Origin of the sequence: Anaerotignum propionicum DSM 1682, assembly GCF_001561955.1 — a bacterium.
GTDB lineage: Bacteria > Bacillota > Clostridia > Lachnospirales > Anaerotignaceae > Chakrabartyella > Chakrabartyella propionicum.
Genome location: NZ_CP014223.1, coordinates 2,595,221 through 2,652,498, shown reverse-complemented (window position 1 = coordinate 2,652,498; position 57,278 = coordinate 2,595,221). Strand labels below are relative to the sequence as shown.

Annotated in this window: 61 protein-coding genes and 1 other annotated feature (2 of these 62 running past the window's edge); of the genes, 51 read left to right on the top strand and 10 right to left on the bottom strand. The window is 40.1% G+C overall.

Annotated features, from left to right (window positions below; translation table 11 throughout):
• Positions 1–736, bottom strand: the 5' portion of a protein-coding gene (locus CPRO_RS12510; RefSeq protein WP_066052441.1) for an aminotransferase-like domain-containing protein. 677 nt of this gene lie to the left of the window's left edge; only the first 736 of its 1,413 coding nucleotides appear in the window; its start codon is at positions 734–736; the stop codon falls past the left edge of the window.
• A 116-nt stretch (positions 737–852) separates the two neighbouring features.
• Between CPRO_RS12510 and CPRO_RS12505 the strand changes: the two genes are divergently transcribed.
• The 8 genes from CPRO_RS12505 to trpA all read left to right on the top strand — a co-directional run bounded on the left by CPRO_RS12505 (position 853) and on the right by trpA (position 8,649).
• Entirely contained in the window at positions 853–1,632 is a 780-nt protein-coding gene (locus CPRO_RS12505) for a PhzF family phenazine biosynthesis protein (RefSeq protein WP_066052439.1), read from the top strand.
• Between the two features lie 258 nt (positions 1,633–1,890).
• Positions 1,891–2,148: a binding site (T-box leader), on the top strand.
• A 50-nt stretch (positions 2,149–2,198) separates the two neighbouring features.
• On the top strand, positions 2,199–3,662 hold the full coding sequence (trpE, locus tag CPRO_RS12500) for an anthranilate synthase component I (RefSeq protein ID WP_066054047.1): 1,464 nt from the start codon (positions 2,199–2,201) through the stop codon (positions 3,660–3,662).
• A complete protein-coding gene (locus CPRO_RS12495; protein ID WP_066052437.1) occupies positions 3,659–4,222 on the top strand; it encodes an anthranilate synthase component II in 564 nt (187 codons plus the stop codon). The genes trpE and CPRO_RS12495 overlap by 4 nt, the downstream gene beginning before the upstream one ends.
• A gap of 17 nt (positions 4,223–4,239) precedes the next feature.
• Positions 4,240–5,250, top strand: a complete 1,011-nt coding sequence (gene trpD, locus CPRO_RS12490) for an anthranilate phosphoribosyltransferase (RefSeq protein ID WP_066052434.1) — start codon at positions 4,240–4,242, stop codon at positions 5,248–5,250.
• A 13-nt stretch (positions 5,251–5,263) separates the two neighbouring features.
• The gene (gene trpC, locus CPRO_RS12485) at positions 5,264–6,046 is read left to right on the top strand and encodes an indole-3-glycerol phosphate synthase TrpC (RefSeq protein WP_066052432.1); all 783 of its coding nucleotides are present in this window, start codon (positions 5,264–5,266) and stop codon (positions 6,044–6,046) included.
• Positions 6,043–6,654, top strand: a complete 612-nt coding sequence (locus CPRO_RS12480; RefSeq protein WP_066052429.1) for a phosphoribosylanthranilate isomerase — start codon at positions 6,043–6,045, stop codon at positions 6,652–6,654. The genes trpC and CPRO_RS12480 overlap by 4 nt, the downstream gene beginning before the upstream one ends.
• A gap of 17 nt (positions 6,655–6,671) precedes the next feature.
• Positions 6,672–7,862, top strand: coding sequence for a tryptophan synthase subunit beta (gene trpB / locus CPRO_RS12475; protein ID WP_066052426.1), 1,191 nt, complete (start codon positions 6,672–6,674; stop codon positions 7,860–7,862).
• Positions 7,855–8,649, top strand: a complete 795-nt coding sequence (gene trpA, locus CPRO_RS12470; protein ID WP_066052423.1) for a tryptophan synthase subunit alpha — start codon at positions 7,855–7,857, stop codon at positions 8,647–8,649. The genes trpB and trpA overlap by 8 nt, the downstream gene beginning before the upstream one ends.
• A gap of 262 nt (positions 8,650–8,911) precedes the next feature.
• Here the strand turns inward: trpA and CPRO_RS12465 are convergent, their stop codons facing one another.
• From CPRO_RS12465 to CPRO_RS12455, 3 genes are read right to left on the bottom strand one after another with little or no spacing between them, the layout of a single operon-like run.
• Positions 8,912–9,376, bottom strand: coding sequence for a low molecular weight protein-tyrosine-phosphatase (locus CPRO_RS12465; RefSeq protein WP_066052421.1), 465 nt, complete (start codon positions 9,374–9,376; stop codon positions 8,912–8,914).
• Entirely contained in the window at positions 9,373–10,185 is an 813-nt protein-coding gene (locus CPRO_RS12460; protein WP_066052418.1) for a nitrilase-related carbon-nitrogen hydrolase, read from the bottom strand. The genes CPRO_RS12465 and CPRO_RS12460 overlap by 4 nt, the downstream gene beginning before the upstream one ends.
• Before the next feature lie 15 nt (positions 10,186–10,200).
• On the bottom strand, positions 10,201–10,536 hold the full coding sequence (locus CPRO_RS12455) for an arsenate reductase family protein (protein ID WP_066052415.1): 336 nt from the start codon (positions 10,534–10,536) through the stop codon (positions 10,201–10,203).
• A gap of 232 nt (positions 10,537–10,768) precedes the next feature.
• On the opposite strand from CPRO_RS12455, the gene CPRO_RS12450 reads away from it, so the two are divergent.
• A complete protein-coding gene (locus tag CPRO_RS12450; protein WP_066052412.1) occupies positions 10,769–11,524 on the top strand; it encodes an exodeoxyribonuclease III in 756 nt (251 codons plus the stop codon).
• A 75-nt stretch (positions 11,525–11,599) separates the two neighbouring features.
• Here the strand turns inward: CPRO_RS12450 and CPRO_RS12445 are convergent, their stop codons facing one another.
• From CPRO_RS12445 to CPRO_RS12430, 4 genes are all read right to left on the bottom strand, one after another.
• Positions 11,600–13,282 (bottom strand): carbon starvation CstA family protein, encoded by a 1,683-nt coding sequence (locus CPRO_RS12445; RefSeq protein ID WP_066052409.1) that lies wholly within the window; start codon positions 13,280–13,282, stop codon positions 11,600–11,602.
• 42 nt (positions 13,283–13,324) lie between these two features.
• Entirely contained in the window at positions 13,325–13,825 is a 501-nt protein-coding gene (locus CPRO_RS12440; RefSeq protein WP_066052406.1) for a DUF8052 family protein, read from the bottom strand.
• 414 nt (positions 13,826–14,239) lie between these two features.
• A complete protein-coding gene (htpG, locus tag CPRO_RS12435) occupies positions 14,240–16,258 on the bottom strand; it encodes a molecular chaperone HtpG (protein ID WP_066052403.1) in 2,019 nt (672 codons plus the stop codon).
• 120 nt (positions 16,259–16,378) lie between these two features.
• Positions 16,379–16,834, bottom strand: a complete 456-nt coding sequence (locus tag CPRO_RS12430) for a DUF5721 family protein (RefSeq protein WP_066052400.1) — start codon at positions 16,832–16,834, stop codon at positions 16,379–16,381.
• Positions 16,835–17,402: 568 nt separating this feature from the next.
• On the opposite strand from CPRO_RS12430, the gene CPRO_RS12425 reads away from it, so the two are divergent.
• From CPRO_RS12425 to CPRO_RS12390, 8 genes are all read left to right on the top strand, one after another.
• The gene (locus CPRO_RS12425; RefSeq protein WP_330383840.1) at positions 17,403–19,079 is read left to right on the top strand and encodes a glutamine--tRNA ligase/YqeY domain fusion protein; all 1,677 of its coding nucleotides are present in this window, start codon (positions 17,403–17,405) and stop codon (positions 19,077–19,079) included.
• A 724-nt stretch (positions 19,080–19,803) separates the two neighbouring features.
• Positions 19,804–20,598 carry a glutamate 5-kinase gene (proB, locus tag CPRO_RS12420; protein ID WP_082754360.1) on the top strand — a complete coding sequence of 265 codons (795 nt, stop codon included), beginning with the start codon at positions 19,804–19,806 and terminating at the stop codon, positions 20,596–20,598.
• 22 nt (positions 20,599–20,620) lie between these two features.
• Entirely contained in the window at positions 20,621–21,100 is a 480-nt protein-coding gene (locus CPRO_RS12415) for a hypothetical protein (RefSeq protein ID WP_066052394.1), read from the top strand.
• Complete coding sequence (locus CPRO_RS12410) at positions 21,034–21,729, top strand: DUF2085 domain-containing protein (protein ID WP_236782434.1); 696 nt, start codon at positions 21,034–21,036, stop codon at positions 21,727–21,729. The genes CPRO_RS12415 and CPRO_RS12410 overlap by 67 nt, the downstream gene beginning before the upstream one ends.
• Positions 21,726–22,289 (top strand): 5-formyltetrahydrofolate cyclo-ligase, encoded by a 564-nt coding sequence (locus tag CPRO_RS12405; RefSeq protein ID WP_066052387.1) that lies wholly within the window; start codon positions 21,726–21,728, stop codon positions 22,287–22,289. Before CPRO_RS12410 ends, CPRO_RS12405 begins: the two co-directional genes overlap by 4 nt.
• A gap of 2 nt (positions 22,290–22,291) precedes the next feature.
• Positions 22,292–23,539, top strand: coding sequence for a glutamate-5-semialdehyde dehydrogenase (locus CPRO_RS12400; RefSeq protein ID WP_066052384.1), 1,248 nt, complete (start codon positions 22,292–22,294; stop codon positions 23,537–23,539).
• Between the two features lie 13 nt (positions 23,540–23,552).
• A complete protein-coding gene (locus tag CPRO_RS12395) occupies positions 23,553–24,500 on the top strand; it encodes a DUF2971 domain-containing protein (protein WP_066052381.1) in 948 nt (315 codons plus the stop codon).
• 25 nt (positions 24,501–24,525) lie between these two features.
• Positions 24,526–25,443 (top strand): ketopantoate reductase family protein, encoded by a 918-nt coding sequence (locus CPRO_RS12390; RefSeq protein ID WP_066052378.1) that lies wholly within the window; start codon positions 24,526–24,528, stop codon positions 25,441–25,443.
• Between the two features lie 234 nt (positions 25,444–25,677).
• Here the strand turns inward: CPRO_RS12390 and CPRO_RS12385 are convergent, their stop codons facing one another.
• On the bottom strand, positions 25,678–26,109 hold the full coding sequence (locus tag CPRO_RS12385) for a hypothetical protein (protein WP_066052375.1): 432 nt from the start codon (positions 26,107–26,109) through the stop codon (positions 25,678–25,680).
• Positions 26,106–26,312, bottom strand: a complete 207-nt coding sequence (locus CPRO_RS12380) for a helix-turn-helix transcriptional regulator (RefSeq protein ID WP_066052372.1) — start codon at positions 26,310–26,312, stop codon at positions 26,106–26,108. The genes CPRO_RS12385 and CPRO_RS12380 overlap by 4 nt, the downstream gene beginning before the upstream one ends.
• Positions 26,313–26,485: 173 nt before the next feature.
• Between CPRO_RS12380 and CPRO_RS12375 the strand changes: the two genes are divergently transcribed.
• The 34 genes from CPRO_RS12375 to hflX form a co-directional block, all read left to right on the top strand.
• Positions 26,486–27,085, top strand: coding sequence for a site-2 protease family protein (locus CPRO_RS12375; RefSeq protein WP_066052369.1), 600 nt, complete (start codon positions 26,486–26,488; stop codon positions 27,083–27,085).
• Positions 27,086–27,102: 17 nt separating this feature from the next.
• Positions 27,103–27,864 carry a segregation and condensation protein A gene (locus CPRO_RS12370; protein WP_066052366.1) on the top strand — a complete coding sequence of 254 codons (762 nt, stop codon included), beginning with the start codon at positions 27,103–27,105 and terminating at the stop codon, positions 27,862–27,864.
• Positions 27,861–28,409, top strand: a complete 549-nt coding sequence (scpB, locus tag CPRO_RS12365; RefSeq protein WP_066052361.1) for an SMC-Scp complex subunit ScpB — start codon at positions 27,861–27,863, stop codon at positions 28,407–28,409. Before CPRO_RS12370 ends, scpB begins: the two co-directional genes overlap by 4 nt.
• Complete coding sequence (locus CPRO_RS12360) at positions 28,399–28,746, top strand: hypothetical protein (protein ID WP_157881683.1); 348 nt, start codon at positions 28,399–28,401, stop codon at positions 28,744–28,746. The genes scpB and CPRO_RS12360 overlap by 11 nt, the downstream gene beginning before the upstream one ends.
• A 100-nt stretch (positions 28,747–28,846) precedes the next feature.
• Positions 28,847–30,001 (top strand): D-alanyl-D-alanine carboxypeptidase family protein, encoded by a 1,155-nt coding sequence (locus CPRO_RS12355; RefSeq protein WP_066052355.1) that lies wholly within the window; start codon positions 28,847–28,849, stop codon positions 29,999–30,001.
• A gap of 214 nt (positions 30,002–30,215) precedes the next feature.
• Entirely contained in the window at positions 30,216–30,932 is a 717-nt protein-coding gene (locus tag CPRO_RS12350; protein ID WP_066052351.1) for a pseudouridine synthase, read from the top strand.
• Between the two features lie 287 nt (positions 30,933–31,219).
• Positions 31,220–31,864: a histidine phosphatase family protein gene (locus tag CPRO_RS12345; protein WP_066052346.1), complete on the top strand. Its 645-nt coding sequence runs from the start codon at positions 31,220–31,222 to the stop codon at positions 31,862–31,864.
• 4 nt (positions 31,865–31,868) lie between these two features.
• The gene (locus CPRO_RS12340) at positions 31,869–33,104 is read left to right on the top strand and encodes a BaiN/RdsA family NAD(P)/FAD-dependent oxidoreductase (protein WP_066052343.1); all 1,236 of its coding nucleotides are present in this window, start codon (positions 31,869–31,871) and stop codon (positions 33,102–33,104) included.
• Positions 33,105–33,118: 14 nt separating this feature from the next.
• Positions 33,119–33,802 carry a (d)CMP kinase gene (gene cmk / locus CPRO_RS12335; RefSeq protein WP_066054042.1) on the top strand — a complete coding sequence of 228 codons (684 nt, stop codon included), beginning with the start codon at positions 33,119–33,121 and terminating at the stop codon, positions 33,800–33,802.
• Positions 33,799–34,389, top strand: coding sequence for a lysophospholipid acyltransferase family protein (locus CPRO_RS12330; protein ID WP_066052340.1), 591 nt, complete (start codon positions 33,799–33,801; stop codon positions 34,387–34,389). Before cmk ends, CPRO_RS12330 begins: the two co-directional genes overlap by 4 nt.
• Positions 34,386–36,353 carry a bifunctional 4-hydroxy-3-methylbut-2-enyl diphosphate reductase/30S ribosomal protein S1 gene (locus CPRO_RS12325; RefSeq protein WP_066052338.1) on the top strand — a complete coding sequence of 656 codons (1,968 nt, stop codon included), beginning with the start codon at positions 34,386–34,388 and terminating at the stop codon, positions 36,351–36,353. Before CPRO_RS12330 ends, CPRO_RS12325 begins: the two co-directional genes overlap by 4 nt.
• A 603-nt stretch (positions 36,354–36,956) precedes the next feature.
• A complete protein-coding gene (locus tag CPRO_RS15425) occupies positions 36,957–37,166 on the top strand; it encodes a hypothetical protein (protein WP_157881682.1) in 210 nt (69 codons plus the stop codon).
• Positions 37,115–37,765 (top strand): transporter substrate-binding domain-containing protein, encoded by a 651-nt coding sequence (locus tag CPRO_RS12320; RefSeq protein WP_157881681.1) that lies wholly within the window; start codon positions 37,115–37,117, stop codon positions 37,763–37,765. The genes CPRO_RS15425 and CPRO_RS12320 overlap by 52 nt, the downstream gene beginning before the upstream one ends.
• Before the next feature lie 448 nt (positions 37,766–38,213).
• Positions 38,214–38,858, top strand: a complete 645-nt coding sequence (deoC, locus tag CPRO_RS12315; RefSeq protein ID WP_066052335.1) for a deoxyribose-phosphate aldolase — start codon at positions 38,214–38,216, stop codon at positions 38,856–38,858.
• Positions 38,859–38,928: 70 nt separating this feature from the next.
• Complete coding sequence (locus tag CPRO_RS12310; RefSeq protein WP_066052331.1) at positions 38,929–39,729, top strand: transporter substrate-binding domain-containing protein; 801 nt, start codon at positions 38,929–38,931, stop codon at positions 39,727–39,729.
• 24 nt (positions 39,730–39,753) lie between these two features.
• Positions 39,754–40,425: an amino acid ABC transporter permease gene (locus CPRO_RS12305; RefSeq protein WP_066052328.1), complete on the top strand. Its 672-nt coding sequence runs from the start codon at positions 39,754–39,756 to the stop codon at positions 40,423–40,425.
• A complete protein-coding gene (locus tag CPRO_RS12300) occupies positions 40,412–41,140 on the top strand; it encodes an amino acid ABC transporter ATP-binding protein (protein ID WP_066052325.1) in 729 nt (242 codons plus the stop codon). The genes CPRO_RS12305 and CPRO_RS12300 overlap by 14 nt, the downstream gene beginning before the upstream one ends.
• 807 nt (positions 41,141–41,947) lie before the next feature.
• The gene (locus CPRO_RS12295) at positions 41,948–42,640 is read left to right on the top strand and encodes a DUF554 domain-containing protein (protein WP_066052322.1); all 693 of its coding nucleotides are present in this window, start codon (positions 41,948–41,950) and stop codon (positions 42,638–42,640) included.
• Between the two features lie 254 nt (positions 42,641–42,894).
• The gene (gene rimP, locus CPRO_RS12290; RefSeq protein ID WP_066052319.1) at positions 42,895–43,362 is read left to right on the top strand and encodes a ribosome maturation factor RimP; all 468 of its coding nucleotides are present in this window, start codon (positions 42,895–42,897) and stop codon (positions 43,360–43,362) included.
• 23 nt (positions 43,363–43,385) lie between these two features.
• Positions 43,386–44,528: a transcription termination factor NusA gene (nusA, locus tag CPRO_RS12285; protein ID WP_066052316.1), complete on the top strand. Its 1,143-nt coding sequence runs from the start codon at positions 43,386–43,388 to the stop codon at positions 44,526–44,528.
• 19 nt (positions 44,529–44,547) lie between these two features.
• The gene (gene rnpM, locus CPRO_RS12280) at positions 44,548–44,823 is read left to right on the top strand and encodes an RNase P modulator RnpM (protein WP_066052314.1); all 276 of its coding nucleotides are present in this window, start codon (positions 44,548–44,550) and stop codon (positions 44,821–44,823) included.
• Positions 44,816–45,130, top strand: coding sequence for a L7Ae/L30e/S12e/Gadd45 family ribosomal protein (locus CPRO_RS12275; RefSeq protein ID WP_066052311.1), 315 nt, complete (start codon positions 44,816–44,818; stop codon positions 45,128–45,130). Before rnpM ends, CPRO_RS12275 begins: the two co-directional genes overlap by 8 nt.
• Before the next feature lie 44 nt (positions 45,131–45,174).
• Positions 45,175–47,607 (top strand): translation initiation factor IF-2, encoded by a 2,433-nt coding sequence (gene infB, locus CPRO_RS12270; protein WP_066052307.1) that lies wholly within the window; start codon positions 45,175–45,177, stop codon positions 47,605–47,607.
• Between the two features lie 12 nt (positions 47,608–47,619).
• Entirely contained in the window at positions 47,620–48,003 is a 384-nt protein-coding gene (gene rbfA / locus CPRO_RS12265; RefSeq protein WP_066052305.1) for a 30S ribosome-binding factor RbfA, read from the top strand.
• Positions 47,987–48,949, top strand: coding sequence for a DHH family phosphoesterase (locus CPRO_RS12260; RefSeq protein WP_066052300.1), 963 nt, complete (start codon positions 47,987–47,989; stop codon positions 48,947–48,949). The genes rbfA and CPRO_RS12260 overlap by 17 nt, the downstream gene beginning before the upstream one ends.
• A 12-nt stretch (positions 48,950–48,961) precedes the next feature.
• Positions 48,962–49,864, top strand: coding sequence for a tRNA pseudouridine(55) synthase TruB (gene truB, locus CPRO_RS12255; RefSeq protein ID WP_066052298.1), 903 nt, complete (start codon positions 48,962–48,964; stop codon positions 49,862–49,864).
• 11 nt (positions 49,865–49,875) lie between these two features.
• Positions 49,876–50,832, top strand: coding sequence for a bifunctional riboflavin kinase/FAD synthetase (locus CPRO_RS12250; RefSeq protein WP_066052296.1), 957 nt, complete (start codon positions 49,876–49,878; stop codon positions 50,830–50,832).
• Positions 50,833–50,849: 17 nt separating this feature from the next.
• Positions 50,850–51,749 carry a DMT family transporter gene (locus CPRO_RS12245; protein WP_066054040.1) on the top strand — a complete coding sequence of 300 codons (900 nt, stop codon included), beginning with the start codon at positions 50,850–50,852 and terminating at the stop codon, positions 51,747–51,749.
• A gap of 146 nt (positions 51,750–51,895) precedes the next feature.
• Positions 51,896–52,159: a 30S ribosomal protein S15 gene (rpsO, locus tag CPRO_RS12240; RefSeq protein WP_066052293.1), complete on the top strand. Its 264-nt coding sequence runs from the start codon at positions 51,896–51,898 to the stop codon at positions 52,157–52,159.
• A 172-nt stretch (positions 52,160–52,331) separates the two neighbouring features.
• On the top strand, positions 52,332–54,479 hold the full coding sequence (locus tag CPRO_RS12235) for a polyribonucleotide nucleotidyltransferase (RefSeq protein WP_066052290.1): 2,148 nt from the start codon (positions 52,332–52,334) through the stop codon (positions 54,477–54,479).
• A 131-nt stretch (positions 54,480–54,610) separates the two neighbouring features.
• On the top strand, positions 54,611–55,882 hold the full coding sequence (locus CPRO_RS12230) for a M16 family metallopeptidase (RefSeq protein WP_066052287.1): 1,272 nt from the start codon (positions 54,611–54,613) through the stop codon (positions 55,880–55,882).
• Positions 55,883–55,943: 61 nt separating this feature from the next.
• Positions 55,944–56,171: a DUF378 domain-containing protein gene (locus CPRO_RS12225; protein WP_066052285.1), complete on the top strand. Its 228-nt coding sequence runs from the start codon at positions 55,944–55,946 to the stop codon at positions 56,169–56,171.
• Positions 56,172–56,222: 51 nt separating this feature from the next.
• On the top strand, positions 56,223–57,065 hold the full coding sequence (gene dapF / locus CPRO_RS12220) for a diaminopimelate epimerase (RefSeq protein WP_066052280.1): 843 nt from the start codon (positions 56,223–56,225) through the stop codon (positions 57,063–57,065).
• Between the two features lie 24 nt (positions 57,066–57,089).
• Positions 57,090–57,278, top strand: partial view of a GTPase HflX gene (gene hflX, locus CPRO_RS12215; protein WP_066052277.1) — the beginning only. 1,089 nt of this gene lie beyond the right edge of the window; 189 of the gene's 1,278 nt are visible here — the first part of the coding sequence; the start codon lies at positions 57,090–57,092; the stop codon falls past the right edge of the window.

Here is a 57,278-nt window from a genome sequence, read left to right as displayed (position 1 = left end):
GAACGAGATATACGCCCTGTATCCCTTGCAAGCGACATTGCATTTCTAAATCCTCGGGAAGAATTCCTTTTTCATCCCCTTGAATGGGCACAAGCTTAATATTTAGCATATTTGCAAGCTCAATAAAGTTGGAATAAGTAAAGCGGTCTGTTGCAATTTTATCTCCATGGTGAAATAACGTAATAAGCACAACCGCAAAGGCATTTTGGCCTCCAGTGGTAAAAAAAATATCTTCTGCATGGGGATGTAGCCCGAATTTAGAAAACCACTTTAATGCTGCACTTTTTTGATAGGGAGAGCCGAAGGGGGCGCTATAGTCCAAAAGGGAATCCACCGAACTGTTTGCCAGAACTTTTTTCATTGCATCTTCTGTATATTGATTCATGAAATCCAATGGTTTAATAATCCCGAATTCAATGGTATTTCGATTTGTTTTGGTATCTTGTATGGCGATGGAAACACCGGCATTTGGAGATACGAATGTACCTCTGCCGATAACGGCATATAGAAACCCATTTAACTGACAGAGCTTGAAGGCTTTTGTAACTGTGCTTAAATTGATATCCAAATAGTCTGCAAGTTCCCTTTGGGGAGGCAGCTTTGTATGGGGTACCAATGTACCGTCTTTAATATCTTGCTCCAAAAGCTTTGCCAAAGAAAGATATAATGGCTGTGTTAATTTTGACTTTTCCGGTTTCCAAGACATAGGATAATCTTCAAATGAATTGACAGGCATACTTTTTCTCCTTTTTTGTATGACATACAATTTCCTCCTTGAAGCCATACAATATGCAAATTATAATTGCATTATAGATGCATTTATACAAATTATCAAGGAGAGGAGCGATATTTATGAAATATTTCGTTGTGGATGCCTTTGCGGAAAATGTGTTTGGGGGAAATCCTGCAGGAGTCTGTGTTCTGGAGGAGCAATTGTCAAAAGAAATGATGCAGAGTATTGCCGCAGAGAATAATTTATCGGAAACGGCATTTGTTTTCAAGAGAGAATTGGGAAAATATGATTTAAAATGGTTTACGCCAATAGTGGAGATTGACCTTTGCGGCCATGCAACTTTAGGAGCAGCTTTTGTTGTTGCCAATTTTATAGATAAAGAGGTTGTGAAAATGGAGTTTTCCACATTAAGCGGTATTTTAACTGTGACGAAAAGTGGTGACTTGCTTGAAATGGATTTTCCCAGCTGGATGCCTATGGAGATTAAGGTGACAGAAGAAATGGAAAAAGCCATTGGCGCAAGGCCTTTAGAGGCATACTTATCAAGAGATTTAATTTTATTGCTGGAGGATGAAAAAAGTGTAATAGAGTTAAAGCCTGATTTTGAGAAAGTAGAGAAGCTGAAAGAAGGTATGCTTTTGGTGGCAACTGCAAAGGGGACAGAATTTGACTTTGTTTCCAGATGTTTTGTGCCAAAAGCAGGAATTGACGAAGACCCCGTTACAGGCTCTGCCCACAGCACCTTGATTCCTTATTGGGCGAATAAATTGGGTAAGGAAGAGATGGTTGCAAAGCAGGTTTCCCAAAGGGGTGGCGTATTGCACTGCAAGAACGCAGGGGAACGGGTACAAATTCGTGGCGGCGCCATACTGTATTTGAAGGGCGAAATATTTGTTTAAGAGATACATTGACTAAGCAAAAGGGTTGTGCTAAGGAATGGGCACAGCCTTTTTATATTATTAAACATGCTTAGTTTGCAGGGTTTTACCATTCATAATGCGATTTATTTTCATTGTGTGAAAAAGAAAAATATTTATGGAAAAATCAGAATAAAAATCATTTTCATAAGAAAATTTAGGTATATTTTTAAATATAACTAAATATTATTAAATGAAATACTTGACAGAGAAAAATGCAAGTGCTACAATTAGCAAAAATTGAAACCGTAGAACAAGAAGAGTAGGCATAACAAATCACTTTCAGAGAGTCGTTGGATGGTGTGAAGCGGCAGTGTTGTTGTTCCGAATGGACTTGTGAGGGCGGAAAGAAATCGCTTAGGCGAAAGTAATGTCCGACGGGAACCCTGTCCGTTATCAGTGGGGTGTGTATGTTTGTACATAAAATGAGTGATCTGTATTTTTTTAATACAGGTAATTTGGGTGGTATCGCAGAGGCTATAAGCTTTTGTCCCTTGGTTAAGGGGCAAAGGCTTTTTTTATTACCAAAAATCGAAAGGAGCGCCATTATGAGCATGAAACCAAACGCAGAAACAATTAGCAAGCTGGCAGAAAAATATGAAATGATACCCATTGCAAAGGAGATTTACGCTGATGTGATCACACCGATTTCTTTGTTAAGAAGAATTTCCAAGCATCATCACCGATATTTTCTTCTGGAAAGCATAGAGGGAGGGGAAAAGTGGGGCAGATATTCCTTTCTTGGTTTTAATCCCATTATGCGTATTACCTGCAGGAATGGCGCGGTGGTGGTAGAAGAAAACGGAGAGCGAAAACTAATTGGAGAGGAGCCTTTTGAGGCACTTAGGAAGCTAATGAAGCAATATAAAGCGCCAAAGCTGCCTGATATGCCTCCTTTTACAGGCGGCTTGGTTGGATATTTTGCCTATTCCGTGATTGGTTATTGTGAACCAACATTGGATATTTCCAAAGATGAAATAGACGATTATGATTTTATGCTTTTTGATAAGGTCATTGCCTATGACCACTTGAAGCAAAAAATACAAATTATTGTGAACATGAAAACAGATCAGGTTTTAGAAAACTATGGTGAGGCAATATCGGAGATAGAAAATCTCTCAGCGTTTATAACAAATCAGATGCCTACAGAAAGAGAGACTACAAAAAGCGTGCCCCATTTCACTTGCAATTTTACGAAAGAGGAATTTTGTCAGGCTGTGGAACGGGTGAAAGAATATATCTACGATGGAGATATTTTTCAGGCAGTTATCTCAAGGCGTTTTGAAACGGATTACAACGACAGTTTACTCAATGCCTATCGAGTGCTTAGAACCACAAACCCATCACCTTACATGGTGTTTATGCAATGTGATAATACCCAGATACTTTCTGCCTCCCCCGAGACACTTGTAAAGCTTCGGGATGGAAAGATTTCCACCTTCCCCATTGCAGGGTCGAGACCAAGGGGGTTGACAGAGGAAGAGGATACAGCTTTTGAAAAAGAGTTGATGGCAGATGAAAAAGAGCTTTCTGAGCACAATATGCTGGTGGATTTGGCGAGGAACGATATTGGTAGGATAGCAAAGCCCTTAACGGTTTCTGTTGCTGAATATATGAAGGTCATAAAATATTCAAAAATCATGCACATTTGTTCTGAAGTGAATGGAGAACTGAGAGAGGGGCTAGATGCTTACGATGCAGTCAAGGCAATTCTTCCCGCAGGAACCCTTTCCGGTGCACCAAAGGTGAGAGCTTGCGAGATCATTGAGGAAACGGAACGATGCCCCAGAGGGATTTATGGGGGGGCATTGGGATACATTGATTTTACAGGGAACTTGGATACTTGCATTGCCATTCGTATGGCAGTGAAAAAAAACAACAAGGTTTTTGTTCAGGCAGGGGGCGGCATTGTGGCGGACAGCGTGGGTGAATCCGAATATTTGGAGAGTGAGAACAAAGCTAAGGCAGTCATAAACGCCATTATAAACGCAAAGGAGGCAAATGACCTATGATTGTGGTAATTGATAATTTTGATAGCTTTACATACAATCTGGTACATCTCGCATATCAGTTTGATGATGATATAAGGGTGTTTAGAAATGACAGCATCACTCCCGAGGAGATTGACCAGCTTCATCCGAATAGCATTATTATTTCACCTGGACCTTGCTACCCCCATGAAGCGGGAATCAGTGAAGCGGTCATTCAAAAGCTTGGGAATCAGTATAAGATTTTGGGGGTGTGTTTAGGGCATCAGGCAATTTGTGAGGTTTATGGTGCAAAAATCGTTCATGCAAACAGGCTGATGCATGGTAAACAAAGCGAAATTGAAATAGACAATTCTGCACCCATTTTCGAGAATTTACCAAAGAGAATAAAAGCGGCAAGATATCATTCTCTTGTGGCACAACGGAGCACAATACCTGAAACCCTGGAGATTCTTGGGGAGGTTGATGGGGAGGTTATGGCGGTAAAGGTGAAGGATAAGCAGATTTATGGTTTGCAGTTTCACCCAGAGTCCATTTTATCTCAGTACGGCAGTGAAATTATGAAAAACTTTCTAGAATTATAAATCGGAGGTGAATTTTTATGATAAAGAAAGCAATGAAACTGGCCATGGAAAAACACAATATTTCAACAGAGATGGCGGAAGAGGTAATGAATGAGATCATGTCGGGAAGTGCTTCAGAAACTGAAATGGCGGCATATTTGACAGCTCTTCGCATGAAGGGAGAAACTATAGACGAGATTACTGCAAGTGCAAAGGGAATGCGCAAAGCCTGCACCAGACTACTCCACGATAAGGACGTTCTAGAAATTGTGGGTACCGGGGGGGATGAAGCGTTTACCTTTAACATCTCTACCATTTCAGCTTTTGTGATTTCAGCGGCGGGGGTACCTGTTGCAAAGCACGGCAATAGAAGCGTTTCCAGCAAATGCGGAGCGGCAGATGTTTTGGAGAGCTTAGGTGTAAACATTGCCGCGGAAATAGATGTCATGACCAAATGCCTTGAAGAAAATAATATCTGCTTCATGTATGCTCAGAAATATCACCCATCTATGAAGTTTGTAGCACCTGTGAGAAAAAGCTTGGGGGTGAGAACAATTTTTAATATTCTTGGCCCCCTTGCAAACCCCGCAGGGGCAAATATGGAGTTGATGGGGGTTTATGATAAGGCACTGGTTCGCCCTCTCGCCCAAGTTATGTTGAATCTGGGAGTCAAGGCGGGAATGGTGGTTTGCGGCGATGATGGTTTGGACGAAATCACCATGACAACCACAACAACAGCCTGTGAGATACGAAACGGAAAGTTAAAAAGCCGTGTGATTGACCCTGAGGATTACGGTTTTACCTATTGTCAGCCATCAGAGCTTGTAGGTGGTAATCCTGAGGAAAATAAGAAAATAGCCTTGGATATTCTTTCTGGGAAGGAGCAGGGGGTAAAACGGGATGTGGTGCTTTTGAATGCAGGGGTTTCCCTCTATATTGCAGAGAAATGTCATACCATTCAAGAGGGGATTCAGATTGCAAAGGAAATGCTGGAAAGCGGCAAGGCAATGGAGAAGCTGGAAGTCTTTATTCAAGCAACGAACCGATGATTGGGGGGAGAATATGATTCTGGATGAGTTGGCAAACAGTGCACGAAAACGTATAGCGGAACAGAAAAAAAGGTTTTCCTTGGAGGAAATGAAGGAGCTTGCTAAAAGCAATAACACAAATACTCCCTTTGCCTTTGAGAAAGCCTTGCGAAAAGAGGGTCTTGCTTTTATTTGTGAGGTGAAAAAAGCAAGTCCTTCCAAAAGCATTATTACACAGGACTTTCCTTATTTGGAAATTGCAAAGGAGTATGAACAAGGGGGAGCAGACTGTATTTCTGTCCTGACTGAGCCTACAAAATTTCTTGGGCGAGATGAGTATCTGGCTGAAATCAGTAAGCAGGTGAAAAGCCCGCTTTTGCGAAAGGATTTCACGGTGGATGCGTATATGATTTATCAAGCAAAAGCCTTGGGAGCTTCGGCAGTTTTATTGATTTGTGCTTTGCTGGAAACCGATACATTAAAGCAATATATAAAAGTCTGCGACAATTTGGGTTTGAGTGCCCTTGTGGAGGCTCATGATGAAACAGAGATTGCTTCAGCGGTAAAGGCGGGAGCAAGAATCATTGGTGTGAATAACCGAAATTTAAAGGATTTTACTGTTGACATTCAGAACTGCGTTAGACTGAAAAGATATATCCCAAAGGATGTAATTACCATCGGGGAAAGTGGCATAAAAACTGCGACAGATATTGCAAAAATAAGAGACGCAGGACTGGACGCCGTCTTGATTGGGGAAACCCTAATGCGGGCAAACGATAAAAAGAAAGAGCTGGAAGCTCTGAAAGGAGAATTATGAATATTAAAATATGCGGTTTGAGCCGAGAAGAAGATATTACAATGGCAAACACATATAAGCCTAATTTCATTGGGTTTGTGTTTTACCCACCAAGTGCAAGATATGTGTCCCCTGAAAAAGCTGCTCAGCTAAAGGGTAAACTGGATTTGGGTATCAGTGCAGTTGGCGTATTTGTAAATGAGGAGATTTCTCTGATTGCAGACCTTTGCTCCCAAGGAATTATTGATATGGTTCAACTTCATGGAGATGAGGATGAGGATTATATCCGTCAGTTAAAAGAGGTTGTACAAAATCCCATTATAAAGGCGGTGCGGGTAAAAAATGCAGGGGAGATTTTGGCGGCGGAAAAACTTCCTTGCGAGTATTTATTATTAGATACTTACCGAGAGTACAATTACGGTGGTAGCGGAGAGGCCTTTGACCATAGAGTGATTCCCCCTATCAAAAAACCATATTTCCTAGCAGGGGGATTAAATGCCAGTAATATGGGCAAGGCGGCAAGAACCTGCAAGCCCTTTGCCTTTGATGTGAGCAGTGGTTGTGAAACAAATGGATATAAGGATGACAGAAAGTTTATGGGTGTGGTAGCCCTCGCAAAGCTACTATAAGAGGAAGGATTGATTATATGAAAGAGAAACAAGGCAGGTTTGGAGAGTTCGGTGGACAGTTTATACCTGAAACTTTAATGAACGCAGTGATTGAGCTTGAAGAGGCTTATCACAAATACAAGGGTGATCCTGAATTTGTGGCAGAGCTGGAGGATTTATTGAGTAACTTTGCGGGGCGCCCTTCAAATCTTTATTATGCAAAGCATATGACAGAGAAGCTTGGTGGTGCAAAGATTTATTTGAAGCGAGAGGATTTGAATCATACTGGTTCCCACAAAATCAATAACGTTTTAGGGCAGGTGCTCTTGGCAAAGAAAATGGGAAAGACAAGAGTTATTGCGGAAACAGGTGCAGGTCAGCATGGTGTTGCAACGGCAACAGCCGCGGCACTGATGGGGTTGGAATGCGAAATTTATATGGGAAAGCACGATACTGACCGTCAAGCCTTAAATGTGTATCGTATGGAGCTTTTGGGCGCAAAGGTGCATTCCGTTACCAGCGGAACGATGACCCTGAAGGATGCAGTAAACGAAACTTTTCGGGAGTGGACACAAAGAATTGATGATACCCATTATGTTTTGGGTTCGGTAATGGGGCCTCATCCGTTTCCGTTGATCGTGCGTGATTTTCAGGCGGTGATCAGCAAGGAAATCAAGGAGCAGGTGCTAGAGAAGGAGGGCAGATTACCTGATGCTGTTCTTGCCTGTGTAGGTGGAGGGAGCAATGCCATGGGAGCATTTTACAATTTTATTGAGGATAAGGAGGTGCGGCTCATTGGTTGTGAAGCGGCGGGAAGAGGTGTTGACACAAAGGATACCGCCGCAACCATGGCTACAGGCAGTGTTGGTATTTTTCATGGCATGAAGTCTTATTTTTGTCAGGATGAATATGGTCAGATTGCTCCTGTTTATTCTATTTCAGCGGGGTTGGACTACCCAGGGATTGGGCCTGAGCATGCTTATTTAAGAGATGCAGGCAGAGCAGAATATGTTCCTGTTACTGATGATGAGGCGGTGGAAGCCTTTGAATATCTTTCAAGAATTGAAGGAATCATTCCTGCAATTGAAAGTGCCCATGCAATTTCCTATGCAATGAAGCTGGCACCTACCATGGGGAAAGACCAAATCATAGTAGTAAATGTTTCGGGGCGAGGGGATAAAGATGTGGCGGCGATTGCAAGATACAAGGGGGTTGAGATTTATGAATAAATTGACAGCACAAGACTACATAGACAAAGCGTTTTCCAAAGGAAAAGCATTCATTCCCTTTATTACTTGTGGTGACCCGGATTTGGAAACCACAGAGAAGCTGGTTTATGCTATGGAGGAAGCTGGGGCTGATTTGATTGAACTGGGGATACCTTTTTCCGACCCAGTTGCCGAAGGCTTGGTGATTCAAGAGGCCAGTCAGCGGGCTTTAAATTGCGGTACTACAACAGATGAAATTTTTGCAATGGTTAAGAAAATTCGAGAAAAATCTAATGTACCCCTTGCCTTTATGACCTATGCCAATCTTGTGTTTACCTATGGTCTGGACAGATTTCTTTTGAAATGTAAGGACTGCGGTATCTGCTGTGTCATTCTTCCTGACATTCCTTTTGAGGAAAAGGGAGAAATGGGGGATAAATTTCAGGAATACGGAGTTAAGCAGATTTCTCTCATTGCTCCCACATCTAAACATAGAATCAGTAAAATTGCGGCGGAGGCAGAAGGGTTTGTTTATTGTGTTTCGTCTTTGGGGGTTACGGGAACCAGAAATGAAATTACAACAGATGTTGGGGCAATGGTGGCAAGGTTGAAAGAGATTAAGGATATCCCCTGTGCCATTGGCTTTGGCATTTCAAACCCTGAAACTGCTGCGGAAATGAGTACGGTTGCCGATGGTGTTATTGTGGGAAGTGCAATTGTGAAAATGGTGGGAGCTTATGGGAGAGAATGTATAGAGCCTGTATCTGAATTTGTTAGGACTATGAAGGCCGCTATGGGGCAGTATTAATTGAAGATTTAGAGGTGACGTTATTTATCTAAATAAAAACGTGGTATAAATCTATAGATAATAAAATGAGGAGGCAACGGGATAAAAACCGCATGCCTCCCAAATTTCAACTTTGTTTAAAAAGAGTTGATATTAATAGAAATACTTATATTTCCGTGATATTTTTTTATTGTGATGTTACGGAAGCTGTTATGGGTATTTATAGTCTCCATATGATAGGCAAAAGGCTTTTTTATCCCAGAGGTTAATATGAATCGTTACATCAATTCAGTTCATTTTTCAAAGCAAATTCTAGAAAAGCTTCCAGTCCCTCCAAAATATCCGTATGGGTAATATCGAAATCTCCTGAATACCAAGGGTCAGCAATATCTCTGGGGCGCTGTGAGAAATCCAAAAGACGATATACTTTCTTTTGAGGGTCATGCCCTAAGATTCTCATTATATTTTTTGTGTTATAGGCCTCCATTACCAGCAGATAATCAAAATCAACATAGTCCTGTTTAGTCACTTGCCGAGCTGTTTTTCCACTGCAATCTATTCCCAAAGAGTTTAGTTTTTTCTTTGCTGGGGGATAGACAGTATTACCGATTTCTTCTCGACTGGTGGCGGCGGAGGCAACATAAAAATCTTGATTTAGCCCCTTTTTTATCAACATATCTCGAAATAGAAATTCTGCCATAGGGGAACGACAGATATTTCCATGGCATACAAATAATACACGAATCATATGGAACTCCTTTCTCCATTTACGTTTATCATAAGCTGTTGATACAGCTCAGGCCGTCGGTCAGATTTTAGAGGGAATTTATTTCTACATTGAAGGGCTTCCTCACAAGAAATATCAAAGGTTGTAAGATTGGTTCCATCTTTTGCTTGGGCAAGTATTTTTCCACGTGGGGAGATTACCATGCTATCGCCAAAATACGCAAGGCCACCACCGGTGCCTGCCCGATTTACACCCACCACAAAGGCTTGGTTTTCGATGGCCCTTGCTTTTAATAGAATTGACCAATCTTCTTTACGAGATACAGGCCAGTTGGCAATGACCACTAATAAAGTGCTTTGCTTAGAGGCAATCTGAAAAATTTCAGGAAACCGCAAGTCATAGCAAATGAAGGGTGACAAGGTAAAATCTTTTATTTGGCAGAAAGCCAGCGTGGTTCCTCCTATATAAAATTCCTTCTCGGTACCAAAAGAAAAGGGGTGGATTTTTGCATAGTTAGCCAGAAGTTCCCCTGTGGCAGATAGGATGACACATTGATTTTCAGCTTTTTGGGAATCCACAATAGGCAGGCCGAAACAGATTGCCATGTGATGCAAGATAGCTTGTTGTTTGAAAAATTGAATGGTCTCACTGGTTTCAAAAGCTTCCCCCAATTCCTTTATGTTTACGGTAAAACCTGTTAAGGTCATCTCGGGGAATACCATAAAATCCACGTTTTCTTTTGCACCAGTAAGAATCATTTCCTGGCAAAGCGTTCTTGCATATTGTTTATGTTCAAAGCCCATATCTATTTGAGCCAGACCGATACGCATCAGCTTCGCCTCCTCTTAACTCCATTCTTTCCATACATCGGGACAGTAGCCTAATGTAAAATCCTTTCCGTTTCTCACAATGGGAGTCATAAAAAGAACAGGATTTTCCAACAAGGTGCCCTCCCGTTTACTTTCATCAATATAATCCATAAACAAGGTTTGATATGCTTTTGCTTTGCGGTCAATCATATCCTCCAGTGGAATACTCCTCTTTGCAGCTTCAAAAACGCTTTTACTCATTCCGAATTCATGAATGTTAATATATTGGTAAGGTATTTTTCTCTCTTTAAAATAACGTTCTGCTTTTTTTGTGTCAAAACTCTTTTGGGAGCCATAGATTTGTATATTCATCATGAACACTCCTTTCCATCTATTCTGATTTTAGTTGAAATTAAGATAAGATACAAGCTAAAGGATATGCAAAACAAAAGAAAGTATTATATTTAATGAAAGGGGGTTTTGGCATTTTAATTTGTTGAAAAAAAACTTCTAATTATGTTAGAATTGAAGGGTGTCAAAAAGTATCAAAAAATGTAGTTAGAAAAATATAGATTTGATTCGTAAATTGAAAGGGAGTGTTTCAATGAGGATGATTTCATGGAATGTGAATGGCTTGCGTGCCGCAGTTGGCAAAGGCTTTATGGAATATTTTAAGGAAGTGGATGTAGATATTTTCTCATTACAGGAAACAAAGCTTCAAGAGGGGCAGATAGAATTAGATACAGAGGGGTATTTTCAATATTGGAATTACGCTCAGAAAAAGGGCTATTCCGGAGTTGCTGTATTCACAAAAAAAGAGCCTTTATCTGTTTCTTATGGGTTGGGCCATGATGCCCATGATACCGAGGGAAGAGTAATTACACTAGAGTTTGAGGAGTTTTATCACATTACAGTGTATACACCGAACTCTCAGCAAGAAAATGCAAGGCTTGATTACCGTATGGCGTGGGAGGATGCTTTTCGGGGGTATGTTTCCGATTTAGATGAGAAGAAGCCTGTGATTATCTGCGGTGATTTAAATGTTGCCCATAATGAAATAGACCTGAAAAATCCCTCTTCTAACAGACGCAGTGCAGGATTTACTGATGAGGAAAGAGGGAAGTTTACCCAGCTGCTAAGTGCCGGTTTTATTGATACATATCGCTTCTTTTATCCTGATGCAACGGGTAATTATTCTTGGTGGAGCTACCGTTTTAATGCAAGGAAAAACAACGCAGGTTGGCGCATTGATTATTATGTTGTTTCTGAAAGACTGAAAGAGAGGCTTGTGGATGCAAAGATTCATAGTGATATTATGGGTTCGGACCATTGCCCTGTGGAGCTAGCGATTAAGCTATAATAAAATGACACATAAGAAGAAGACCCGTGAATCCACGGGTCTTTTATCATCTATATTTTATAGCATAAAAGCAATTTATGCAGTTTTCTTTTTACCAAAAATAACACGGCATCCTTCAATCGCCAAGTCAATTGCCAGAGCAATCAATAAAACGATGAATAGAATTTGCAAGCCTTCCGTTGAAAGAGTTGCAGTTCCAGCAGAAAAGGCAACCACGTTTTTAATTAACGTAATAACCAATGCGCTTAATGTTGCAATAAGCATAAAAATCATTGGAAATATAAACATTTTATTATTCTTGCCGATATTGCCTAACCAAGCAGCAGCAGCCAAGAGAGCCAGCGCCGCTAAGAGCTGATTGGCTGAACCGAACAATGGCCAAATTTTAGCATAACCGCCGGCTGCCATGATACCACCGATGATAACAGTAACAAGGGTTGCAAAATAAGGATTTGCACAAACCTTTTTAAAACCTGTTAATGTTTTTGGATCGGTTCCTTCGGGAATAAAGAACTCTTGGAACATATATCTTGCCAATCTTGTTGCTGTATCCAAAGAAGTGAGACAAAAAGCGGATACTGCCAAAATGATGATAGCATATGCCACATTATAAGCGGATTCCAAACCGATGGCAGCAATCATGGATGCAATACCTGTGGCAAAAACCTGGGTAGGCGTTCCATTGGGCATTGCACCATCAGCAAAAAGAATGCCCACTGCAATTAAAGAGATGACTGCCAAAGCACATTCAATTAACATGCCACCGAAGCCAATAATTTTGGCATCTTTTTCTGAATTAAGCTGTTTGGAAGTTGTACCAGAACCCACCAAGCTATGGAAGCCGGAAATAGCACCGCAGGCAACGGTGATAAAGAGCATGGGGAACAAGGAGCTGTTTCCGTTAATCCCCTGAAAGCCAGTGAAGGCGGGCAGCTCAATAGCGGGATGACTTCCAACGATACCCACAACAGCTGCAATCATCATGCCATATAGAAGGAATGAATTTAAATAATCTCTGGGTTGGAGCAAAATCCAAACCGGCGTAACAGAAGCAACAAAAATGTATATTAAAATAAGGATTAACCAAGTAGTTGCTGATAAATAAATGGGGAAATTTAAACCAATGGCAATACATGCGATAATGGCAATAATACCTACAACAGTTGCCACACTAAGAGGTGCGTTTTTACGATAGACCAAAGCACCGAAAATAATTGCAATAATGATGAATAATACCGAAATTGTTGCTGTGGAGCCATTTGCCGGAACGATGTCACCCTCTGGTGTAAAGCCGTTAAAGGTTCCAACAACGATACTTGCAAAAGCTGCAACAACCAGGAGTAAAGTTAGATAAGCAAAAATTAAGAACAGCTTTTTCGCTTTTGCACCGACGTTTTGTTCAATGACATGACCAATTGATTTTCCTTTGTGGCGAATTGATGCGAAAATTGAAGAAAAATCTTGAACAGCACCAAAGAAAATACCGCCAATGAGGATCCAAAGCAATACAGGAAGCCAACCAAAAATAGCTGCCTGAATGGGGCCATTAATGGGACCTGCACCTGCAATGGAAGCAAAGTGGTGACCCATTAATACAGGGGCTTTTGCAGGGACATAGTCCACACCATCCTGTTGTGTGTGTGAGGGTGTTTCTTTTGAGGGATCTACCCCCCATTGCTTTGCCAGCCAGCCGCCGTATGTAATGTAGCCAATAACAAGTACAGCAATAGAGATGATTAATAATAACAATGAATTCATAAATATCCTCCTTTCCAAGGAAATGCATTAAAATATAGATGATTAAGATAAAATATTTTGCAGCAACGGCAGGAGCTCTTTTCCCCTGTGATTAGAATAGACCTTTCCGTTGCTGAGGTCTACCGCAGCGATTCTAAGGTACATCCATCCATGTAAGGAAAACAGATAGGTTTTATGGTAGTTGGTTTTTTTTATTTGCTGAATGATTTCATCTGGGAGCAAATCTGAAATTAAAATTAAGGTAACGTAGGAATACATATGCTCACTATGGGGCTTAATCTGTGCTAGGCCAAGTTGTAAGACCTCTTTTTTTAAGGAAATAAACCCTTCCGTATTCGGAACATCGGCAAAGGCGAAGTATGCATATTCGTTCATTTCCGTTGCCCAAAGCTTTGCTGCGCGCACCAAAACATATTTTTCTGAGCGTGAGTGGAACTGCGCAACAGCAGGAAATTGGCTGGAACCAAGGGCAACATCATATTGGATATCGAAAAAAGCCTCATAGGACGGCATAAGCTTTTGTAAGAAAAGTTCTTTTGTCATAGGTCACCTCGGAATGCATTGTATTGTTTTATATTAGTATACTCCTACGGCAAGTGGTATTACAACTTGGAAGTGGCTTTTCGATTTAATTCAGCATCTTAAGAGTCGGGAGAGGAGAAAAGAAAAATAGAATGCCATTTTTTTACAAAAAAATTAACGGTAGATTGATAAAAAATATGCAATATTCATAACGATTTTGTATCTTAAAAAAAACGATTAGATATTTTGATAAATGAATAAAAAAATAGTAATAATATTTAATTTGCTTGAATCGATTTGTTACTACAAAATCTCCAAAAAAAACTCCCTAAAAACAGAACTATCACATACAAGTCATTAGTTGGGAGGCAATTTCCTCCGTTAATGAAGTGTATCGGTTTGTTTTAGGGAGTTTATTTTATTTTCTAATTTAAGTTACCTTCCTGCTTCAAGGGAAGAAAGTTTTTCTAACAAAATATTACTACGATCAATGAAGCTGGTCATTTCTTCGGATGTCAAGGGGCGATGGCTCATCAATGCCAAGTCGTAAACATGGCGGGAGAGCATTTCAACGTCCTCTTTCTTTTCCTCTTTTTCACTCATATCCAACAGATTTTTTACAAGGCCATTGGAGCGATTGAGCACTAAGGTTTCCTCCGGCTTCACATCTGCAAACATTGCTTTTAATTCAGTGGCATTCCCATATGCCTCCATCATCTCCAGCATACGACGGGATTTTTCGCTTAAAAGAAGCATGGCGGAAATACTTTCGGCTTTCAAATCTTCCACACTTACTTTCAGGGAATCGTTTTGCAAAAGCCCACGGAAGAAAGCTTCCATTCGTGTGTTTGTATGTTCTTCAGCTTGTTTTTTAGCCTCAGAGATTTCCGTATCCTCTTTTTTCTGTAAGGTTTCAGAAATGTCTGCATCAATACGCTGAATAGAGACTCCAGTGTTTTTGTACTCCAAGAAAGATACAAAGGGTTTGTCAACAGGGGTAGAGAGAATAGCCGCTTCCAGACCTTGCTCCTTAAACAGACGAATATACTGTGCCTGTAAATTTTCGTCAGAAACAAAGAACAGCTTATTTTCATGCTTTTCTTTATTTTTTTCTAAATATTCGGGAAGAGTTTCGTATACGCCGTCAGTGGTTTTGAACAATAACGCATCCTTCACTTTGTCATAAAATTTCTCTTCTCTCATACAGCCATATTTAATGAAAACACCAATATCATTCCAGAAGCTTTCGTAAACGGAACGTTCATTTTTGAAAAGCTGAGTCAGCTTATCTGCAACCTTTTTTGTAATATAGGTGCTCATTTTTTCAACATAACCATCATTTTGCAAAGCACTACGGGATACGTTTAGGGGCATATCGGGGCAATCCAAAACGCCTTTTAATAGGAGGAGAAATTCTGGCACAACCTCTTTGATATTATCCGCAATATATACTTGGTTGGCATAGAGTTTAATTTCTCCATCCATCACGTCCATATGCTCTACAAGCTTAGGGAAATATAAAATTCCTTTTAGGCGGAAGGGATAGTCCATATTCAAATGAATCCAAAACAAAGGGTCATTCATATCAAAAAATACCTGGTGGTAAAAAGCCTTATATTCCTCATCCGTACAGTCCTTAGGCTGTTTTTGCCATAAAGGGGTGGTATCGTTCAAAGGCTTAGGATCTTCATTATCCTCAGCTTTTTTTGCTTCCAGCTTTTCTAAAGCATCTTCTTTGGTGAGGTTTTCTGCCTCTTCAGGAGAGATATGGATAGTATTAGATTCTTTTTGTTCAGCTTCCTTTTCTGCTTCTGTTGATTCTTTTACAATATCAACAAAAATAGGTACCGGCATAAAGGAGCAATATTTGCGAAGGGCAGCATAAAGGGTGGATTCTTCTAAAAATTCTTTGCCATCCTCACCTAAATAGAGGGTAATGGTGGTACCTCTTGTTTCTCTGTTGCCAGCGTCCATTTCATAATCAATACCACCTTCGCAAAGCCATTTTGCCCCTTGAGCTTCCGCTTGATAGGAAAGGGTATCAATCTCTACTTTATCTGCAACCATAAAGGCGGAATAAAAACCCAATCCAAAATGGCCGATGATTTCATTTTCTTGCTCAGCCTTTTCTTGGAATTTCGCAAGAAAATCTGTAGCTCCGGAAAAAGCGATTTGGTTAATGTATTTTTTGATTTCATTTGCAGTCATACCAATTCCATTGTCAATGATTTGCAGGATATGAAGGTCTTGATTTAAAACAACATGAATTTCAAATTTTTCGTCCTCAGGGATTTCTGCTTCCCCCATGCGTGCAAGTTTTTGCAGTTTTGTAACGGCATCGCAGGCGTTGGATACCAATTCTCTGACAAAAATATCTTTGTCAGTATAGAGCCACTTCTTAATAATGGGCAGGAAATTCTCACTGTTAATAGACAGATTTCCTTTTTCGTTCATTTCGCATAACCTCCTAAAACAAAGATTGTTTGTAGCATGTATCACACATTGTAATTTTAGCCAATTGAGCAGAAAAAGTCAATAAAAAATTAGCACTCGGATTAAATGAGTGCTAACAATTTATGTTTCAATTTGTATTGGTATTTCATGCTTTTTGAAAAAGCTTATAATATCTTCATCCCATTGCTTGGTTGCTTTTTGCTCTAAGGAGAAGGTCTCCTCGGTAATGGAGGTGGTGCACAAGAGGGTGCCTTCTCGAAACAGAAGATTTAAAAAAACTGCTTTTGCATTGGGGTATCTTTCAATTTTCTCCTTTGGAAGAGAAAAAACCAATTTCATGCTTTTCGGAAGACGTTTTCCTTTTACCGTTTCAAAAACAAAGGGTTTGATGTCCGCCCAAAGACAAAATGGCTCGGTGTCATCTTCCGTCAGGAAGCTTTCCTCTTTTTTGCCATTTATGGTGAAGGACGCAAAGGAGTAAATCTCCCCTTGGCGGAAGGTGAAGTGGTCAAAAACATCCCCTTTTAATAAATATGCCATCAATTTTTTAGTATCAAAAACGGTAAATGCTAACATGATTGTTCCTCCCGAAATATTTTTGAAAAGGATTTAAAATACAATTTTCAAAAAGTGAAAAAGTTTATGTTTATATGGTTAGATAAATAGTCTCATTAAAATTTTCGTATTCCTAATGTTTGTTTTATTCTACTATGAAAAGTTAGAAAAAACAAATAAAATGATGCCGGCAGGCAGTCAGGCAAATTTTATTTGGAAATGAATTGCGTTTAAAGACAGGCTATATTATAATATTATAATTATGACATGGGGATGAATCATTTTAGCTTAAAATGGGGAAATGACCTGTTTGGTCCATTGGTAATAAGAAACTGTTGAGTTATTTTGTGTATACTTCTTGAGGGAAGTTTTTATTTGGACGGATTCATAACTTGGAAAAATCCCTAATCAAGTTGTATGCCAGCATGAAACAGTGCTTTTTTGCTTAAATTTTATAAGGGTATCCATTGGCACAATGATGTTTGAAATGCGAAAAAATGGGAATCCTTTATTGAAATGTTGATTTGAAACGTTTACTTTATGTAGTATTATTTTAGTAGGACAACCACAATTTTGGGAGGATAGCAATATGGCAGAAGAAAAGATTATGGAGAATGGCGGATTAGGTGCGACTGGAAACTTTATACATAGTTATATCCAGGAGGACTTGAAGGGGGAATTAAATAAAATTCATACCAGATTCCCACCTGAACCTAATGGCTATTTGCATATTGGACACGCAAAATCCATCTGCCTGAACTTTGGTTTGGCAAATCTTTACGGAGGAAAGTGCAATTTGCGCTTTGACGATACAAACCCTGCAAAGGAAGATGTAGAATATGTTGATTCTATCCGTGAGGATGTAAAGTGGCTGGGATTTGATTGGGAAGACAGATTATATTATGCGTCCAGCTATTTTGAGCAGTACTATCAGGTTGCTTTAAAGCTGATTCGAGACGGCAAGGCTTTTGTTTGTGATTTGCCTGCGGAGGAAATGCGCCAATACCGTGGAACATTAAGCACACCGGGGAAGGAAAGCCCTTATCGCAATAGAAGTGTGGAAGAAAATTTGGATTTATTTGAACGCATGAAAAACGGCGAATTCCCTGATGGTTCCCGTACACTCAGAGCCAAAATTGACATGGCTTCTCCCAACATTAACATGAGAGACCCTGTTATTTATAGAATCGCCCACGCAACCCATCATACAACAGGGGATGCATGGTGCATTTATCCTATGTATGATTTTGCCCATCCTTTAGAGGATGCCATTGAAGGAATTACCCATTCCATTTGCACCATGGAGTTTGAAGATCATCGCCCTCTATATGATTGGGTGGTGAGAGAAGCAGGGTATTTGGTGAACCCTCCCAGACAGATTGAGTTTGCCCGTTTGGGGATGACAAATACAGTGATGAGCAAAAGAAAGCTCCGTGCTTTGGTTGAGGATGGCTTGGTTGACGGTTGGGATGACCCACGTATGCCTACCATCAGTGGCTTGCGCCGCAGAGGATATACCCCCGAATCCATTCGGGATTTTTGTGAGCGTATTGGTGTATCCAAGGCAAACAGTATGGTTGACAGCGGTTTATTGGATTACTGTATTCGTGACGATCTGAAGGCGAAGGCAAAGGTTGTTATGGCGGTTTTGGATCCATTGAAGCTTGTCATTACAAATTATCCTGAAGGCCAAGTGGAAATGATGGAGTTGGAAAACAACCCAGAAACTCCTGAGCTTGGCACAAGAAGAGTACCTTTTACCAGAGAGCTATATATCGAAAGAGAAGATTTCATGGAGGAGCCTGTGAAAAAGTTCTTCCGTTTGGCTCCGGGCAAGGAAGTACGCTTAAAAGGTGCATATTTTGTGACTTGTACTGATTTTGTGAAGGATGAGAATGGACACGTTGTAGAAGTACATTGCACCTATGATCCTGAAACAAGAAGTGGCAGTGGCTTTGAGGGAAGAAAAGTAAAGGGAACCCTTCATTGGGTGAGTGCAACGGAAAATGTTCAGGCTACAGCAAGATTATATGACTATATGATGCTGGATAATCCTGAAGATTCTAACGGTGAAATGATTATGAACCCCAATTCTTTAGAGGTAAAGGAATGCTTTATTGAGCCCGCTGTAAAAGAGGCTGCAAAAGGGGATCGCTTCCAGTTTATGCGTAACGGATACTACATTGTTGACACAAAGGATACCACAGAGGAAAAATTAGTATTTAACCGAATTGTATCGCTAAAAAGTTCTTTTAAATTATCTTAATGAATATGACCAATGGATAATACTCATCCGTTGGTCTTTTTTATTGCTTTCCTATCTTAAATTAAATACACAGTTTTGAGGGGAGAGGAAAACATATTGTACATTTCATTTTAATTTAAATGCTGATTGGCATATTGCTTCTTAGAACATAAAGGCAATGCATATTAAATGGTTTTTTAGAGACTGGGGTCCAATATATCATGATTTTCTTTGGTGTGACTCTAAAATTCTCTAATGTAAGCAAGCAAATATGCAATGAGATACATATCCATATTAAATATTCATATTAATTTGATATGATTTAATTTAGGGTATTTGAAAGAGTTTACAATATCCCCTGTTTCATCATTTTATATTTGTGGTAATATAAAAATCAAATCAATAGGAAGATATTAAGAATTGAGATAAAAATTGCTACAATACAGCTTTGCCGCTGAAAGGGATAGAAAAATAACAAAGGTGTTATAAAGTTATCAAGGAAATGGATGAAAGTGATTTTGAAGTGAAATAATATTTTTTTAAAAAACCTTCTTCGATGTGAGTAGATTATATAATATAAGTTTCGGTATAGAATTACTAGAAGGTAGATTGGAAACGAAGGGTAAGAAATACGCTTTAACTTTAAAGAAACCTTTAATATTTTCTTTGTATTCACGAAATCCCTTTTTAACAAGGAAAAAATATAGTATACTTTGTCTATACATAGGAATTGGAGAGGATTAATGTGAGGGAATTATTGAAGGATTGCAATCGAGTTGTTGTTAAGGTTGGAACATCTACCATTACATACCCAAACGGTCTTTTGAACCTGAAACGCATAGAAGAGCTGGCTTGGGTTTTAACAGACCTTAAAAACAGTGGCAAGGATGTTGTACTGGTTACAAGCGGTGCCATTGGTGTTGGATCGGTACGAATGGGTATGAAGGAAAGACCTACAGTCATGCGCCAAAAACAGGCTGCTGCAGCTGTTGGGCAGGCCATGATAATGCAGATATATCATAATTTTTTTGATCGGTATAACCAAACGGTTGCACAAGTTCTGCTAACCAAGGAAGAGGTAGGTAGTGAGGAACGATATCAGAATACAAAGAATACAATGGAAACATTGATGGAGCTTGGAGTCATTCCCATTGTCAATGCCAATGACAGTATCTCTACAGAGGAAATTGGGATTTCCGATAACGATAGGCTTTCCGCTATTGTAGCAGAAATCATTTGTGCGGATATCTTGATATTAATGACAGATATTGATGCCTTATATGACAGTGATCCAAAATCAAATCCCAATGCAAAGCGCATTTCTTGTGTGGATTGGGTTACGGATGAGGTCAGAAAAATGGCAGGGGACAAAGGCTCAGCCTTTAGTGTTGGCGGAATGCTTACCAAATTACAGGCGGCGGAGATTTGTCAGGATGCCGGGGTGAAAATGGCCATTGTGCTAGGTGAAGACCCCACCGTTATTCATCGAGTGATAGCCGGCGAAGATGTAGGTACATTTTTTAACAGTAGGAGAAAATAGATTTTTATAAGGAGCGATTTATATGAGTTTTTGCCCAAAATGCGGGAGAGAGATTTTTGACGAAAGTCTCGGGTGTCCTGTTTGTACGCTTAATGAAAGCAAAAATACTGCCAAAGCTGATGTGGAAGAGGCGGAGGCAATCAATGAATTTACCGTTGAAGATAAAGACGGTACTTCTCAGAAATTTCAGGGGGAAAGTGAAGCCAGAAGCTGGGAAAGTTATCAATCAAAGGAACCTAAGCCTGTTCAAGAGCAGGTCATTCCCACAGTTTTAAAAGTAATTACTATACTTTTAATTCTTTTTGTAGGCGGCATTGGTCAAATTGCAGGCTTAATTGCGGGCGTGATTTTATTAAAAAGCCCTATTGAGGATTACAGTAGATTTGGTAAAGCCTTAATTATCATAAGTAGTGTTATGTTGGCATTTTGGTTATTGTGCTGCCTGGTACAGGGGGTGTTTGGGGTTTTTGGAAGTATGATGTATTACTTTCCTTATTATTAATTGCTATGAATACAATATTTAAAATGATTGGCTCTGCCGTCTGTCATCAGATGGCAGAGCGCAGTTTTATTCTTCAGGGACAGCAACTGCCTGTCTGCGCTCGATGCACAGGGATTTATTCGGGAATGTTCTTTTCTATGGTATTTTTTGTAATTTTTAGGAGGCTTCATGGGAACAGACCCTACTCAACCAAGGGAATGCTTCTGGGAGCCTTAGCCTTTATTCCTATTTCTGTTGATGGTTTTTTCAGCTATTTAGGCTTTTGGGAAAGTACTCAGCTGCTAAGGGTGGTTACCGGGGCATTGGCAGGGGCATCACTTTCAGGGTTTTTTCTTTTGGGCGCAAACTTTATGGTGGGAGCAGAAAACAATAAGCCCATTTTTCAATCTTTTGGAGAACAGCTTTTGGTAATGGGAATGACCTTATTATTCGGAATTATGATTTGGCTGAACATGGGAAGCTATTTTGTAACCTCGGTAATTGTTGTGCTGGGGATTGTTTATTTTTGGGCTAATTTGATTTATTTGATTTTGAAAAATTTAGCGGGCAATCGGATTTTGCCTTTTTGGTTGTTATCCTTTTGCGGAAGTTTTCTTATTATTATGACAATAGGGGTGTTGCGGCAATGAAAAACAGGCTGCGTCAAGAAATATTGAAAAAACGCAAGGAGATGACTGAAGAAGAACGCCAGAGAAAAAGTGATAATATAATAGCTACCCTGATAGGCAGTAAAAGATACGAAAAAGCGGAAACGATATTCACTTTTATTTCTATGGATAATGAGGTAAATACATATCCTTTGATTGAGCAAGCGTGGCAAGATGGAAAAAAGGTTGCCGTTCCCATTGCAAAAGCGAAAGGGGAAATGTATTTTGTACCAATTGATTCTTTTTCGGAACTGAGAAAAAGTCGATTTGGTGTTATGGAGCCGGAAAAAGAAAGGGAAGACAGGGTAATTCCAAAGGAAACGGATGTTTTTCTTGTTCCAGGAAGTGTATTTGATCAAAAAGGGAATCGTTATGGTTATGGCGGCGGATTTTACGATCGTTTTTTTGAGCAATATCCAAACATTTATAAAATTGCCGTAGCTTTTTCTTTTCAGGTTATGGAATTTGATTTGCAAGTGGAAGTATTTGATAAACCCGTTGATTGTATTATAACGGAAGACGGCTTGATAGGGGGGTTTTAGTGATGAGTATTTTGACTGAAATGGGACAAAAAGCAAAGGATGCATCCGTTGTATTGGCGGTATTGTCCACACCGAAAAAAAATGAAGCCCTTTGCCATGGGGCAGAGGCTCTTTTGGCGGCAGAGAAAGAGATTCTTTCTGCCAATCAGATGGATGTGGAAGAGGCACTGGCATCGGGCATCAAGGGTGCTTTTATTGATCGTTTGACATTGACAAAAACAAGGCTTCAGGAAATGGCAGAGGGACTTCGTCAAGTTGCGGCTTTGGATGACCCTGTAGGTGAGGTTCTTTCTATGAAGACCATGGACAACGGGTTAATCATTGGGCAGAAAAGAGTGCCTATGGGTGTAATCGGGATTATTTTTGAAGCTAGACCAAACGTTACCGCTGATGCCTTTGGTTTATGTTTAAAGGCAGGCAGTGCGGTTATACTAAGGGGAGGAAAAGAAGCGTTCCGTACCAATCAAGCCGTTGTTTCGGTATTTCGTACGGCTATGGAAGAGGTAGGACTACCCGGGGATATTGTGCAGGTGGTGCCTGATACCTCAAGGGAAACAGCCAATGAAATGATGCGTCTCAATAGATATTTGGATGTATTGATTCCTCGGGGTGGAGCGGGTTTGATTCAAAGTGTGGTGCAAAACAGCACCGTTCCTGTAATCGAAACGGGCGTTGGCAACTGCCATATTTTTGTGGATGAGACTGCAGATTTGGATCAGGCTGTGGCCATTGTGATGAATGCCAAAACCCAGCGTCCCGGTGTTTGCAACGCCTGTGAAAGTCTTTTGGTGCATGAAAAGATTTCGGAAAAATTTCTCCCCATGGTAGGGAAGGCATTGCAAGAAAAGGCAGTTGAAATTCGTGGAGACGAAGCAACCTGTGCCCTAATTTCAGGGTCTGTTCCCGCAGTGGAGGAAGATTGGGCTACGGAATTTACGGATTATATTATCTCCACCAGGGTGGTTGCCAATTTAGAGGAGGCCATCACCCATATTCGTAAATATTCCACAGGGCATTCCGAGGCAATTCTTACAGAAAACTATTCTAATGCTCAGCGTTTTTTAAATGAAGTGGATGCCGCGGCAGTATACGTGAATGCTTCTACCCGTTTTACTGACGGCGGACAATTTGGTTTTGGTGCAGAAATTGGCATTAGCACGCAGAAGCTCCACGCAAGGGGACCTATGGGTTTGAAAGAACTGACCACGACGAAGTACATTATCTATGGGAACGGGCAAATAAGACAGTAATGGAGGATTTTTGGTGGAAGCAAATAGAACAACAAAATATTTAGATGATTGGGTCCGGGTGCCCCTTTGTGATAAAGGTGATAAATTGTACCATTATACCACTGCGGAAGGGGTTCAAGGCATTATCGAAAATAGGCAGTTTATTGCCACAAAAAGTGATTTCTTAAATGACAAGCTTGAATTTCTGTATTCATTAGAGATTTTAGAAAAAGTAATTGACACTTATATTGTAAATAAGGATTTGGGGCGGAGGCTGTTTAAAATTATAAAGGCGGAGATGGATGAGCTTGCTATCATCACACCTTCTTGCCAAACAGTTTGTGTACCGGATCATGAGGACAAAAGCTTTTATGTAATTTCTTTCTCCAAGCTGGATAATAGTGCATTGCTTTGGGCTGAGTTTACTGATTTTAGAGGGTATTGTCTTGGGTTTGATTATGAAAAGCTGGTGAAAGGATTTACAGGCAGGTCATTTTTGCATGGAACGGTCATTTATAGTGAGGAAGTTCAAATTTCCTGCCTCTTGGATGCGCTGATTGCCTGCGTCCGCAGGGGAGTGAATGATGGTTTTGTTGAACTGGATACTATATATGAAGAAAATGCTGAAATCGGAGATGAAGCTTTATTGGAAATTGGTGGTGACATGGCTATGGTTTGCTCTGTTTATGCCATGTTCTTTAAAAGTGAATTTTTCAAGGGAGAAGAGGAATATCGTTTTGTATTCTCTCCATTACGTACAGATCGGGGAGGTCAACCCAGGTTTCGGATTCTAAAACAGATATTTTTACCATACATTATGGTGGAGCTGGATGGATTTGCAACACCCATTCCATTGACTTCCGTTACTGTTGGTGCAAAAAATAACAGTGATATTGCTGTAAGAGGTATGCGATCCTTTCTAATGGGGCAAGGACTTGATAATATTCCCGTTACCCTATCGGATATTCCATTGCGTTATTAATGAGCTGAAAGAAGTGGGGGATACAATGAAAATTGCCATATTGGGACTTGGTGCAGTGGGAGCCACTGTTGCCGGGGCACTAAAGAAATATGAAAAAAATCTGATTTTTATTGCCCGAGGAGAAACTAAAAGTGTGCTGAGAGAAAAAGGTCTGTATCTGGAGTCGGAGAAATTGGGGGATCAAAGAATACACCCTGGTTTGGTTTCCGATGATCCCGAGGAAATCGGCATGGTGGATGTTTTGTTTCTTTGCAGTAAAAGCTACGGTCTAGAGGCAGCTTGCCAAAAGTATAGTGATATTATTGGGGAAAACACCTTGGTTGTTCCTTTGCAAAATGGCATTATGACTTCCAGATATGTTTCACATTGGTTGAAGGGGAAGGGTGTCGTGAGTGACAGCTTTATTTATTGTTTTTCAAATATTGTGGAAACGGGACATGTGTTTAACCGTGGAGAGCTTTTGAGAATCGGCATAGGCTTTGCAGATGGAAGAGATAATGAAAAGGCTAAACAGCTTGTTGCAATGCTTAATGAAGGAGGCTTACCTTCTGCTTACGGGCAGGATATTATGATGAGCATTTGGGAAAAGTATGCCATGATGTGCGGAAATAGTTGTGCATTTATCTATTTTGATTGTGAAGCAGGAGACATACAAAAGGATGCTAATAAATTAGAGTTTTTACGGGGTATTTATGAAGACATTCTCCGTTTGGCAAAGGCATCAGGGGTCACAGGTCTGGAAGAAATGCCTGAGAAGTATTATCAGCACTTTTTAACACTGCCACCCCAAACTATTTCTTCTTTATACAGGGATATTCGTGAAGGAAAAGAGGAAACTGAATTTGAATGGGTGATAGGTGGAGGTTACAAATTAGCCCAAGAGTTAGGCGTTTCGGTACCTTATATGGAAAAGGTGTATGAGGCGAAAATCAGAAATGGTTGACAGATATTTTAAAGCTATACCAGCCAATGTTAGGCAATATAAATAAACGGTTCAAAAGGTATTGATTTAAAAGGTAAAAGGGGGTGAAACAATTTGTTTCACAACCCCTTTTTTTATGAAGTAAGCTACAAAGGAATTGAAAAAAACCAGAGTCCAATTTTTGTAGATTACTAAGAAATAAAAGATTTCAAATCTCATAAAGTATTAGTTTTTTATTCTTTTGTTTGTGATCTATCAATATTTCTTTTCAACAAGTTTACGAATCAAAAGGATCAAGATAAGATCCATGCAAAGCAGGGTTTCAAGGGTATAGTAAACGGTGGTTGAGAAAAAACCTGCAATTAGCATAGAAACATATAAAATACCTATCGAAACATAAGTGAAGATCGTATAGCTTACTCGAAGGATATAAACATTTCTTTCGTCGGTTTCTAAAAGCTCTATTCTCTTCATTTTTTCCGGATCTTTTTTCAATGCTTTATTTTTAAAATATAAAGCCAATGAGATTACAAAAAGACTAATAAAGGTGCCTGTATACATTGGTCTTATTGCTTCAAAGTTTTTTATGCCAAAGGCAAGGGCAAGCAAAACAGCAGAAACAATCATACAGCCAATATTTACAGAGAGGCGCATATTTAATCGCTTTTCAAAGGACATGGTTTTCATAGATTTTCCTCCTCTTCAAACAGAAATATATCTTCAATGGTTAAATTGAAAAAGCGTGCAATTTTATGGGCAAGCACTAGTGAAGCGGTATATTTGCCCACTTCCAATGAGGTAATTGTTTGGCGGGTTACCCCAACGGCTTTTGCCAAGTCTTCTTGAGACAGTTTTTGCTGACGTCTAAGTTCTGCAATACGTGTATTCATGGCATCCTTCCTTTCTGCAAAGCTAACTTTGCTTTTAGTATAGTCTGCTTTGCATTTTTTGTCAAGTGTACTTTGCAAAAAAATTGTAATAAAGGTAAAATTGACTGAGGTTTGAATTTCTGTTATTATAAAAAAAGAAAAAAAAGGAATTATTGGAAAGGAATTTTGAGAGAATGAATTATTTTTTGATCTTTTTATTTAGTATCCCTGGAATTATTGTTGCAACAACTATACATGAATTTACAAGGGCTGCAGTTTCAACGGCATTGGGAGATACCTTGCCTAAAAACAAAGGGCGTTTAACTTTAAATCCTTTCAATTATTTTGAACCCATTGGATTTTTGTTAATGTTTTACAGCGGCGGCTTTGGCTGGGGAAAACCGGTAGAGACCAGCGCATTATATTATAAAAACCGAAAAAGAGATACTCTTTTGGTTGCATTAATACCTTCTGTGGTGAATCTGGTTTTAGGCTTTATTTTTTTGATTTTGCAGAGCAAGATTTTTAATAACAATATGTATTTAGCAATGCTCTTTAATTATCTTTGTTATTACAATGTTGGTCTGGCGGTATATAATATTTTGCCTGTTGCTCCCATGGACTGCGCAAAGGTATTATCGGTAACCATTCCTGCCAACAGATATTTTCAATATTTGCAATATGAAAAAATGATTCAGTTGATATTTTTGCTTTTACTGTTTGTTGGTTTAGCAGGCGGGTTTTTTAGTGCCATTATTAATGTCATCATTCAGATTATGAGTATGATTCTGTAGAGCAGAGGGTGTGGAAATTGGAGCAAATTACAATTCGATTAGATGCCTTTGAAGGGCCTTTAGACCTTTTGTATCACCTGATAGAGAAGAACGAAATTGATATTTACGATATTCCCATTGCCCGTTTGACGGATCAATATTTGGCGTATTTGGATTTGGCGGAAGATCGGGATATGGATGGGATGAGTGAGTTTTTGGTCATGGCAGCGACGCTGTTAGAAATCAAAAGTAAGCTTCTTTTACCAAAGCCTAAAAATGAAGCAGAAGAAGGCCCAGACCCTAGAGAAGAACTGGTTATAAAACTTTTGGAATACAAAAAGATTAAAGAGGTAACTGAGGACTGGCGTCAGCGTGAGGAAGAGGCCGCCTTGCTTCTTTTCAAGGAAGCAGATAAGGCGGTAGCCCAGTTAAAAGGGAAAAAGCCTCAGGAGTTGGAGGACTTTTTACAGGGCGTAACCATGGAGGATTTATATCTTGCTTTTCGCCAAGTGATGGACAGAAAAGAGACAAAAGTGGATCATGTTCGCAGCTCCTTCAAAGGTGTTCCCAGAGATATATTTACGGTTCAAGAAAAGATGGACTATATTCGGGATATGTTGATTTTACAGCCGAAATCCACCTTTTTCACTATTTTTCGAAAGAATGCAGACAAAATGGAAAAGGTGGTTACATTTTTAGCTTTGTTGGAATTGATTAAGCGAAAAGAGGTACACATTTTTCAGACTACTAATTTTGGAGAAATCACCATAACAAAATATGACGGAAGGGATAGTGCATGAGATTATCGGAGTTGGAAGCGGTAGTAGAGTCTTTGCTGTTTATTTCCGGCGAGGCGGTGCCTTTATCGGCAATTGCCCAGACCATTGAGATGGACAAGGCCACGGCAAAAGCCATTATTCATACGTTGGCGGATAAATATGAAAGTGAAAAACGAGGCATTCGCATTGTGGAACTCGATGGTTCTTATCAAATGTGTACTGCTGGGGAGTGTTTTGAGTATATAAGAAATATGTATAAAAGCCCCAATAGACAAGGCTTAACCCAAGCTTTATTGGAGACATTGGCAATCATTGCCTACAAGCAACCCATTACCCGTGCCCAAATTGAGGAGATTCGTGGCGTTAGCGCAGAGCATGCCGTGAGCAAATTGGTTGAGAAAAAACTGGTTTGTGAGGTGGGGCGAATGGATACGCCCGGCAAGCCTATTATGTTTGGAACAACCAATGAATTTTTGCGATATTTTGGGTTTAAGAGTATAAAAGAGCTGCCGCCTCTGGGTGATGTACAGGAAAGTCAGGTGCAGCATGAAGGAAATGATTTATAAATATAGAATACTGTTTATCATCGGTTTTGTTCTACTGTTTTTGTTTGGTCGAAATATTCTTATACATAGGTTTTCATCTGAAAGCTGGCAGAAGTATCCTGAAAAAAGGGTAGATATGGTGGATGACTTACTGTCAAAATATGAATTAATGGGAATGACCCAAGAAGAAGTTATTTCATTGCTGGGGCAATCTACGGATACAGAGTATTTTAAGACGGAAAACAACATGGTCTATTATTTGGGACCGGAGCGAGGTTTGATTTCCATTGACAGTGAATGGCTGGTGCTGGAGGTGCAGAAAAATCAAATTACCAAGGTCAACATTTTACGAGACTGAAAAAAAGATTGACAGCCTTCAGATTTGTTGATGATATAAATTGAATTCTTTTTTTGTATGAAATGAAAATAAGCTGAATAAACATAGCAGGAGAGGGGTGATGCACATGAGGCGTGCGGGAATCTTGGTTCTCCTGCTTTTTTTATGCTGTTCCATTGCTTATGGGGCAGAGCCTTCCGTAGGCGCACAGGGCGCGGCCTTGGTAGATGGAAATACAGGTCGATTATTATGGGGGAAGAATGCAGAGGAGCCATTGGCCATGGCAAGCACAACAAAAATTATGACGGCTATTTTGGTTTTGGAAAATGCGAATCTGGATGATGTGGTGACAGTGAGTAAAAAAGCCGCAAATCAGCCAGAGGTACATATGGATTTGAAGGCGGGAGAGCAATGGAAGGTTGGCGATCTGCTTTCTGTTATGATGATGCGTTCTTACAATGATACGGCTGTGGCACTGGCGGAACATGTTTCTGGCAGTGTTGAAGAATTTTGCCAGCTGATGACAAAAAAAGCGGCAGAAATTGGTGCTGAGGACACCGTCTTTGGCTCTCCTAACGGTTTAGACAGCCAGATTCCTTTTGCCAAGCACCATTCGACTGCCAAAGATATGGCTTTGATTGGGGCATATGCTTTGAAAAATGAAAAGTTTTGCAGTGTGATTGCCCAACCCTCTATAACCATTAAAGAGGTGACAGGGAAAAGGCAGTGTGAGGTTACCAATGCCGACCGTTTTTTAAAAGAATATAAGGGGGCAATGGGGGTAAAAACCGGCTATACCAATAAGGCGGGTCATTGCTTTGTTGGAGCGGCGGAACAAAACGGGGTTCGTTTGGTGAGCACGGTTTTGGGCAGTGGTTGGGGAAGTGGGGGAAAAGAGAAAAAATGGTCAGACACAAAGGCCATTATGAATTATGGGTTTGATACCTTTTTTCCGTTTGAAGCGGCAAAAAAAGGGCAGGTTTGTGGTAAAGTTGCTATGCTTCACTCCAAGGTGGGAGAGGTGAATGCTGTTTTGCAGGATGGATATCAGGGTTTATTCTCTAAGGAGGAACAGAATGCCATTCAGCTCATTATTTCTTTGCCCGAAAGTATTGAAGCGCCTGTGCAGGCAGGACAGCAATTGGGAAATGCCCAGATAAAGCTAAAGGATGAGGTTTTGGCGGAAATTCCAATTTTAGCGGATCAGACTGCACCAGCATATACCTTAGCAGACTGGTTATCCTATTTATCCCAGAGTTGGATTACATGGTTTTGAGAATTTATGTATTATTTCCCTGGTAGAATTACAGTTGGATGGTATCGAAAAGCTTGAAAAATACCCAGTTGTAAGGGCATTTGTTTTTTTAAAATATAAATATTTACCAATACCTTCCTAATCCTCATAAAATCAACGTTTGTTCAGAGTTTTTTTGACTTTCCTAAGTTTGTAGGGTATACTGTTTCCAATGAGATAAAGACGGAGGAACAGTATGGAAGAAAGACTTCAAAAATTTTTAGCGGAAGCAGGCGTTGCATCTCGCCGTAAGGCTGAGGAGCTGATTGCAGCGGGCAAAATAAAGGTAAATGGAAAAGTTGTGACGGAATTAGGTACCAAAATTGACCCCAAAAAGGATGAGGTACTGTATCTGGATAAGGAAGTCAGCAAAAAGGAAGTAGAACTGGTATACATTATGCTTCATAAGCCCGAGGGCTATGTGACCACGGCGAAGGAGCAATTTGGCCGTCCCGGTGTTATGGATTTGGTTCGGGATGTGAAAGAAAGAATTTTTCCTGTGGGAAGATTGGATTATGATACATCGGGTTTGTTACTTTTAACGAATGATGGAGATTTGACTTATAAATTAACCCATCCTAAGCATGATGTGGATAAGACTTATATAGCTAAGCTGTACGGAACCCCTGATGATATGGATTTACAAAAATTTCGCCGTGGCGTTGTGATTGACGGGAAACAAACCAAGCCTGCTAAAATGCAAATTATAGAAAAGGGTGAGCGTCAGTCCACTGTGGAAATTATCATTCATGAGGGCAGAAACCGACAGGTTCGTAAAATGTGCGAAGCCATTAAGCATCCTGTTGCCCAGTTAAAACGTGTTGCCACCGGGGATTTGACAATGGGGGATCTGCCCAAAGGTAAATATCGTCATCTTACCCCTAAGGAAGTCAAATATTTGAAAAGCTTATAAGTTTTTATCTATTATAAAAGTCATAGGAAAAATCAAGGCATTATTAATGTAAGGTGTTGATTTTGAAAATAGTAAGCTCCGGAACATCCGCTGTGGCTTTTGGACCCGAATACAAATTTATGGGTTCGATTTACCCAAGGAGATGCTTTCGGGGCATTTTTTATTGAAAGGACAAGTACAATACCGTATAATATATAGCTAGGGCAACACACCATGATTCATGGTTGATGCCTTGTTTGAATGAGCGGTATCACCTTAGGATATTTGAAAAAAAGGAATGATTTCATATGAAGCAGGATAAAACAAGATTATATTTAATTCGTCACGGAGAAACGGAATGGAATAAGGGTGGAAGGTATCAAGGTTGGACAGACATTGAGCTTTCTGAGGAGGGTACATGGCAAGCCGCACTTTTGGCAAAACGCTTTGAATATATGCCCCTTGACGCCATATATGTGTCCCCTTTAAAGCGGGCTGTTGCTACGGCGGAACCCATTGCAAAACAAAAGGGACTTCCCCTTATCATGGACGAGCATTTTAAGGAAATTAATTTTGGAGAGTGGGAAGGGCACACCGTTGCAGAGTTAACAGAAAAATACGGAAAGCCATATACGGATTTTTTTGATGATCCCTTTGCCCATACGATGCCCGGAGAAGGCTCCTTTCATAAAGTGGCTGAGCGTTCTCTGGCAGGTTTTCAAGAAATTATAAAGAAACACAGAGGACAGCGCGTAGCTATCGTTTCTCATGGGGGATTGCTGCGTGTTCTTATAATTAAATTATTAGGGTTGGATTTGAATATGTACCGCAGGATGTGGTTGACAAATACATCTATTTCTATGATTGATATTACTCCGGAGGACCAAATGTTTTTAATGACCTTAAATGATAAGGCCCATTTGGAAATGGCGGAATTACTGAAAAACGGGTGAAAATATGGGAAAAATTATCGTAGTAGGCGGCGGTGCTGCCGGAATGATTGCGGCAGGTAAAGCGGGAAGCCGTGGACACGAGGTGCATTTATTTGAAAAGAATAACAGACTTGGAAAGAAGATTTTAATTACGGGAAAAGGTCGTTGTAATTTAACCAACGATTGTGATGTTGAGACACTGTTGGAAAACATCCCGGGGAATCCTTATTTTATGTACAGCTCCTTTTATCGTTTGGATAGTAGTGAAACCCAAGCGTTATTTCATCGCCTTGGGTTAGAAACAAAGGTGGAAAGAGGACGCCGTGTTTTTCCAGTTTCCGATAAGTCTTTGGATGTGGTTTTTGCGTTGGAACAATATTTACGTGAGAATAAGGTAAAACAGCACTTGGACAGCCCTGTGGAAGAAATTTTGGTTTCTGACGGTAGGGCTGTTGGTGTGCGTTTAAAAAAAGGTACCATTATTGAAGCGGATGCAGTGATTGTAGCCACAGGAGGATTATCCTACCCTGCAACGGGTTCCACAGGGGATGGATATGGTTTTGCAAAAAAAGCCGGTCATCATGTGACCAAATTATACCCTTCACTGGTACCTTTAAAAGCGGCGGAGGCTTGGTGCAAAGACTTGATGGGGTTAAGCTTGCGTAATATTTCCATAAAGATAAAAAATAAAAAAGGCAAAACTGTTTTTGAAGAATTCGGTGAGATGCTTTTTACCCATTATGGAGTTTCAGGACCTGTGATTTTAAGTGCAAGCAGACACATCCTGTTTTCTATTGACGAAGGGTATCAGCTTTTCATTGATTTGAAGCCCGCTATGGATGAAAAGAAGCTGGATATGCGCTTGCTTAGAGATTTTGAGAAATATGCAAATCGGGATTTTATCAATGCTTTGGGTGATTTGCTGCCTCAAAAGTTGATTCCGGTAATTGCTGAGCTTTCTGGTATTTCTGGGGATAAAAAGGTGAATAGTATTACAAAGGAAGAACGAAAAAACCTTCTTTCTTTATTAAAGGGACTGCCTTTAACCATTACGGGAACGGCTGGTTTTAACGAAGCAGTAATTACCAGCGGCGGAATTTCGGTGGACGAGATTGACCCTGCCACCATGGAAAGTAAGTTTGTGAAGAACTTGCATTTTGCAGGAGAAGTTTTGGATGTGGATGCTTATACAGGTGGTTATAATCTGCAAATTGCTTTTTCCAGCGGCTATGCGGCAGGAGAAGGGGTGCTTTCACAATGACTGGAGGAATCGGTATGAAAAGGTTTGCCGTTGCAGTAGACGGCCCTGCTGGATCGGGGAAGAGCACGGTTGCTAAAGCTGTCGCAAAAAGATTGGGCATCATTTATGTGGATACAGGGGCAATGTATCGAGGTGTGGCTTATGATTGTATACAAAAGGGCGTAGATTGTTCAGATGAAAAGGCGGTTTTGTTGTTGCTTGAGGAGATTCACTTGGAGATTCAGCCTACGCAGGAAGGGCAACGAATTTTTCTTGAAAATCAAGATATAACTGAGAAAATCAGAACCCAACAAATCGGACAAGGGGCTTCCGAGGTGGCAAAGATTCAATCCGTGCGTCAGAAACTTGGAGATATACAAAGAGCCATGGCAAATCAAAATTCTGTGGTTATGGATGGCAGGGATATTGGTACTTACGTACTTCCCCAAGCAGAAGTGAAAATTTATATGGATGCCGGTGTAGATGAGCGTGCAATGCGCCGCATGGGTGAGCTGAAAGCAAAGGGCGAAAAGCCTGATTTTGAGGTGGTACGTAAGGAAATTATCCAACGGGATGAAAATGATATGAATCGCCAACACAACCCTTTGCGTAAAGCGAAGGATGCAGTTTATATAGACACAACGAAAATGTCCATTGAAGAATCTGTAGACAAAATATTAACGATTGTGCAAGAAAAATTAGGGGAGGTGTGGGTATGAGCGTGTATCCTTTTGTAAAGGTGTTAGTGAAGATGCTTTTTAAAATTTTATTTAAGGTAACCATTGTGGGGAAGGAAAATGTGCCTCAAGAAGGCAATGGGGTACTTTGCTGCAACCATATCAGTAATTTCGACCCATTGACTATGGCTGTATATTTGGACAGACTGCCCCGATATATTGCAAAAAAAGAGCTGTTTCAAAATAAAATTCTAGGAGCTTTGCTGCGCAATTTACAAGCATTCCCCATAGATCGTCAAGCGGTGATGGATATGAAAGCCTTTAAAACAGCTATAAATGTGTTAAAAGGCGGAGAATTGCTGGGAATTTTTGCTGAGGGAACTCGGGTAAAAGAGGGTGAGGATAAAGCGGCAAAAGCCGGCGTTGCCATGTTTGCACTAAAGGGAGATGCACCGGTTATTCCTGTGGCAATTTCAGGAAGCTATAAGTTTCGCTCGGAAATCAGAATAGAATTCGGAGAACCGTTGACTTTAGAAGAATATCGTGGCGAAAGAATCACCACTGATTTGATGGAAGAAGTCACAGAAAAAATAATGGGCAGAGTGCGGGAAATGAAGGTTAAGCTATGAGTAAAATTACAGTTGCCCAGTCGGCTGGGTTTTGTTTTGGTGTAAAAAGAGCCATAGAAATGGCCTATCAACAGATAGAAAATAACGAAAAAACCTATTCCTATGGACCGTTAATCCATAATAAAGAAGTGACGGGAGATTTAGAGAAGAAGGGACTAACGATTATTGAAAGTCTGGATAATATTTTTGAAGGTGCAATTCTGGTGCGCTCCCATGGTATTGGAAAAGCACTTTATGATGCATTGGAGGAAAAAGGACTTCCTGTGGTTGATGGGACTTGTCCTTTTGTGAAAAAGATACATAGCATAGTGAAGGAAAACCACGATGCAAACAAAGGAATTATTATTGCAGGAAGCAGTCAGCACCCCGAGGTGGTGGGAATTAACGGCTGGTGCGAAAATGCTGCAAAGATCATTGAGACACCAGAGGAAGCCTCTGCATTGGATTTGCAAGATGGGGCAGAATATATCATTGTGGTGCAGACAACTTTCCGCCAAAGTCGATTTGATGAGATTGTGGCGGAGTTAAAAAAGAAAAAAATTCATCTTTTGGTATTCAACACCATTTGCTCTGCAACGGAGAAAAGACAAGCGGAAGCTGTGTCATTATCCCAAAATGTTGACAAAATGATTGTCATTGGCGACAAAAAAAGCTCTAATACCCAAAAATTGGTGGAAATTTGCAGAAAAAATTGCGAGAATACCGTTCACATTGAAACAATTTGTGATTTGGTGTTGAATAATTTTTCAAAGAATGATAAAATAGGTATAACTGCGGGTGCGTCTACACCACCTGCAATAATTAAGGAGGTAGTTGTTACTATGAGCGAAGCATTTGACAATGCAGTACAAAATTTAGGAGGAAGTGAGGAAATTTCATTCGAACAAATGTTAGAAGAATCTCTCGTTACTCTGCATACAGGCGATGTTGTGAAAGGCACTGTAATTCAGGTTGTTAACGAGGAAGTATCTGTGAATCTCGGCTATAAGTCCGATGGTGTTATCCCCAGAGGCGAATTCAGCGGTGATCCTACAGTAATCCCTAGTAAAGTAATTCAGCCCGGAGATGAGATTGAAGTATTTGTAGTTCGTGTAAACGACGGCGACGGTAATGTTCTTTTGTCCAAAAAGCGTATTGAAGCGCAGAAGGGCATGGAGGAAATTGAAGCGGCTTTCAACGAGAAATCAGTTGTTACAGGTACAGTAACTGAGGTTGTAAAGGGCGGCTTAATCGCAGTTGTAAACGGCGTAAGAGTATTTATTCCCTCTTCTCAGGTTTCAAATAGATTTATTGAAGATTTAAGCGTTTTCAAAGGCCAGGAATTGGATTTCAATATCATTGAAATGGACAGAGTAAAACGTCGTATTATCGGTGGCAGAAAAGCATTGGTTGAAAAAGAAATCAGTGCAAAGAGAGCTACATTGTTTGCTTCCATCGAAGCTGGTGTAAAGGCAACAGGTAAGGTTAGCAGATTGACTGACTTTGGCGCGTTTGTTGACTTGGGCGGCGTTGATGGCTTGATCCATATTTCTGAAATGAGCTGGGGCAGAATCACCAACCCTAAGGAAATTTTAAAAGAAGGTCAGGCAGTAGAAGTGCTTATCTTAGATGTTGACAAGGAAAAAGGTAAAATCAGCCTTTCCTTGAAAGATAATAATATGAACCCTTGGAACCTTGCAGTTGAAAAATATGCTGTTGGTACAATCGTTGAGGGTAAGGTTGTTCGTATGGTACCTTTCGGTGCATTTGTGGAATTGGAACCCGGCGTAGATGGTCTGGTACATATCTCACAGATCGCAAACAAGCATGTTGTAAAGCCTGAAGATGAATTGAAGGTTGGTCAGGTAATCAGCGTGAAAGTTCTTGAGGTAAATACCGAGCAGAAGAAAATCAGCCTTTCCAAGAGACAGGCAGAGGCTCTCGCAGAAGAAGCAGCAGAAGAAGTTGTTGAAACAGAGGCTTAAGTGAAATATGGCCCTTGTTGCTGAAATGTAAGAAATAGAAAAGCTTGTAACTTTAGGCTTTCCATGAGAATAAAGCCCGATTGTTCTTCACAGATTTATCTGTGAGGAACAATCGGGCTTTTATGATTCAAAATAGGAGGGAAGTTACTTTCTCAGAAAAAGTAGGATGATATCATTAAGCTAAAAGGAAGGTTATTTTACAAAGTAGAGTCCGGTATGAGAAACTTATTCCTGTAGATTGAAATATAGAAGGAGAAATAAAAATATAAAAAACATTTTTAGGACAATGATATGGAATTTTATGGTAAAGTTGAATTAAGGAATAATGCATATTTTATTATAATTATCATAAGCTATAACACAGATGTTTTGGATAAGGCAAAGTGTTGATTAAATTTTTATGAATACTTAACAACTCTTTTCTGAAGGTACCTAGCTAATCATTGGGACAGAAGGCTATGGATTGGAATAGATATTTAAATAGGTCTGTAAAAGGTGGAGGAAATTTAATATTCAATGGGAAAAATTGGATATTTGTCACTAAGAACAAATTTAGAAGCTTCTTAAAAAATATTTTGAAATAACAGTAGGGGGCATTAGGAGATGGTTATATTCAAAAAAATTGTTGCTTTAATTACAACATTTGTCATGGTTGTGGGATTGGCTGCTTGTGGTGGTAATAAGGTTACAATCAGTGTAGAGAATACAAATAGCAGTGATACACCTAAAGAAACAAAAAATATATTATTGCAACGAATACAATGTTTGCGCCATTTGAATTCCAAAATAAATTTGGAGAATATGTTGGCATAGATATAGATTTATTGAACGAAATTGCAAAGGATCAGGGATTTGAATATGAGTTAGTACATATGACGTTTAATCAAATGTTGCAGGCCTTGGCAGCGGGAGAAGTGGATGCTGCTATGGGAGGCATAAGCATTACGGAAGAAAGAAAGGAAATCTACGATTATTCTGAGCCTTATCTTGAGGGTGGGATAGTTATGGCTGTAGATGCCACTCGGCATGATATAAAAGGTTTTGAAGATTTGAAAGGGAAAACAGTTGCCGTGGCAGTTGCATTGGGTACCGAGGCAGAATCCTATGCACAGTCCATAAAGGAAAAATATGGTTTTCAAGTAGTGACTTTTCCTGAATTTAACCAGGTGTATCAGGATGTAATAAGTGGAAACAGCCAAGCACTGTTCGAGGATTATCCGGTAATGGGATATTTGATTTCTCAGGGAGTGGAGCTGAAAATTGTTTCTGATATTGAAAAGAGGAGTCCCTACGGTTTTGCAGTGCCAAAGGGAAAAAATGCAGAACTGCTTGAAAAGTTTAATAATGGGTTAAAAAATATAATGGAAAATGGCACTTATGATAAGATTATAAATACATATGTACAAAGTTAATATTTTCTAGTTATTTTTATCATGTGGCAGGAGTGTAAGTAGCTTTTGAAATTGATTGAAGCACATATCTCATAGGAACAGCATGAATAAACGCAAAGGGCTTATCGTTTGAATCCAGACGGCAAGCCCTTTTTTTGCCAGTAGGTGGTATTGTGGGAAGAGGCAACTGAAAAAAATAGTTAGCCATCCCATTTATTCTATTTAACTTAGGGAGGATGACTGCTTGTATACTAGTTCATGTTTACAGAGGACAAACAGTGGAAATAGGAAATGAATAAAATGATATCGGTTTACCTGAAAAATTTTAAAATGAGAAAATATGTAGGAATTTAATTAATTAAAATAATTCATAGAAAAAAAGAGAAGAACCGATTGAAAAAACAACATTGTTGTCAGGTTTTATTTGTGTTATAATTTTAAAATGCGTGAATATAAGGAGGTTGAAACGATGGAAAGACAGTTTATTCTAAACCATATTGATCATACCCTATTAAAACAAGATGCTGTTTGGCAGGAAATTATGGAAATATGCAAAGAAGGAATAGAACAAAAAACTGCATCGATCTGTATTCCCCCATCCTTTGTTTCCAAGGCGGCGTCCTTTGTGCAAGGACAGGTTCCAATTTGTACTGTCATTGGTTTCCCAAACGGGTATCAAACCACTGCGGTGAAGGTTTTCGAAGCCAGCGATGCAATAAAAAACGGCGCTGATGAAATTGATATGGTAATCAATTTAGGTTGGTTAAAAGAAGGGCTTTATGACAAAATATTGCAGGAAATCAATGCAATAAAATATATTTGCGGGGGGAAAGTTTTGAAGGTGATTGTGGAAACCTGCTTGCTTACCCGGGAAGAAAAAATTAAAATGTGCGAAGTTGTAAGCCAATCGAAGGCGGATTATATTAAAACCAGCACAGGATTCAGTAAGGACGGTGCTACTCTGGAGGATATTCAACTGTTTTCCAAGCATGTATTTGGTGGAACAAAGATTAAGGCTGCAGGTGGTATTAAAAGTGTGCAAGATGCAGAAGATTTTTTGCAGGCAGGGGCCGAGCGTTTGGGCAGCAGTTCCTTGCTGGGCATGCTTAAGTAAAATTGCTTTATGACATACTGTTTAAGCAGTATTCATATAAGAATCATGCAAAAAAAGGGAGGATTTAAAGATGAGTTTATTCAAAAAAGTAACTGTAACTGCAATGGCATTTGCTATGGTGATGGGGCTGGCAGCTTGTGGCGGCAGTGATGCAAACAAAGCTGGTAATGAGGATGCTGAAAAGGCAACTGAGGTGGCGAAGAAATACATTGTTGCCACTGATACCACATTTGCACCCTTTGAATTTCAAAATGAGGCGGGAGAATATGTTGGTATTGATTTAGATTTGTTGGCAGCAATTGCTGAAGATCAAGGCTTTACATATGAATTGAACCCTATGGGATTTAATCCAGCAGTGCAGGCTTTGGAAGCTGGACAGGCTGACGGCGTAATTGCCGGTATGAGCATTACAGATGAAAGAAAGCAGAAATTTGATTTTTCAACACCTTATTTTGATAGCGGTGTTGTAATGGGCATTGCAAAGAGCAATGAAGATATTAAGAGTTATGATGATTTATCTGGAAAAACCGTTGCAATCAAAATTGGTACCGAAGGTGCAACTTTCGCAGAATCCATCAAGGAAAAGTATGGTTTCACGACTATAACCTTCGATGATTCCAGCGCAATGTATATGGATGTTATGTCTGGCAACAGTGTAGCTTGTTTTGAGGACTATCCTGTAATGGGTTATGCAATTACCCAGGGTGTAGAACTGAAAATGGTTACTGATATGGAACAAGGCAGCTCCTATGGCTTTGCAGTTGGCAAAGGCAAGAACACAGAGCTTTTAGACATGTTTAACAAGGGACTTGAAAACTTGAAGGCAAACGGAAAATATCAGGAAATATTAGATAAATATATCAAGAAATAAAAATGCAGTAAGGAGCAATGCCTTATGAATGGCTTTTCAAATTTTATTGAATACACAACAGGAATTTTTCCTCAGCTTTTGCGAGGGATGTCCTTAACGTTACAAATGACGATTTTATCACTGATTCTGGCTTTGATTATAGGTATTTTTTCCTGTATGTTTAGTATCTCTAAAATAAAGGTATTGAACGTATTCTCGGGTATCTATTTAAGCTTGATTCGGGGAACACCCTTGATGGTACAGGCGGTATTCATTTACTTTGCCATTCCCGCTGTTTTGGAAATAAAGATTCAGCCCTTTTCTGCGGCAGTTATTGTGCTTTGCTTAAACGCAGGGGCTTATTTATCGGAGATATTCCGCAGTGGCATTATGGCGGTAAACAAAGGTCAGATGGAAGCAGCGAGAAGCCTTGGTCTGCCTTATGGTGTGGCTATGGTAAAGATTATTTTGCCGCAGGCAATTCGTATCGTGATTCCATCGGTGGTAAATCAGTTTATTATTACGTTAAAGGATACCTCAATCCTTTCGACGATTGGTTGTGCCGAGTTGATGCGACAGGGCAACCTCATTGTTGCAAGAAATTTTCGCGGTTTTGAAACCTATGCAGTGATTGCAGTCATGTATTATATTGTGATTACAATTTTGACAAAGGTAGCAAAAATCATCGAAGGGAGGCTGGCAAATGGTAAAGGTTAAGGTGGAAGGCCTAAAAAAAAGCTTTGGTGAACTTGAGGTTCTCAAGGGGATTAATCTTGAGGTGAAAGAGGGGGAAGTGGTTTGCTTAATTGGTCCTTCGGGTTCGGGCAAAAGCACTTTCTTACGCTGTTTAAACCGACTGGAGGAAATTACAGGCGGTATCGTTATTGTTGATGACAATGACTTAACTGCAAAAGGCTCAAATATCAATAAAATCAGAGAAAACATTGGAATGGTATTTCAGCAGTTTAATCTGTTTCCGCATTTAAATGTGTTGGAAAACATTATGCTGGCTCCTGTGGATCGAAAGAAGATGACAAAGGAACAAGCAAAAGAAAAGGCATTGTCTTTGTTGTCTACAGTTGGTTTATCTGAAAAGGCCACAGAATATCCTGCAAATCTCTCTGGTGGACAGCAGCAGCGTGTTGCAATTGCACGGGCATTGGCCATGGAACCGGATATTATGCTTTTTGATGAACCTACCTCTGCCCTTGACCCTGAGATGGTTGGTGAGGTATTGGAAGTAATGAAAAAACTGGCGGCGGATGGCATGACCATGGTGGTGGTTACCCATGAAATGGGCTTTGCAAGAGAAGTTGCTGACCGTGTGATTTTTATGGATGGTGGTTATATTGTTGAAGAGGGCACACCAACAGATGTATTTGGTAACCCTCAAAACAAAAGAACCCAAGATTTCTTAAATAAAGTGTTGTAAAACTTAAGTGGTATCCGAGAAGGAACGTTACGGATTCTGACTCAGCGATCCTCCGATAAGGATGTTTACAAAAATCATAGTTGTTTGCACACAGCCAAACGATTACCGATGAATTGTAAATAATCTTATTGGAGGATTTTTTGTTGGACAGTTTGATATTAAATATACAAGAGCGGAGTTTACTGGCAGGTTTAGCTTGGATTCTTGAATAAAAGGCTAAAATTACAGTGAATTTCTTTTGTAGGATTAAACTGCCATTATAGGATTGCCTTGACTGGCGCAAGTAATCACATTAAAAATAAACTTTAGTAGAAAAGTGTTGGGAATTTATATGTTATGCAGTCAATGAAGTAATATGGTAAAACTGCAACATGCTGGTAAACAGTAAATCTAAAAAAAATTTCTAGAAACACAAGATTTTATTATGTGCAACCATAGATTTCGTATTTGCAACGGATAGTTTACATCATTTACTCAAGTATTGGTGGTGTGCAACGAATAAATCATGCTACAATTTTTACAGGAGGTGATAAATATGAAAATGGCAGAAAGACTGTATGATTTGCGCAAGAGGGCAAATTATTCTCAAGAGTACATAAACAGTGCTCGAATTTTATAAATTCGAGCACTGTTTTATATTATTTATTTAAAAAATTTCCCGTCCTTTGTTTCAAAAGCCAACTGTTGGGGCAGGGTGGAAGTTTGCGTAATTGTTGTAAATTGAAAGAAAAGCAACATTGTATTTATGGACAAACATTACAAAAAATGGTATACTTTCAATGTTTATACAAGGATAGGGGGAGAAAAATGCTGGGTGTTATTGTGAATGTGATTGTAATTATCCTTGGCAGTGGGATTGGCATGGTTTTAAAAAAAGGGATACCTGAAAGAATTTCTGAAACCATGATGAAAGGCCTTGGTCTTTGTACATTATATATTGGGTGGTCAGGTGCATTAAAAGGAAGCAATACGCTTGTTCTGATAATCTCTATGGCAATTGGTATTGTGATTGGAGAAGGTCTGGATTTGGATGCAAGATTAAATCGTTTTGCTAAGAAATTAGAACAAAGATTCAGCAAACAGGACGGAAGCATTTCTATTGCAGAGGGTTTTATTGCGGCTTCCTTACTTTTTTGCGTGGGAGCGATGACAGTAGTGGGTTCTTTGCAGGCGGGCTTATCGGGAAATTATGAAATGCTTTATACAAAATCTGTACTGGATTTTATCTCCTCTATGATATTTGCCTCCACTCTGGGAATAGGGGTTATGCTTTCTGCGGTATTTGTATTGCTGTTTCAAGGGAGCATTGTTTTACTGGCGCAGGTGGTTGCTCCTTTTTTAACGGATGGGGTAGTAGCGGAAATGACTTGCGTTGGTTCGGTTTTGATTTTTGCATTAGGTCTTAATATAGTGGGAATTACCAAGTTAAAGGTTTTAAATTTTTTACCGGCCATGTTTTTTCCAATATTGCTGACGCCATTGTTGGCGCAGATAATCTGATGGTGAATGTAACATTTAAACAATGGTTTTCTTGCGCTTTTTATTTGCACTGGATAGGAATAGCCTTTCATTAAAATGGAAAAGCTCTAAGTACTGGGTACCCTTGTGAAACGGAAAAAAATAGGAAAGTCCTTGCAATTGAGGGAAAACGGTGTTATACTCAGTAAAGAAACTTATAGTATGCGGACGAGAGAGTGGGTAAATGCCCACTCTTTGTTATTGCATAGGCTAAATTTTTATAAAGAGGTGTGGGAATGGCGAAAGTTAGTAATACGGATAGAAAAATACTGCCGATTTTGGAGCCCATTATTGCAGAAAGAAATTTGGAACTGGTTGATTTAGAGTTCGTAAAAGAGGGTGCTAACTGGTATCTACGCGTTTATATTGACAAAGAGGGCGGCGTGGATATTGATGATTGTGAGGGCGTAAGCCGTGCGTTGGAGGCAAAGCTTGACACAGAAGACCCTATTGAACAGGCATATATATTGGAAGTAAGTTCTCCCGGTATTGACCGACCATTAAAAAAAGATGCCGATTTTGAAAAATATCGTGGTGAAATCATTGATATTAAGCTCTATAAAGGATTAAATGGGCAGAAACAATATCAAGGAAAACTATTGGGGTTGGAAAATGGTGTGATTTCCATTGAAGACGAGGAAAACAAGGTTATTACGTTTGAACAGAAGGAAGTTGCCGGCGTTCGTTTGGCAGTGATCTTCTAAAGCTAAGAGGAGGAATAGGAAAAATGGATAAAGCGGAGTTTATGGATGCTTTGAATTTGATTGAAAAGGAAAAGGGCATCGATAAAGAAATTATTTTTGAAGCCATTGAGGCATCTTTGGTTTCGGCTTGTAAAAAGAACTTCGGCAGTGGTCAAAATATCAAGGTAGTGATTGACAGAGAAACTGGAAATGTGGCTTGCTATGCACAAAAAACAGTGACTGATGAAATTAAAGATGAACAGAATGAAATATTACTGGCAGCTGCAAGAGTTTTGAACCCTAACTATACAGTGGGTGATGTAGTTGACTTGGAAGTAACCCCTAGAGACTTTGGCCGAATCTCCGCACAGACTGCAAAACAGGTTGTAGTGCAAAAATTCCGCGAGGCAGAAAGAGAAATTTTATATAATCAATACATTACAAAGGAACGTGAAGTTGTAACAGGTATTGTTCAAAGAAGAGACAGACGCAATATTATTGTTCAAATGGGTAAAATCGACGCTGTTTTGGCATCAAATGAGCAGATTCCCGGAGAACAGTACAACTTTATGGATCGTTTGAAAGTGTATGTTTTGGAAGTAAAGCAGACAACAAAGGGTCCTCAGATTTTTGTATCCAGAACCCATCCAGAGCTGGTAAAGCGTTTATTTGAACAAGAAGTGCCAGAAGTATTTGATGGCACAGTTGAGATTAAAAGCATTGCAAGAGAGGCAGGAAGCCGTACAAAAATTGCTGTTTATTCCAAAGACAAAAACGTGGATGCTTTGGGCGCTTGCGTTGGACAAAATGGATATCGTGTGAATGTCATTGTAAAAGAACTTGGCGGGGAAAAGATTGATGTTATCAATTGGAGCGATGACCCTAAGGAATTTATTGCGGCGGCATTGAGCCCATCCAAGGTTTTGGCAGTTGCATTGAATGCAGAAGAACAAAGCGCAAAAATTGTTGTGCCTGATCATCAGCTTTCATTGGCCATCGGTAAGGAAGGACAGAATGCCAGACTTTCCGCAAAACTGACCGGATGGAGAATTGACATAAAGAGTGAAACACAAGCAAAGGCAACAAACTTTATATCCGAAGAACCTGCGGATGCCGTGGATATGGAAGAAGCAATGGATGTTGTGCATATGGAAGAGATGCAGGAAGAGGAACTGACACAAGAATAAGAGCGGGGAGGATGATAGTATGAAGCAAAGAAAAATTCCTCTTAGAAAATGTACCGGTTGTCAGGAAATGAAAAGTAAAAAAGAGCTCATTCGTATTGTTCGTAATGATGAAGGTGAATTTTCCTTGGACAAAACAGGGAAAAAGCCAGGTCGAGGTGCATATATATGCCCATGCAGCGAGTGCTTGACAAAGGCGCAGAAATCCAAAGGTTTGGAGCGTTCCTTTAAGGCACCTGTACCTAAAGAGGTATATGAACAGCTTTTGAGAGAACTGAGTGGTGAGGAACATGAGTAAATTTTACTCTCTTTTAGGATTGTGCAAAAAGGCCGGCAAGGTCGTTGGTGGAGAAGTTGCTGTGGAAAATGCAATTCGTCAAAAGACAACAGAGTTGCTGATTTTAGCAGGGGATGCATCGGGAAATACAAAAAAGAAATTCAATAATTCGGCGGCGTACTATAAAATTTCACTCATCGAGATGGGGGATAAAGTGAGTTTGGGCAGTGCGATTGGTGACGAATTTCGGGCAATCCTTGGAGTGACGGATAAAGGCTTTGCAAAAAAGCTAATGGAGTTAGCGGAAGAAGAAAAAGGTCGTGAATGAAAAGGGAAAAACGGTTTTTCGTTTGCAAAGTAGAGGTGTAGTGAATGTCAAAGATTCGAATCTATGAATTAGCAAAACAACTTGGTGTTACAAATAAGGATTTAATGGCAAAACTAAAAAGCATTGAGATTGAAGCATCCAGCCATATGAGTGTTTTGGAAGCGGAGTCTGTGGAAAAGGTAAAGAAATTATACGCCCCCAAGGATGGAGCATCTGACAAGAATGCAGTGCAAAAGGATGCGACGAATCAGGGAAGCAATAAGCCTGCCCAAAATCAAGGAGGAAATAGACCTGCTCAGAATCAGGGTGGAAATAGACCTGCTCAGAATCAAGGAAGCAATAGACCTGCTCAGAATCAAGGCGGCAATAGACCTGCTCAGAATCAGGGTGGAAATAGACCTGCCCAGAATCAAGGTGGAAATAGACCTGCCCAGAATCAAGGTGGAAATAGACCTGCCCAGAATCAGGGAGGTAATAAAGACGAGGTTAAGAAGGATATCGAAAAGAAGGATGCCCCACGTCAGCAGCCAAATGCCCCAGTGAAAAAAGATGACAAGAATGCTAAGGGCAACAAGAAGGATGACAGAAACGCAAAGGGAAATAAAAAGGATCAAAGACCTAAAGAAAATCCTATTGAGCGTAGACGTCGTGAAAGAGAAGAAGAAGCTGCTCTTATGGCAGAGTTGGAAGCTTTGGAAGCCGAAGAAAGAGCTGCGAATCCCGAACCTGTAACAAAGACCATTCCTGAAACAACTACAGTGAAGGATTTGGCTGAGGTGCTTGGGAAAAAAGGTTCTGACCTTGTGATGAATTTAATGAAAAAGGGCAAAATGATGAATATCAATGCTGCTCTTGATTTTGAAACAGCAGCTACAATTGCTTTAGAATATAATGTTATTTTGGAAAAAGAAATAGAAGCGGATATTATGGAGACTGTATTTGCTGAGGAAGAGGAAGATGACAGCCTTTTAGAGGAACGTCCTCCTGTTGTGGTTGTTATGGGTCACGTTGACCACGGCAAAACCTCCTTGTTGGATGCAATTCGACACAGTGATGTAACCAAAGGTGAAGCCGGCGGCATCACACAGCATATCGGTGCATATACCGTTCAAATTGCGGGAAAACCCATTACTTTCTTAGATACACCCGGACACGAAGCTTTTACTGCAATGCGTATGCGTGGTGCTCAGATTACAGACATCGCTATTTTGGTGGTTGCGGCTGATGATGGTGTTATGCCTCAAACAGTTGAAGCGATTAACCATGCAAAAGCGGCAGGCGTGGAAATTATTGTTGCAATTAACAAAATGGATAAACCCTCTGCAAACCCTGACCGTGTAAAGCAGGAATTGACAGAATTCCAGCTGTTGGCTGAAGATTGGGGCGGTGAAACCATTTGTGTACCTGTTTCTGCAGCTACCAAGGACGGCATTGATACCTTATTGGAAATGATTACTTTGGTTGCGGAAATGAAGGAATTACGTGCCAACCCCAACAAAAATGCAAGAGGTGTTATCATCGAGGCGCAGTTGGATAAGGGCAGAGGTCCTGTTGCAACAGTTTTGGTACAGGGTGGAACACTACAGGTAGGCGATCCCATTGTGGCAGGTTGTGCTTACGGAAAAATCAGAGCAATGACAGATGATAAGGGCAGACGTGTGAAGAAGGCCGGTCCATCTACTCCTGTTGAAATTTTGGGTCTTTCTGAAGTGCCTACTGCCGGTGACGGTTTCTATGTTGCAGAAAATGATAAGCAGGCAAGACAGGTTGCAGAAAGCATTGTAGCAAGAAACAGAGAAAATCTGATAAAGGATACACCTCAGAAGGTTTCTTTGGATGATTTGTTCTCTCAAATCCAAAGCGGCAATATGAAGGAATTAAATATTGTTGTAAAGGCTGATGTACAGGGTTCTGTTGAAGCTGTTCGCCAGAGCTTGGAGCGTTTATCTAACGAAGAAGTACGTGTGCGCATCATTCATGGTGGTGTTGGTGCTATTACAGAAAGTGACGTTATGTTGGCTTCTGCATCCAATGCAATTATCATTGGGTTTAATGTTCGTCCTGAGCCCGCGGCAAAAGCCTTTGGAGATGAAGAAAAGGTTGATATTCGTTTGTATCGTGTCATCTATAATGCAATCGAGGATGTAACAGCAGCAATGAAGGGTATGCTGGATCCTGTATTTGAGGAAAAAGTACTGGGTCATGCTGAGATTCGTCAGCTGTTCAAGGCATCCGGCGTAGGTACCATTGCAGGCAGCTATGTTAAGGATGGCAAATTTATTCGTAACTGTAAGGTACGTATTTTGCGTGACAATATTGTTGTTTACGAAGGTGATTTGGAAAGCTTAAAGCGTTTTAAGGATGACGTGAAAGAAGTTGCGGCAGGCTATGAATGCGGTTTGGTTTTCAAGAAGTTTAATGATTTAAAGGAAGGTGACTGGGTAGAAGCCTTCACCATGGTTGAGGTACCCAGATAATTAGGTGAATTTATGAAAAATAACACAAGAATATCTCGTGTGAATGACGAGATTTTAAAAGAACTATCCCAAATTATCAGAGGGGAACTAAAAGATCCCCGTATTGGTTCAATGACCAGTGTAATACGGGTTGAAACAACATCAGATTTAAAATATTGCAAGGTGTATGTTTCTGTTTTAGGTAACGACGAAGAAAAGAGCAGTGTTATGCAAGGATTGAAGAATGCTGCAGGATTTGTACGTCGTTTGATCGCACAAAGAATTAATCTTCGTATTACACCGGAGTTTACCTTTAAGCTGGATGAATCCGCAGAATATGCAATTCATATGAATCAGCTGATTAGCCAAATTTCTAAGGATTTAAAGGAGAAGGAAGCCAATGAAGGGAATGAATGATTCTTTAGAAAAAATCAGAGAAATCATTTCAGCTCATCAAAATATTGTGCTTTGCGGACATATTAATCCTGACGGGGACGCCATTGGGGCAAATCTTGCCTTGGCGGCCTCCCTGAAAAAGGCGGGTAAAAATGTACAGGTGCTTCTGAGACCCTATGCCCCCAAATATGAAGTGATTCCCAATGGCAATTTGGTTGTACAAAAAGAAGATGTGACCAGAGCAGAGCTTTTTATTGCCTTAGACTGTGGTGATGTGGGACGCTTTGACTGGATCGAGGATGTTTTCAAAGGTGCGCAGTGTACCATGAACATTGACCACCATGCCAGTAATTCCTTTTTTGGAGAATACAATTATGTGGAGGAGAATGCTTCTTCGACTTGCGAAATTGTTTACAACCTGCTGAAAGAATTTTTTCCAATAGATGAAGAGATTGCTTCAGCGTTATATGCTGGACTAATTTATGATACGGGCGGTTTTCGCCATAGCTCCACTACCACTGATACCATGCAGGCAGCAGGAGAATTAATGTCATATGGTATTCCTTTTACAAAAATTTACAATGCTTTATTTGACAGCCGAAGCTTTTCTGAAATGAAGATTATGGGCAGAGCCTTTGATAAATCCGAGCTTTGTTTAGACGGCAAGGTGATTTTCACCTCCATTACCATGGTGGATATGGAAGAATGTAAAGGCACCAATAAGGAACTGGACGCAATCATCAATTATATAAAGGGTGTCAATGACGTGAAAATTGCATGCTTTTTATATGAAAAGAATGAAATGGATGTGAAAGCCAGCTTCCGTGGCAACGATGGCTACGATGTTTGTGCTTTAGCACAAAAATTTGGTGGCGGCGGTCATGTAAAAGCGGCAGGGTGTACCATTGTGGCACCTTTGGCAACGGCAAAGGAAATGGTTTTTGCCGAAATAGAAAAAATGCTATAGGGGGGAGACCTTTTGGACGGAATCCTAAATATTTATAAAGAAAAAGGTTTTACCTCCCATGATGTTGTTGCAGTGGTGCGAAAAACATTGCATATGAAAAAAGTTGGGCATACTGGTACCCTTGATCCTGATGCTGAGGGGGTATTGCCCATATGCGTAGGCAGGGGGACAAAGCTTGCGGATATCATTATGGATGGACGTAAAAGCTACCGTGCTATACTCCATTTAGGTATTTCCACAACAACAGAGGATGCCTCGGGAGAGGTAGTGGAGGAGAAACCTGTGGTTTTTGATGAGGAGAGCATTGAAAAAACCATAAGTTCCTTCATTGGAGAGCAGGAGCAAATACCGCCCATGTATTCTGCGGTAAAAATCAATGGAAAAAAGCTTTATGAGCTGGCAAGAGCGGGAAAAGAGATTGAGCGTAAGGCTCGGAAAATTACGGTTTATGATATTAAAATTCGTCGTTTTATTCCTCCTTGCCAAGTAGAGATGGATGTGGAGTGCTCCAAGGGCACATATATCCGTACATTATGTGCTGATATTGGCAAGGCTTTGGGGTGCGGTGGGAATATGGCAAGTTTGTTAAGAACTGCTACCGGTGCCTTCACCTTGGAAAATGCCATAAAGCTTCATGAATTAAAGGCTTTAGAGGAAGCAGGGCAGGTTGACACTGTTCTTTTGGGGCTGGCAGATGCTCTGAAGGGCTATACACGGGTATATGTTTCAGAAAAATCTGCAAAGCTGTTATACAACGGCGGTAAGATACGAAGTGAATTTTTTCGGGCTGAAAAAGAGTTGAAGGAAGGTCAAGAGGTTATTGTTTTTGACCATAAGATGGATTTAACGGGGATATATACAATCGTACAGGAAGAAAAAAGCTTTTTTATCAAACCATTAAAGATGTTGATTTAAGGAGTAGAGAAATGGAACATATCACGGATACGCACATAGACCAGAATCAGCCGACAGCGGTAACGCTGGGCAATTTTGACGGCTTGCACTTGGGACATCGTGCGTTGATCAAATTGACAAAGCAATTTGCTGAGGAAGAAGGGTTAAAGAGTGTTGTTTTTACTTTTTCTCCCCATCCAATGCTGGTGTTCGGGAAAAGAGATGACTTTGCGCTGATAATGGCTCCTTCGGAAAAGAAATTTACCATGGAGCAATTGGGCATTGATACTTATATAGAGTATCCCTTTGACCAAACATTTGCAGCAATGAGTGCCGAAGATTTTGCAATAAAGCTGATTTTTGAAAGAATGCAGTGCCGTGTTTTAATAGTAGGAGAAAATTATCATTTTGGCGCAAACCGTTCAGGTGATTACGAAATGCTGCAAAGATTGGGAGAAGCCCGTGGGGTTAAGGTTATTGCTGTGCCTTCTGTTTTATTTGAGGAGGAACGGGTTAGTTCCTCCAGAATTCGCAAGTGCTTGATTCAAAAGGATTTAGATGAAGCGAATCGAATGTTGACTGAGCCATATTTTATTTTGGGAACGGTATCAGAAGGAAAAAAATTGGGTAGAACCATTGGCTTCCCTACGATTAACATTATCGCCCACCCCTTAAAATTGTTTCCGCCCAATGGTGTGTATGCAACAAAAACTTTCTATAAAGGGAAATATTATTATGGTGTGACCAATATTGGAATGAATCCTACAGTAAATGGTACACAAAAAATTGTGGAAACTTATTTGCTGAATTTTAATGAGAATGTTTACGGTGAAACATTACAAACATTTTTCTATAAATTTTTACGCAGTGAACGCAAATTCCCCGGAGTTGAGGAGTTGCGTCAGCAAATCGAAATAAATGCTGAACAGGCAGCAGAGTATTTTGCATCTGAGGAGTATTTAATCAAATGGAAAAGCGCCCAAGAGTAAATTTGGGGAGTATATATATGAGTCAAAACAAGAAAATTTGGGCAACCCTTGCGTTGCTTTTAACAGCTGCCATTTGGGGCAGTGCCTTTGTTTTCCAAAAATTTGCCGTTGATGAATTAACTACATCTTTTATCGTTGCGTCCCGCTTTACCGTTGCAGGAATTATCACTGCAATTGCAACAATTAAAAAGTGGCATCGCATTGATAAGGAATATTTGATAGGGGGACTTGTCACAGGTTCTACTATGGTGCTGGGCTCCGGATTGCAAACCATCGCCATGACTTATGGCACAACCCCGGGAAAAAGTGCATTTTTAACTTCAGCTTATTGTGTTATCGTGCCCTTTTTAGGCTGGATATTTATGAAAGAGCGTCCCAAGAGAAATCATATTATCTCTGCGGCCATATGTTTAGTTGGGATTGGATTGATTTCACTGGAAGGCAGTATGAAAATCACCTTTGGCGATGGACTTACGCTGTTATGCAGTGGGGCTTTTGCTGCAAATATTATATCCATTGCGTATTATTGCAGAGGAAGAGACCCTATGCTTTTAACCATGCTGCAAATTTGTGTGGCAGGGATATTGGGATGGATTTCTGTTTTTGTGACAAGAGGATTTCCACACAGCATATCATTGGCGGCAGCAGGAAATGTGCTATATTTGGCAATTTTTTCAACAGCTGTATGTTTATCCTTACAAAGTATTGGGTTAAAATATATTAATGCGACGGTGGGCACAATTATTTTAAGCTTGGAATCTGTTTTTGGCGTAGTGTTCTCTGTACTATTATTTAAAGAGGAGATAACGATAAAAATGGCAATGGGCTTTGTTGTGATATTTATTGCAATTATTTTATCTCAGTTTGACTTTACAAAAACTGTCGATGAAAAAATTGTGGAAAACCCAGAGAATTAGCGTATTGTCCTTGCAAAGGCAAAGGTAGTATGCTAAAATAAAAATGCTGTAAATCCGAGACTCGGTCATTGGACTCTCCAACCATTACTTAGTCTTTGGGGATGCATAGTAAAAATATTTTGAGGAATTATAAGGAGGAAATAACAATGGCAACAATCAACAAACAGGAAATTATCGCAAAATACGGCAGAACCCCTAACGATACAGGTTCTCCCGAAGTACAGATTGCTCTGTTGACAGCAAGAATTACAATGCTTACAGATCATTTGAAGGATCACAAGAAGGATCACCACTCCAGAAGAGGTCTTTTGAAAATGGTAGGACAGAGAAGAGGTCTTTTGAACTATTTGAAGGATCTGGATATCGAAAGATATCGTACTATCATTATCGAACTTGGTCTGAGAAAGTAAGAATTGCGATATAGGGAGGAGAGAGGAAATTTCCTCTCTTTTCTTCTATGATTTCAAAAAGAAAAGTAAGTGTATGTGGCACTATAGATTTCCAGCTTTTTTCATAGCCAAGGGTATGAAAAAAGCTGAAGATCTATGGTGCATAGAAGAAAAAACAAAAGGAGACTTCATTATGTTTAGAACTTATACCATGGATTTAGCAGGCAGAACCCTGACGGCTGAAATTGGCAGAGTTGCAGAACAGGCAAATGGCGCTGTTATTTTGCGTTATGGTGAAACCACAGTTTTGGTGACCGCTACTGCATCTCAAAAGCCCAGAGAAGGAATTGACTTTTTCCCTCTGAGCATTGATTATGAAGAAAGACTTTATTCTGTAGGTAAAATTCCCGGGGGATTTATTAAAAGAGAAGGCAGACCCTCTGAAAAGGCTGTTTTAACCTCCAGATGTATCGATAGACCATTAAGACCTTTATTCCCCAAGGATTACAGAAATGACGTTGCCATTGTGGCGACAGTTATGTCTGTTGATCAGGATTGTTCACCTGAGGTAATTGCTATGATTGGTGCATCCTTGGCGTTGAATATTTCCGATATTCCTTTCACCGACCCTGTTTCTTCCGTAAGTATTGGATATTGTGATGGTCAGTTGGTTGTAAATCCTACGGCAGATCAAAGAGAAACTTCCAGATTATCCTTGACTGTTTCCTCCAAAGAGGACAAGGTTATGATGATCGAAGCTGGAGCAGATGAAATTCCTGACGAATTGATGATGGAAGCCATCCATTTGGCGTTTGACACCAACCTTGAGGTTGTAAAATTCATCAAAGAAATCGTAGAAAAAGAAGGTAAGGAAAAAGCACCTTATGAAGAGCATGTTATCAATCAGGAAGCTTATGATTTGGTTACGAGCTATATTACAGATGCAAGAATGGAAGATGCTGTTTTTGCTGAATTGAAGCAAGACAGAGATGCAAAGCTTAAGGTAATTACTGAAGAAGTAACGGAAGCTTTGACAGAAAAATTAACTGCAATTTATGGTGAAGATGCAAAAATCGGCGAATTGTTGGGCGAGATTATCTATAAATTCGAGAAAATGACGGTTAGACGTATGATTTTGAAAGACCACAAGCGTCCTGACGGTCGTGGCATTGAAGAAATCAGAAAGCTTTCCGCAGAAATTGATGTATTACCCCGTGTTCACGGTTCTGCATTGTTCTCGAGAGGGCAGACTCAGTGCTTGACTGTAACCACATTAGGCATGATTAGTGAAGGCCAGCGTTTGGATGGCTTGGATACCAACGAAACAGGCAAGCGTTATATCCATCATTACAACTTCCCCGGTTATTCCGTAGGTGAGGCAAAAACTTCCCGAGGCCCCGGTAGACGTGAAATCGGCCACGGCGCTTTGGGTGAAAGAGCTTTATTGCCTGTTATCCCCAGCGAAGAGGAATTCCCTTATGCAATCCGTCTGGTTTCCGATATTTTAAGTTCCAACGGTTCTACCTCTCAGGCAAGTATTTGTGGTTCCACGTTGTCTCTGATGGCGGCAGGTGTTCCCATTAAGCGTCCCGTTGCAGGTATTTCTGTAGGCTTGGTAACTGGTGATACGGAAGATGATTTTGTAGAAATCACTGATATTCAAGGCGTTGAGGACTTCTTCGGTGATATGGACTTTAAGGTTGCCGGAACCAGCGTGGGTATTACAGCTATCCAGATGGATATGAAGATTAAAGGCTTGACTTTTGCCATGATTGAGCAGGCATTTGCCCAGACTGGCAGAGCAAGAGAATATATATTAAACGAAGTTATGCTGAAGGCAATTCCTGAATCCAGAAAAGAGCTTTCTCCTCATGCACCAAAGATTGCTTCTATGCAGATTGATGTTGAGAAAATTGCAGAAGTTATTGGCACAAGAGGTAAAGTAATCAAAAAGATTATTGAGGAAACAGGCTGTGCAATTGATACCGAAGATGATGGGACAATCTTTATCAAGGGTATTAATGCTGCGGATATTCAGCGTGCAATTGATATGATTAATGCTATTGTAAAGGATCCTATTCCAGGAACTATTTACACAGGGGCAATCACGAGATTGATGGCTTTTGGTGCATTCTTTGAAATTGCACCAGGAAAAGAAGGCTTGATTCATATTTCCAAAATTTCCAACAAACGTGTGGAAAAGGTTGAGGATGTATTGGCTGTGGGCGATATTGTAAGCGCAAAGCTGATGGAAATTGACAAGCAGGGCAGACTGAACTTCTCTATTAAAGATGCGTTACCCCAGGAAGAAAAGGCTAAGGAAGAAAAACATAGTCATTAAAGCATAATATCTAACAGATAGGAGGCTGTGAAAAGGAAGGTTTTCCTGCACAGTCTCTTTTTAATGAAGGCATAAAAAATATAGTTTGGAACATGATAAAAGAAATTAGCGTTTTGCATGGGAGAGATTATATGGTTATTATTAAAAAATTACAAAACGGAATTTCTGTTGCTTTAGAGGAAATTGCCTATGTACGCAGCATTTCCTTTGGTATTTGGGTAAAAAATGGTTCTAGAAATGAGAAACCTGAGGAAAACGGTGTATCTCATTTTATCGAGCATATGATGTTTAAAGGAACAGAAAACAGAAGTGCAAAGGAAATCGCTCAGGCTATGGATGCTTTGGGCGGACAGATTAATGCTTATACCACCAAAGAATATACCTGTTATCATACCCGTGTATTGGATGAGCATTTTACTAGAGCTTTAGAGGTTATGAGCGATATGCTTTTGCGTTCTTTATTTGCTCAAAAAGACGTGGAAAAAGAGTGTAATGTTATTATTGAAGAAATCAATATGTATGAGGATGCGCCGGAGGAATTGGTGCATGATGCCTTACAAGATAGCATTTGGCAGGGAAGCTCTTTAGGAATGCCTATTTTGGGAACTACAGAGACAATTTCAGCATTTACCTCGGAGAGCATTCGTGATTATTATGAGCGAAATTATCAGCCGGAGAATATTGTATTATCCATTGCGGGGAATTTTAAAATCGATGAAGTGATGGAGGAACTGAATAAAGCCCTTGGTTCTTGGGAGCGGAAACAGCCTTTTACCCAATATGATTCTAAAGCAAAATATCAAATTGCCCATGTGGTGCGGGAGAAGGATGTGGAACAGGTGCATAGCTGTATTGCCTTTCCCAGCGTGGAGCGTGACCACCCAATGAAGTATGCCCTTGGCGTATTTAATACCATTTTTGGAGGTGGCATGAGTTCTAGATTATTTCAAAAGATACGAGAAGAAAATGGTTTAACCTATTCCATTTATAGCTACACAACGGCTTTTTCCGATACAGGATTGTTCTCTGTTTGCGGAGGAATGAATCCGAACCAGTTGGAGCGGGTGTACGACCTTATTTTGCAAGAAATTGAAGACGTAAAAAAGAAACAATTACCACAAAAACTTATTGATGTGACCAAGGAACAGTTGATTAGCAACTTTATCATTGGTACGGAAAGTACGTTAAATAGAATGACAGCATCAGGATCTGCTTTGCTTCTGCGTGGTGTGGTTCAGGATTCGGAAGAGGTCATCGGGAAGCTTGGTGAGGTGACAGCCCAAGATATTTTGCAGGTTACAAATTTGGTTTTTGATATGGAAAAAGTAAGCTGGAGCGCAGTTGGAAATGTCAAAGGAAAAGATATTGACAAAATAGGAAAAAAAGTTTTTCATAAATCATAGAATCCTAGGGATAATAAGGATAACGGTATCATTCCGTAATTCTTTTTATAGGAGGTCTTTTATGAAAACTGCAAATGCAATAGCATTAACACTGGTGATTATCGGTGCGTTAAACTGGGGATTGATTGGCTTTTTCGGCTATGATGTTGTAACCAGCATCTTTGGTGGAAACATGTTCTGGATCTCCAGAGTGATTTTTGGTCTGGTTGGCTTGGCAGGGCTTTGGTCATTGTCTTTCTACAATTCCCTTGTTCAGGAAAACCCTACCGTTCGTATTGCAAGACATTAATCAAAGTTGCAGCGGGAAACCCGCTGCTTTACATAGAACAGGGGGAGCAAAATGCGTTTTACAAAAATGGAAGGCTGCGGGAACGATTATATTTATATCAACTGTTTTGAAGAAGTGGTGGAACAGCCTGAAAAGTTAGCCATCGCCATGAGTGAGCGACATTTTGGCATTGGTGCCGACGGGTTAGTATTAATTATGCCATCGGAAAAGGCCGATTTTCGCATGCGCATGTTTAATCTGGATGGTTCAGAGGGTGAAATGTGCGGAAATGCAGTGCGATGCATCGGGAAGTATACCTATGAACGAGGTTTAACAAACAAAGAGGAAATTTCTTTGGAAACTGCCGGTGGAATAAAATATTTAAAATGTAATATTGAAAAAGGAATTGTAAAAACCGTTAGGGTAGACATGGGTGAGCCTATATTGGAGGCGGAGAAAATTCCTGTTAAGCATGAAACCAGTCCTGTGATTAGAAAAAGCATTGTAATCAATAATAATAATGAATTCCAATTTACCTGTGTATCCATGGGAAATCCCCACGGAGTTGCTTTTGTTGAAGAGACAGAGAATTTTCCGGTTCAAGAGTATGGTAAGCAAGTGGAGAACAATCCTGCATTTCCCAAGAAGACAAATGTTGAATTTGTCCAGTTAATTAACCGGAATCACATCAAAATGCGTGTTTGGGAAAGGGGTAGCGGCGAGACACTTGCCTGTGGTACAGGTGCATGTGCATCGGTGGTTGCATCTATTTTAAACGGTTTTTGCGACAGGGAAGTGAAGGTATCTCTTCTTGGTGGGGAATTGACAATCCATTGGAATGAAGAAAATAATCATGTATATATGACAGGCCCAGCGGCATTTTCCTTTGACGGTGTTTGGTTAAAAGACGTTTAATGTTGGGCATAGAGGAGGAAGTATATGGCGAGAGATTTACATGATACCGCAGATTTAGAGGAAAGAGTAATTTTGTTTGCTGTTGAGCCGGATGAACGCAACAGCCGCTCTACCATGGAAACAGAGGCATGCCTAGATGAATTGGAAGAGTTGGTGCGGACAGCTGGGGCGGTTGCTGTGGCCAGAAGCATACAAAGGCGAGAGCGGGTGCAC

What these genes read in the sequence shown, in the direction of transcription:
- trpA (WP_066052423.1), top strand. Translation starts at nt 7,855, where the DNA reads ATGAATAAATTGACAGCACAAGACTACATAGACAAAGCGTTTTCCAAA.
- CPRO_RS12495 (WP_066052437.1), top strand. Translation starts at nt 3,659, where the DNA reads ATGATTGTGGTAATTGATAATTTTGATAGCTTTACATACAATCTGGTA.
- CPRO_RS12360 (WP_157881683.1), top strand. Translation starts at nt 28,399, where the DNA reads ATGATTTATAAATATAGAATACTGTTTATCATCGGTTTTGTTCTACTG.
- CPRO_RS12310 (WP_066052331.1), top strand. Translation starts at nt 38,929, where the DNA reads ATGAGTTTATTCAAAAAAGTAACTGTAACTGCAATGGCATTTGCTATG.
- trpB (WP_066052426.1), top strand. Translation starts at nt 6,672, where the DNA reads ATGAAAGAGAAACAAGGCAGGTTTGGAGAGTTCGGTGGACAGTTTATA.
- CPRO_RS12430 (WP_066052400.1), bottom strand. Translation starts at nt 16,834, where the DNA reads ATGTTAGCATTTACCGTTTTTGATACTAAAAAATTGATGGCATATTTA.
- CPRO_RS12295 (WP_066052322.1), top strand. Translation starts at nt 41,948, where the DNA reads ATGCTGGGTGTTATTGTGAATGTGATTGTAATTATCCTTGGCAGTGGG.
- CPRO_RS12320 (WP_157881681.1), top strand. Translation starts at nt 37,115, where the DNA reads ATGTTTGCGCCATTTGAATTCCAAAATAAATTTGGAGAATATGTTGGC.
- CPRO_RS12390 (WP_066052378.1), top strand. Translation starts at nt 24,526, where the DNA reads ATGAAAATTGCCATATTGGGACTTGGTGCAGTGGGAGCCACTGTTGCC.
- CPRO_RS12450 (WP_066052412.1), top strand. Translation starts at nt 10,769, where the DNA reads ATGAGGATGATTTCATGGAATGTGAATGGCTTGCGTGCCGCAGTTGGC.
- CPRO_RS12385 (WP_066052375.1), bottom strand. Translation starts at nt 26,109, where the DNA reads ATGAAAACCATGTCCTTTGAAAAGCGATTAAATATGCGCCTCTCTGTA.
- trpD (WP_066052434.1), top strand. Translation starts at nt 4,240, where the DNA reads ATGATAAAGAAAGCAATGAAACTGGCCATGGAAAAACACAATATTTCA.
- CPRO_RS12325 (WP_066052338.1), top strand. Translation starts at nt 34,386, where the DNA reads ATGAGTAAAATTACAGTTGCCCAGTCGGCTGGGTTTTGTTTTGGTGTA.
- CPRO_RS12425 (WP_330383840.1), top strand. Translation starts at nt 17,403, where the DNA reads ATGGCAGAAGAAAAGATTATGGAGAATGGCGGATTAGGTGCGACTGGA.
- CPRO_RS12225 (WP_066052285.1), top strand. Translation starts at nt 55,944, where the DNA reads ATGAAAACTGCAAATGCAATAGCATTAACACTGGTGATTATCGGTGCG.
- CPRO_RS12380 (WP_066052372.1), bottom strand. Translation starts at nt 26,312, where the DNA reads ATGAATACACGTATTGCAGAACTTAGACGTCAGCAAAAACTGTCTCAA.
- CPRO_RS12375 (WP_066052369.1), top strand. Translation starts at nt 26,486, where the DNA reads ATGAATTATTTTTTGATCTTTTTATTTAGTATCCCTGGAATTATTGTT.
- CPRO_RS12465 (WP_066052421.1), bottom strand. Translation starts at nt 9,376, where the DNA reads ATGATTCGTGTATTATTTGTATGCCATGGAAATATCTGTCGTTCCCCT.
- CPRO_RS12415 (WP_066052394.1), top strand. Translation starts at nt 20,621, where the DNA reads ATGAGTTTTTGCCCAAAATGCGGGAGAGAGATTTTTGACGAAAGTCTC.
- scpB (WP_066052361.1), top strand. Translation starts at nt 27,861, where the DNA reads ATGAGATTATCGGAGTTGGAAGCGGTAGTAGAGTCTTTGCTGTTTATT.
- trpC (WP_066052432.1), top strand. Translation starts at nt 5,264, where the DNA reads ATGATTCTGGATGAGTTGGCAAACAGTGCACGAAAACGTATAGCGGAA.
- htpG (WP_066052403.1), bottom strand. Translation starts at nt 16,258, where the DNA reads ATGAACGAAAAAGGAAATCTGTCTATTAACAGTGAGAATTTCCTGCCC.
- dapF (WP_066052280.1), top strand. Translation starts at nt 56,223, where the DNA reads ATGCGTTTTACAAAAATGGAAGGCTGCGGGAACGATTATATTTATATC.
- CPRO_RS12350 (WP_066052351.1), top strand. Translation starts at nt 30,216, where the DNA reads ATGGAAGAAAGACTTCAAAAATTTTTAGCGGAAGCAGGCGTTGCATCT.
- CPRO_RS12230 (WP_066052287.1), top strand. Translation starts at nt 54,611, where the DNA reads ATGGTTATTATTAAAAAATTACAAAACGGAATTTCTGTTGCTTTAGAG.
- CPRO_RS12440 (WP_066052406.1), bottom strand. Translation starts at nt 13,825, where the DNA reads ATGACAAAAGAACTTTTCTTACAAAAGCTTATGCCGTCCTATGAGGCT.
- CPRO_RS12355 (WP_066052355.1), top strand. Translation starts at nt 28,847, where the DNA reads ATGCACATGAGGCGTGCGGGAATCTTGGTTCTCCTGCTTTTTTTATGC.
- CPRO_RS12340 (WP_066052343.1), top strand. Translation starts at nt 31,869, where the DNA reads ATGGGAAAAATTATCGTAGTAGGCGGCGGTGCTGCCGGAATGATTGCG.
- rpsO (WP_066052293.1), top strand. Translation starts at nt 51,896, where the DNA reads ATGGCAACAATCAACAAACAGGAAATTATCGCAAAATACGGCAGAACC.
- CPRO_RS12445 (WP_066052409.1), bottom strand. Translation starts at nt 13,282, where the DNA reads ATGAATTCATTGTTATTATTAATCATCTCTATTGCTGTACTTGTTATT.
- CPRO_RS12455 (WP_066052415.1), bottom strand. Translation starts at nt 10,536, where the DNA reads ATGAATATACAAATCTATGGCTCCCAAAAGAGTTTTGACACAAAAAAA.
- CPRO_RS12245 (WP_066054040.1), top strand. Translation starts at nt 50,850, where the DNA reads ATGAGTCAAAACAAGAAAATTTGGGCAACCCTTGCGTTGCTTTTAACA.
- CPRO_RS12505 (WP_066052439.1), top strand. Translation starts at nt 853, where the DNA reads ATGAAATATTTCGTTGTGGATGCCTTTGCGGAAAATGTGTTTGGGGGA.
- CPRO_RS12480 (WP_066052429.1), top strand. Translation starts at nt 6,043, where the DNA reads ATGAATATTAAAATATGCGGTTTGAGCCGAGAAGAAGATATTACAATG.
- CPRO_RS12250 (WP_066052296.1), top strand. Translation starts at nt 49,876, where the DNA reads ATGGAACATATCACGGATACGCACATAGACCAGAATCAGCCGACAGCG.
- CPRO_RS12275 (WP_066052311.1), top strand. Translation starts at nt 44,816, where the DNA reads ATGAGTAAATTTTACTCTCTTTTAGGATTGTGCAAAAAGGCCGGCAAG.
- cmk (WP_066054042.1), top strand. Translation starts at nt 33,119, where the DNA reads ATGAAAAGGTTTGCCGTTGCAGTAGACGGCCCTGCTGGATCGGGGAAG.
- CPRO_RS12400 (WP_066052384.1), top strand. Translation starts at nt 22,292, where the DNA reads ATGAGTATTTTGACTGAAATGGGACAAAAAGCAAAGGATGCATCCGTT.
- CPRO_RS12345 (WP_066052346.1), top strand. Translation starts at nt 31,220, where the DNA reads ATGAAGCAGGATAAAACAAGATTATATTTAATTCGTCACGGAGAAACG.
- CPRO_RS15425 (WP_157881682.1), top strand. Translation starts at nt 36,957, where the DNA reads ATGGTTATATTCAAAAAAATTGTTGCTTTAATTACAACATTTGTCATG.
- CPRO_RS12460 (WP_066052418.1), bottom strand. Translation starts at nt 10,185, where the DNA reads ATGCGTATCGGTCTGGCTCAAATAGATATGGGCTTTGAACATAAACAA.
- rbfA (WP_066052305.1), top strand. Translation starts at nt 47,620, where the DNA reads ATGAAAAATAACACAAGAATATCTCGTGTGAATGACGAGATTTTAAAA.
- infB (WP_066052307.1), top strand. Translation starts at nt 45,175, where the DNA reads ATGTCAAAGATTCGAATCTATGAATTAGCAAAACAACTTGGTGTTACA.
- CPRO_RS12405 (WP_066052387.1), top strand. Translation starts at nt 21,726, where the DNA reads ATGAAAAACAGGCTGCGTCAAGAAATATTGAAAAAACGCAAGGAGATG.
- nusA (WP_066052316.1), top strand. Translation starts at nt 43,386, where the DNA reads ATGGATAAAGCGGAGTTTATGGATGCTTTGAATTTGATTGAAAAGGAA.
- CPRO_RS12260 (WP_066052300.1), top strand. Translation starts at nt 47,987, where the DNA reads ATGAAGGGAATGAATGATTCTTTAGAAAAAATCAGAGAAATCATTTCA.
- rnpM (WP_066052314.1), top strand. Translation starts at nt 44,548, where the DNA reads ATGAAGCAAAGAAAAATTCCTCTTAGAAAATGTACCGGTTGTCAGGAA.
- CPRO_RS12330 (WP_066052340.1), top strand. Translation starts at nt 33,799, where the DNA reads ATGAGCGTGTATCCTTTTGTAAAGGTGTTAGTGAAGATGCTTTTTAAA.
- trpE (WP_066054047.1), top strand. Translation starts at nt 2,199, where the DNA reads ATGAGCATGAAACCAAACGCAGAAACAATTAGCAAGCTGGCAGAAAAA.
- CPRO_RS12300 (WP_066052325.1), top strand. Translation starts at nt 40,412, where the DNA reads ATGGTAAAGGTTAAGGTGGAAGGCCTAAAAAAAAGCTTTGGTGAACTT.
- CPRO_RS12235 (WP_066052290.1), top strand. Translation starts at nt 52,332, where the DNA reads ATGTTTAGAACTTATACCATGGATTTAGCAGGCAGAACCCTGACGGCT.
- rimP (WP_066052319.1), top strand. Translation starts at nt 42,895, where the DNA reads ATGGCGAAAGTTAGTAATACGGATAGAAAAATACTGCCGATTTTGGAG.
- CPRO_RS12305 (WP_066052328.1), top strand. Translation starts at nt 39,754, where the DNA reads ATGAATGGCTTTTCAAATTTTATTGAATACACAACAGGAATTTTTCCT.
- deoC (WP_066052335.1), top strand. Translation starts at nt 38,214, where the DNA reads ATGGAAAGACAGTTTATTCTAAACCATATTGATCATACCCTATTAAAA.